Annotated in this window: 57 protein-coding genes and 2 pseudogenes (2 of these 59 cut by a window edge); 19 read left to right on the forward strand and 40 right to left on the reverse strand. The window is 66.2% G+C overall.

The genetic code is table 11. The features are described 5' to 3' along the window. The 5 genes in view from D3H54_RS19810 to D3H54_RS31285 are tightly spaced (at most 56 nt apart) and all read right to left on the reverse strand, a layout consistent with a single transcriptional unit that may run on beyond the window. Nucleotides 1-311, reverse strand: partial view of an enoyl-CoA hydratase gene (locus D3H54_RS19810; RefSeq protein ID WP_149380501.1) — the beginning only. The gene continues 403 nt to the left of window position 1, outside the view; 311 of the gene's 714 nt are visible here — the first part of the coding sequence; it begins with the start codon at nt 309-311; the stop codon falls past the left edge of the window. A gap of 1 nt (nt 312) precedes the next feature. Next, nucleotides 313-1,134 (reverse strand): NUDIX hydrolase, encoded by an 822-nt coding sequence (locus D3H54_RS19815; protein WP_149380502.1) that lies wholly within the window; start codon nt 1,132-1,134, stop codon nt 313-315. Further along, nucleotides 1,134-1,988, reverse strand: a complete 855-nt coding sequence (locus tag D3H54_RS19820; protein ID WP_168215094.1) for an ABC transporter ATP-binding protein — start codon at nt 1,986-1,988, stop codon at nt 1,134-1,136. Before D3H54_RS19820 ends, D3H54_RS19815 begins: the two co-directional genes overlap by 1 nt. Next, on the reverse strand, nt 1,931-2,584 hold the full coding sequence (yczE, locus tag D3H54_RS19825) for a membrane protein YczE (RefSeq protein ID WP_286199304.1): 654 nt from the start codon (nt 2,582-2,584) through the stop codon (nt 1,931-1,933). Before yczE ends, D3H54_RS19820 begins: the two co-directional genes overlap by 58 nt. A 56-nt stretch (nt 2,585-2,640) precedes the next feature. Then, nucleotides 2,641-2,808, reverse strand: a complete 168-nt coding sequence (locus tag D3H54_RS31285) for a hypothetical protein (protein ID WP_096310941.1) — start codon at nt 2,806-2,808, stop codon at nt 2,641-2,643. A gap of 65 nt (nt 2,809-2,873) precedes the next feature. Between D3H54_RS31285 and yczR the strand changes: the two genes are divergently transcribed. Beyond that, a complete protein-coding gene (yczR, locus tag D3H54_RS19830) occupies nt 2,874-4,319 on the forward strand; it encodes a MocR-like transcription factor YczR (protein WP_149380505.1) in 1,446 nt (481 codons plus the stop codon). Between the two features lie 4 nt (nt 4,320-4,323). On the opposite strand, the gene serB is transcribed toward yczR, so the two are convergent. Both serB and ctaD read right to left on the reverse strand, forming a co-directional pair. After that, on the reverse strand, nt 4,324-5,550 hold the full coding sequence (gene serB, locus D3H54_RS19835; RefSeq protein ID WP_168215095.1) for a phosphoserine phosphatase SerB: 1,227 nt from the start codon (nt 5,548-5,550) through the stop codon (nt 4,324-4,326). Between the two features lie 30 nt (nt 5,551-5,580). Beyond that, nucleotides 5,581-7,326: an aa3-type cytochrome oxidase subunit I gene (gene ctaD, locus D3H54_RS19840; RefSeq protein WP_168214919.1), complete on the reverse strand. Its 1,746-nt coding sequence runs from the start codon at nt 7,324-7,326 to the stop codon at nt 5,581-5,583. Nucleotides 7,327-7,488: 162 nt separating this feature from the next. Here ctaD and D3H54_RS19845 point away from each other — a divergent pair, with 162 nt between their 5' ends. From D3H54_RS19845 to D3H54_RS19855, 3 genes are all read left to right on the forward strand, one after another. Next, complete coding sequence (locus D3H54_RS19845; protein WP_286198939.1) at nt 7,489-8,541, forward strand: iron-siderophore ABC transporter substrate-binding protein; 1,053 nt, start codon at nt 7,489-7,491, stop codon at nt 8,539-8,541. Nucleotides 8,542-8,564: 23 nt separating this feature from the next. Continuing rightward, nucleotides 8,565-8,840, forward strand: coding sequence for a YciI family protein (locus D3H54_RS19850; RefSeq protein ID WP_149380507.1), 276 nt, complete (start codon nt 8,565-8,567; stop codon nt 8,838-8,840). A 129-nt stretch (nt 8,841-8,969) separates the two neighbouring features. Further along, nucleotides 8,970-10,022 (forward strand): NAD(P)-dependent alcohol dehydrogenase, encoded by a 1,053-nt coding sequence (locus tag D3H54_RS19855; RefSeq protein ID WP_149380508.1) that lies wholly within the window; start codon nt 8,970-8,972, stop codon nt 10,020-10,022. 3 nt (nt 10,023-10,025) lie between these two features. Here D3H54_RS19855 and D3H54_RS19860 read toward each other — a convergent pair whose 3' ends face one another. Both D3H54_RS19860 and D3H54_RS19865 read right to left on the reverse strand, forming a co-directional pair. After that, nucleotides 10,026-10,355 carry a DUF3349 domain-containing protein gene (locus tag D3H54_RS19860; protein WP_149380509.1) on the reverse strand — a complete coding sequence of 110 codons (330 nt, stop codon included), beginning with the start codon at nt 10,353-10,355 and terminating at the stop codon, nt 10,026-10,028. 74 nt (nt 10,356-10,429) lie between these two features. Then, nucleotides 10,430-11,302, reverse strand: coding sequence for an alpha/beta fold hydrolase (locus D3H54_RS19865; protein WP_149380510.1), 873 nt, complete (start codon nt 11,300-11,302; stop codon nt 10,430-10,432). A 142-nt stretch (nt 11,303-11,444) separates the two neighbouring features. Here D3H54_RS19865 and D3H54_RS19870 point away from each other — a divergent pair, with 142 nt between their 5' ends. After that, the gene (locus tag D3H54_RS19870; RefSeq protein ID WP_115319211.1) at nt 11,445-12,290 is read left to right on the forward strand and encodes an ABC transporter permease; all 846 of its coding nucleotides are present in this window, start codon (nt 11,445-11,447) and stop codon (nt 12,288-12,290) included. A 5-nt stretch (nt 12,291-12,295) separates the two neighbouring features. On the opposite strand, the gene D3H54_RS19875 is transcribed toward D3H54_RS19870, so the two are convergent. Further along, complete coding sequence (locus D3H54_RS19875) at nt 12,296-12,907, reverse strand: TetR/AcrR family transcriptional regulator (protein ID WP_149380511.1); 612 nt, start codon at nt 12,905-12,907, stop codon at nt 12,296-12,298. A 131-nt stretch (nt 12,908-13,038) separates the two neighbouring features. Here D3H54_RS19875 and D3H54_RS19880 point away from each other — a divergent pair, with 131 nt between their 5' ends. The 3 genes from D3H54_RS19880 (at nt 13,039) to D3H54_RS19890 (ending at nt 16,380) form a co-directional block, all read left to right on the forward strand. Then, entirely contained in the window at nt 13,039-14,154 is a 1,116-nt protein-coding gene (locus D3H54_RS19880) for a DmpA family aminopeptidase (protein WP_149380512.1), read from the forward strand. 65 nt (nt 14,155-14,219) lie between these two features. Beyond that, entirely contained in the window at nt 14,220-15,569 is a 1,350-nt protein-coding gene (locus D3H54_RS19885; RefSeq protein ID WP_286199305.1) for an APC family permease, read from the forward strand. Between the two features lie 34 nt (nt 15,570-15,603). Next, nucleotides 15,604-16,380, forward strand: coding sequence for an SDR family oxidoreductase (locus tag D3H54_RS19890; RefSeq protein ID WP_149380514.1), 777 nt, complete (start codon nt 15,604-15,606; stop codon nt 16,378-16,380). A gap of 7 nt (nt 16,381-16,387) precedes the next feature. Here the strand turns inward: D3H54_RS19890 and D3H54_RS32385 are convergent. The 7 genes and pseudogenes from D3H54_RS32385 to D3H54_RS19920 all read right to left on the reverse strand — a co-directional run. Next, nucleotides 16,388-16,474 (reverse strand): annotated as a pseudogene (locus D3H54_RS32385) (hypothetical protein); the annotation flags it as partial. 382 nt (nt 16,475-16,856) lie between these two features. Then, the gene (locus tag D3H54_RS19895) at nt 16,857-19,445 is read right to left on the reverse strand and encodes a cadherin-like domain-containing protein (RefSeq protein ID WP_168214920.1); all 2,589 of its coding nucleotides are present in this window, start codon (nt 19,443-19,445) and stop codon (nt 16,857-16,859) included. 648 nt (nt 19,446-20,093) lie between these two features. Next, complete coding sequence (locus D3H54_RS19900; protein ID WP_286198940.1) at nt 20,094-20,714, reverse strand: LppA family lipoprotein; 621 nt, start codon at nt 20,712-20,714, stop codon at nt 20,094-20,096. A 26-nt stretch (nt 20,715-20,740) separates the two neighbouring features. After that, entirely contained in the window at nt 20,741-21,166 is a 426-nt protein-coding gene (locus D3H54_RS19905) for an alpha/beta hydrolase (RefSeq protein ID WP_149380517.1), read from the reverse strand. A 114-nt stretch (nt 21,167-21,280) separates the two neighbouring features. Next, nucleotides 21,281-22,255, reverse strand: coding sequence for a class 1b ribonucleoside-diphosphate reductase subunit beta (nrdF, locus tag D3H54_RS19910; RefSeq protein WP_115319202.1), 975 nt, complete (start codon nt 22,253-22,255; stop codon nt 21,281-21,283). A gap of 161 nt (nt 22,256-22,416) precedes the next feature. Next, entirely contained in the window at nt 22,417-23,955 is a 1,539-nt protein-coding gene (locus D3H54_RS19915) for a flavin-containing monooxygenase (RefSeq protein WP_149380518.1), read from the reverse strand. Between the two features lie 42 nt (nt 23,956-23,997). Beyond that, nucleotides 23,998-24,735 (reverse strand): TetR/AcrR family transcriptional regulator, encoded by a 738-nt coding sequence (locus D3H54_RS19920; RefSeq protein WP_149380519.1) that lies wholly within the window; start codon nt 24,733-24,735, stop codon nt 23,998-24,000. Between the two features lie 151 nt (nt 24,736-24,886). On the opposite strand from D3H54_RS19920, the gene D3H54_RS19925 reads away from it, so the two are divergent. Next, nucleotides 24,887-26,068, forward strand: coding sequence for a geranylgeranyl reductase family protein (locus tag D3H54_RS19925; RefSeq protein ID WP_149380520.1), 1,182 nt, complete (start codon nt 24,887-24,889; stop codon nt 26,066-26,068). Nucleotides 26,069-26,072: 4 nt separating this feature from the next. Continuing rightward, nucleotides 26,073-26,558, forward strand: a complete 486-nt coding sequence (locus D3H54_RS19930) for a hypothetical protein (protein ID WP_149380521.1) — start codon at nt 26,073-26,075, stop codon at nt 26,556-26,558. Here the strand turns inward: D3H54_RS19930 and D3H54_RS19935 are convergent. The 7 genes and pseudogenes from D3H54_RS19935 to D3H54_RS19965 form a co-directional block, all read right to left on the reverse strand. Beyond that, entirely contained in the window at nt 26,555-27,415 is an 861-nt protein-coding gene (locus D3H54_RS19935) for an SDR family NAD(P)-dependent oxidoreductase (protein ID WP_149380522.1), read from the reverse strand. The genes D3H54_RS19930 and D3H54_RS19935 overlap by 4 nt on opposite strands. Nucleotides 27,416-27,447: 32 nt before the next feature. Beyond that, the gene (locus D3H54_RS19940) at nt 27,448-28,239 is read right to left on the reverse strand and encodes an SDR family NAD(P)-dependent oxidoreductase (protein WP_149380523.1); all 792 of its coding nucleotides are present in this window, start codon (nt 28,237-28,239) and stop codon (nt 27,448-27,450) included. A gap of 94 nt (nt 28,240-28,333) precedes the next feature. Next, nucleotides 28,334-28,912 carry a TetR/AcrR family transcriptional regulator gene (locus D3H54_RS19945; RefSeq protein ID WP_149380524.1) on the reverse strand — a complete coding sequence of 193 codons (579 nt, stop codon included), beginning with the start codon at nt 28,910-28,912 and terminating at the stop codon, nt 28,334-28,336. A gap of 37 nt (nt 28,913-28,949) precedes the next feature. Beyond that, nucleotides 28,950-29,261 carry an NIPSNAP family protein gene (locus D3H54_RS19950; RefSeq protein WP_149380525.1) on the reverse strand — a complete coding sequence of 104 codons (312 nt, stop codon included), beginning with the start codon at nt 29,259-29,261 and terminating at the stop codon, nt 28,950-28,952. Nucleotides 29,262-29,300: 39 nt separating this feature from the next. Further along, nucleotides 29,301-30,155, reverse strand: a complete 855-nt coding sequence (ygiD, locus tag D3H54_RS19955) for a 4,5-DOPA-extradiol-dioxygenase (protein WP_149383639.1) — start codon at nt 30,153-30,155, stop codon at nt 29,301-29,303. Nucleotides 30,156-30,187: 32 nt separating this feature from the next. Beyond that, nucleotides 30,188-31,075, reverse strand: a complete 888-nt coding sequence (locus D3H54_RS19960) for a phytanoyl-CoA dioxygenase family protein (protein WP_149380526.1) — start codon at nt 31,073-31,075, stop codon at nt 30,188-30,190. Between the two features lie 56 nt (nt 31,076-31,131). Next, nucleotides 31,132-31,841 (reverse strand): annotated as a pseudogene (locus tag D3H54_RS19965) (LysR family substrate-binding domain-containing protein). 28 nt (nt 31,842-31,869) lie between these two features. On the opposite strand from D3H54_RS19965, the gene D3H54_RS19970 reads away from it, so the two are divergent. After that, nucleotides 31,870-32,250 carry a DUF5997 family protein gene (locus tag D3H54_RS19970; RefSeq protein WP_149380527.1) on the forward strand — a complete coding sequence of 127 codons (381 nt, stop codon included), beginning with the start codon at nt 31,870-31,872 and terminating at the stop codon, nt 32,248-32,250. A gap of 16 nt (nt 32,251-32,266) precedes the next feature. Here D3H54_RS19970 and D3H54_RS19975 read toward each other — a convergent pair whose 3' ends face one another. Further along, nucleotides 32,267-32,647 carry a VOC family protein gene (locus tag D3H54_RS19975; RefSeq protein ID WP_353620057.1) on the reverse strand — a complete coding sequence of 127 codons (381 nt, stop codon included), beginning with the start codon at nt 32,645-32,647 and terminating at the stop codon, nt 32,267-32,269. 175 nt (nt 32,648-32,822) lie between these two features. Between D3H54_RS19975 and D3H54_RS19980 the strand changes: the two genes are divergently transcribed. Beyond that, complete coding sequence (locus tag D3H54_RS19980) at nt 32,823-33,323, forward strand: hypothetical protein (RefSeq protein WP_149380529.1); 501 nt, start codon at nt 32,823-32,825, stop codon at nt 33,321-33,323. Nucleotides 33,324-33,355: 32 nt separating this feature from the next. On the opposite strand, the gene nrdE is transcribed toward D3H54_RS19980, so the two are convergent. The 4 genes from nrdE to D3H54_RS20000 form a co-directional block, all read right to left on the reverse strand. Further along, nucleotides 33,356-35,524 (reverse strand): class 1b ribonucleoside-diphosphate reductase subunit alpha, encoded by a 2,169-nt coding sequence (gene nrdE / locus D3H54_RS19985; protein ID WP_149380530.1) that lies wholly within the window; start codon nt 35,522-35,524, stop codon nt 33,356-33,358. Further along, the gene (nrdI, locus tag D3H54_RS19990) at nt 35,491-35,973 is read right to left on the reverse strand and encodes a class Ib ribonucleoside-diphosphate reductase assembly flavoprotein NrdI (protein ID WP_149380531.1); all 483 of its coding nucleotides are present in this window, start codon (nt 35,971-35,973) and stop codon (nt 35,491-35,493) included. The genes nrdE and nrdI overlap by 34 nt, the downstream gene beginning before the upstream one ends. 28 nt (nt 35,974-36,001) lie before the next feature. Next, complete coding sequence (locus D3H54_RS19995) at nt 36,002-36,241, reverse strand: redoxin NrdH (RefSeq protein WP_102808938.1); 240 nt, start codon at nt 36,239-36,241, stop codon at nt 36,002-36,004. Nucleotides 36,242-36,688: 447 nt separating this feature from the next. Then, nucleotides 36,689-37,231: an NADPH-dependent FMN reductase gene (locus D3H54_RS20000; RefSeq protein WP_149380532.1), complete on the reverse strand. Its 543-nt coding sequence runs from the start codon at nt 37,229-37,231 to the stop codon at nt 36,689-36,691. Between the two features lie 87 nt (nt 37,232-37,318). On the opposite strand from D3H54_RS20000, the gene D3H54_RS20005 reads away from it, so the two are divergent. Beyond that, nucleotides 37,319-37,921, forward strand: coding sequence for a TetR/AcrR family transcriptional regulator (locus D3H54_RS20005; RefSeq protein ID WP_149380533.1), 603 nt, complete (start codon nt 37,319-37,321; stop codon nt 37,919-37,921). Next, a complete protein-coding gene (locus D3H54_RS20010; RefSeq protein ID WP_149380534.1) occupies nt 37,918-38,970 on the forward strand; it encodes a DNA polymerase IV in 1,053 nt (350 codons plus the stop codon). Before D3H54_RS20005 ends, D3H54_RS20010 begins: the two co-directional genes overlap by 4 nt. A 41-nt stretch (nt 38,971-39,011) precedes the next feature. Here the strand turns inward: D3H54_RS20010 and D3H54_RS20015 are convergent, their stop codons facing one another. Then, nucleotides 39,012-39,851 carry an NmrA family NAD(P)-binding protein gene (locus D3H54_RS20015; RefSeq protein WP_149380535.1) on the reverse strand — a complete coding sequence of 280 codons (840 nt, stop codon included), beginning with the start codon at nt 39,849-39,851 and terminating at the stop codon, nt 39,012-39,014. Next, nucleotides 39,848-40,273 (reverse strand): nuclear transport factor 2 family protein, encoded by a 426-nt coding sequence (locus D3H54_RS20020; RefSeq protein ID WP_149380536.1) that lies wholly within the window; start codon nt 40,271-40,273, stop codon nt 39,848-39,850. Before D3H54_RS20020 ends, D3H54_RS20015 begins: the two co-directional genes overlap by 4 nt. 97 nt (nt 40,274-40,370) lie before the next feature. Between D3H54_RS20020 and D3H54_RS20025 the strand changes: the two genes are divergently transcribed. After that, on the forward strand, nt 40,371-41,000 hold the full coding sequence (locus D3H54_RS20025) for a TetR/AcrR family transcriptional regulator (RefSeq protein ID WP_149380537.1): 630 nt from the start codon (nt 40,371-40,373) through the stop codon (nt 40,998-41,000). 209 nt (nt 41,001-41,209) lie between these two features. Here the strand turns inward: D3H54_RS20025 and D3H54_RS20030 are convergent, their stop codons facing one another. After that, nucleotides 41,210-42,070 carry an SDR family oxidoreductase gene (locus D3H54_RS20030; protein WP_149380538.1) on the reverse strand — a complete coding sequence of 287 codons (861 nt, stop codon included), beginning with the start codon at nt 42,068-42,070 and terminating at the stop codon, nt 41,210-41,212. A gap of 3 nt (nt 42,071-42,073) precedes the next feature. Beyond that, nucleotides 42,074-42,712, reverse strand: coding sequence for a TetR/AcrR family transcriptional regulator (locus D3H54_RS20035; protein ID WP_149380546.1), 639 nt, complete (start codon nt 42,710-42,712; stop codon nt 42,074-42,076). A 138-nt stretch (nt 42,713-42,850) separates the two neighbouring features. Between D3H54_RS20035 and D3H54_RS20040 the strand changes: the two genes are divergently transcribed. Then, nucleotides 42,851-44,332: a cytochrome P450 gene (locus D3H54_RS20040; RefSeq protein ID WP_149380548.1), complete on the forward strand. Its 1,482-nt coding sequence runs from the start codon at nt 42,851-42,853 to the stop codon at nt 44,330-44,332. A gap of 7 nt (nt 44,333-44,339) precedes the next feature. Here the strand turns inward: D3H54_RS20040 and D3H54_RS20045 are convergent, their stop codons facing one another. Then, nucleotides 44,340-44,807 carry a homocitrate synthase gene (locus D3H54_RS20045; RefSeq protein ID WP_149380550.1) on the reverse strand — a complete coding sequence of 156 codons (468 nt, stop codon included), beginning with the start codon at nt 44,805-44,807 and terminating at the stop codon, nt 44,340-44,342. Between the two features lie 201 nt (nt 44,808-45,008). Here D3H54_RS20045 and D3H54_RS31290 point away from each other — a divergent pair, with 201 nt between their 5' ends. Next, nucleotides 45,009-45,146, forward strand: coding sequence for a DUF8730 family Cys-rich protein (locus tag D3H54_RS31290; protein WP_168214921.1), 138 nt, complete (start codon nt 45,009-45,011; stop codon nt 45,144-45,146). Here the strand turns inward: D3H54_RS31290 and D3H54_RS20050 are convergent. The 6 genes from D3H54_RS20050 to D3H54_RS20075 all read right to left on the reverse strand — a co-directional run bounded on the left by D3H54_RS20050 (nt 45,143) and on the right by D3H54_RS20075 (nt 53,995). Next, a complete protein-coding gene (locus tag D3H54_RS20050; RefSeq protein ID WP_149383640.1) occupies nt 45,143-46,207 on the reverse strand; it encodes a phosphotransferase family protein in 1,065 nt (354 codons plus the stop codon). The two genes, D3H54_RS31290 and D3H54_RS20050, sit on opposite strands and share 4 nt — an antisense overlap. Nucleotides 46,208-46,212: 5 nt before the next feature. Further along, a complete protein-coding gene (locus tag D3H54_RS20055) occupies nt 46,213-48,381 on the reverse strand; it encodes a SpoIIE family protein phosphatase (RefSeq protein WP_149380552.1) in 2,169 nt (722 codons plus the stop codon). A gap of 85 nt (nt 48,382-48,466) precedes the next feature. Then, the gene (locus D3H54_RS20060; protein WP_286198941.1) at nt 48,467-49,471 is read right to left on the reverse strand and encodes an NAD-dependent epimerase/dehydratase family protein; all 1,005 of its coding nucleotides are present in this window, start codon (nt 49,469-49,471) and stop codon (nt 48,467-48,469) included. Between the two features lie 73 nt (nt 49,472-49,544). Then, on the reverse strand, nt 49,545-50,543 hold the full coding sequence (locus D3H54_RS20065) for a neutral zinc metallopeptidase (protein ID WP_286198942.1): 999 nt from the start codon (nt 50,541-50,543) through the stop codon (nt 49,545-49,547). Nucleotides 50,544-50,979: 436 nt separating this feature from the next. Beyond that, the gene (locus D3H54_RS20070; RefSeq protein WP_149380557.1) at nt 50,980-53,145 is read right to left on the reverse strand and encodes an acyl-CoA dehydrogenase family protein; all 2,166 of its coding nucleotides are present in this window, start codon (nt 53,143-53,145) and stop codon (nt 50,980-50,982) included. Nucleotides 53,146-53,236: 91 nt separating this feature from the next. Next, nucleotides 53,237-53,995, reverse strand: a complete 759-nt coding sequence (locus D3H54_RS20075) for an SDR family NAD(P)-dependent oxidoreductase (protein ID WP_149380559.1) — start codon at nt 53,993-53,995, stop codon at nt 53,237-53,239. A 162-nt stretch (nt 53,996-54,157) separates the two neighbouring features. Between D3H54_RS20075 and D3H54_RS20080 the strand changes: the two genes are divergently transcribed. Both D3H54_RS20080 and D3H54_RS20085 read left to right on the forward strand, forming a co-directional pair. Beyond that, a complete protein-coding gene (locus D3H54_RS20080; RefSeq protein WP_149380561.1) occupies nt 54,158-55,705 on the forward strand; it encodes a molybdopterin-dependent oxidoreductase in 1,548 nt (515 codons plus the stop codon). A gap of 51 nt (nt 55,706-55,756) precedes the next feature. Continuing rightward, on the forward strand, nt 55,757-56,162 hold the beginning of the coding sequence (locus tag D3H54_RS20085) for an ATP-dependent DNA ligase (protein ID WP_149380563.1). Its footprint extends 1,130 nt past the window's final position; 406 of the gene's 1,536 nt are visible here — the first part of the coding sequence; the start codon lies at nt 55,757-55,759; the stop codon falls past the right edge of the window.

A 56,162-nucleotide genomic window follows, 5' to 3' on the forward strand; every position in this document is an offset into this window, starting at 1 on the left:
ATCGCCGCGACCGTCGGCTTGGGGATCGCCGCCACCGCATCGAGCGCATCGCGGCGCAGCCGGTCGGCGGCCTCGGCCTCGGCGCGGTTCAGCGTGCGCAGCTCGGGGACGTCGTCGCCGGCGGAGAAGATCTCGTGTCCGCCGAACAGGATCACCGTCGCGATGTCGGCGCGGCGGCCCACCTCGGCGGCAGCGTCGATCAGCTCGCGGTAGGTCTGTCTGGTCAGCGCGTTGGTCGGTGGGCGTGACACCAGCAGCACCCCCACTTTCGGGTGCTGCTCGCCGACGTGCACATGGGCGAACTCGCGCACCTCAGTCGCCGTAACCCTGCGGGGCGCGACGGTTGCGCGCCTCGTTGTATCGATCACTGTTGAAGAACTCGATCTCCCAGTTGCCTTCGCGCACAGCAAGATTGGGCTGAACGACCACGATCTGGCGTTCCAGTGTCAGCACCTCGTCGACGGAGCGCCCGGCCAGCGAGTCGAGCTGCGTCCAGGTTGGCGGCAGCAGGAACGAGCGGGCCTCGGCGAAGTCCTCGATGGCGGCCTCCGGACTGGTCCAGGCCGCCTGATCGGATTCGGTGTTGTGGCCGTCGGCCCGCTGGCCCTCCGGCAGGGCGCCGACGAAGAAGTAGGTGTCGTAGCGGCGTGTGCGCTCTTCCTCGGGGGTGACCCAGTTGGCCCACGGCCGCAGCAGGTCGGCGCGCAGCACCAGGTTCTCCCGGCGCAGAAAGTCCGAGAACGACAGGCTGCGGTCGACCAGGGCCCCGCGCGCCTCCCGATAGATCGACGCATCGGCGACGATGCCGTCCGGATCGTCGGCCGGTCCGGCGAACAGCACCCCGGACTCCTCGAACGTCTCGCGGGCCGCGGCGCATACCAGTGCTTCGGCGAGGTCCTCGTCGATGCCGAACCGGGTGGCCCACCAATCCGGCCCGGGTCCGTACCAGGCGATGTCGGAGTTGCGGTCGCGGTCGTCGACGCCTCCGCCGGGGAACACCATGACCCCGCCGGCGAACTCCATCGCGCTGTGGCGGCGCATCAGAAAAACCTCGAGACCTTCAGCTGCAGTGTCCCGGATCAGCATGACCGTCGCCGCCGGCCGGACCGGCAATGGTTCGGGCTTGTCGCTCATCAGCGCCTCCTGTGGGCCGCACGACTCCGCACGCGTCGGGCGAAGTAGCGGCCGTCGATGACATCCAGCGCAATAGATTGCCCGAACGCGGTGGACAGATTCTCCGCCGTCAGGGTGTCACGCAGCAGCCCAGCGGCCACGACCTGGCCCTCGGACAGGATCAGGCAATGGCTGAAGCCGGGCGGGATCTCCTCGACGTGGTGGGTGACCAGGACCAGGGCGGGCGCATCAGGGTCGGCGGCCAGATCGGCCAGCCGGGCCACCAGTTCCTCGCGGCCGCCGAGGTCCAGCCCGGCCGCGGGCTCGTCGAGTAGGAGCAACTCGGGGTCGGTCATCAGCGAGCGGGCGATGAGGACGCGTTTGCGTTCGCCCTCCGACAGGGTGCCGTAGGTGCGGTCGGCCAGGTGTTCGGCGCCCACGCTCTCCAACGTGTCCACGGCGCGGGCGTAGTCGATCTCGTCGTAGTTCTCCCGCCACCGGCCCAACACGGCGTAACCGGCCGAGACGACCAGATCGCGGACCAGTTCGTCGTCGGGCACCCGCTGCGCGAGTGCCGCGCTGCTCAGCCCCACCCGCTGACGCAGCTCGGCCATGTCGGTGCGGCCCAGCCGCTCTGCGAGCACGTGGGCGACGCCCGACGACGGGTGTTCCATCGCGGCCGCCATCCGCAGCAGCGAGGTCTTGCCTGCACCGTTGGGGCCGATCACCACCCAGCGTTCGTCGAGTTCGACCTGCCAGGTGATGGGTCCGACCAGGACCCGGCCCCCGCGGCGCAGCGATACTTTCCGGAAGTCGATCAGCAGGTCGGGGTCGACCTCGTCGGCGGTATCGGGCACTGCACCATCGTGCCGTATTCACCCGCGTCGGCACGCCTGGGGTCGCTGCGTTTTCGACTCTTCTCGAGGATGTTCGCCCACCCGCTCGCGGCCAGGACGGGTTTCGGGGTGAGATGAAGGACCAGCTGCACCATCGGCCCGATGCCGAAGGCGTAGATGACGGTCCCGACTCCCACGCTGCCGCCCAGCAGCCAGCCCACACTCAATACGGTGGCTTCGATCGCGGTGCGCACCACACGTACCGAAACACCGGTCCGCGCAACCACTCCCGTCATCAGCCCGTCACGGGGGCCGGGCCCCAGACCGGCGCCCACGTAGAGAACCGTCGAGATCGCGTTGAGCAGCACGGCTCCCAGCATCAGGGCGACCCGGGCCGGTAGCGATTCGGGTGCGGTCAGCACGGCCAGTCCGGCGTCGACGGTCACCGCGATGACGACGACGTTCGCGACCGTGCCGATGCCGGGCTTGTTGCGCAACGGGATCCAGGCCAGTAGTACGACGACTCCGACCACCGCCGAAGCCACCCCGATGGTCATCGGTGTGTGCCGGGTCAGCCCCTGGTGGAACACATCCCACGGATCGAGGCCGAGCCCGGCGCGGACCATCATCGCCATCGACAGGCCGTAGCCGGTGAGGCCGGTCAGCAGGGCGAAGCCGCGCAGCGCTGCGCTCACCGGTGGTCGGAGAACCGCACGCGCAGGGCGTCGAGATCCGCTCGCATCCGGCGCGCGTCGGCGTCGACGTCATCCCATCCGGTCGAGGACGGATTCCAGGGGCCGTGGCCGGGGTCGAGCAGGGTCGCGAGGCGGGAGGCCACTCGGGAGAACCAGGTACTCATGCGGACCATGATTCCGACTGACTGGCTTGCCCTTCAATAGCCAGTTGGCCCATACTGGCTTGCAAATGGCGACGACTATGACGGCCAGAACCCTCGATCCGGACCTTCTGGTCCGGGAATTGGGCAACTGGCGGACTTCCAGCAAAAGTGGACCCACCTACCAGGCCTTGGCCGACGGGCTGCGGATGCTGATCGTCGACGGCCGGCTGCCGGTCGGTTCGCGGCTGCCCAGCGAACGCGTGCTCGCCGAAGTGCTGCGAGTGTCCCGAACCACCGTCACCACCGCGTATGCGGAGCTGGGCGACAGCGGCTATCTGCACGCCCGGCGCGGCGCCCGCAGCACGGTTGCGCTCCCCCACACCCCGGTCAGCGTCCCGAGTCCGACACCAGCCGCCATCAACCTGGCGGCGGCCGCTCTGGCCGCCCCGGCCAGCGCGGTGCAGGAGGCGTTCACCGAGGCCGCCCGCGAGTCCGCCGGCTATCTGCAGCTGACCGGCCACGACATGCGCGGGATCTTGCCCTTCCGTCGCGCGATCGCCGAACGTTATTGCGCCAGAGGGCTTCCCACCGAACCCGACCAGATCATGGTCACCAGCGGCGCGCAGCACGCGATCGCTCTGATCCTGACGACCTACGTTCAGCCCGGTGATCGCGTACTCGTGGAGCAGCCCACCTATCACGGCGCGCTCAGCGCGATCGCGACCGCGGGCGCGCGGCCCGTTCCGGTGGCGATGACCAGGGAGGGTTGGGAACTCGACGCCGTACACGCCGCCGTGCGACAACTCGCCCCGACTCTGGCCTATCTGGTACCCGACAATCACAATCCGACAGGGTTCTCGATGCCACCCGCGGACCGCAAGCGAATTTGCGACATCGTCGCCGAGACCCGCACCCGCACAGTGATCGACGAGACCCTCACCGACGTCTGGATCGACGAGCCGATGCCGCCGCCGGTTGCCGCATCGATGAGGACGCGCACCGACCTGATGATCACGATCGGCTCGATGTCGAAGTCATTCTGGGGTGGGATGCGCATCGGCTGGATCCGCGCCGAACCGAGCGTGCTCGCCACCATCCGCGCGGTCCGCCCGTCGATCGATCTGGGTACCTCGGTGGTCGAACAGCTCGCTGCGGCAAGGCTTCTCACGCACCGGGCTGAGGAGGTACTGCCCGAACGCCGCGAGATCCTGCGGGGGCGACGGGCGCTGCTCCTCGAACTTCTGGAGCAACACCTGCCCGAATGGCGCCCGCTGCCCGGGACCGGCGGCATGTCGCTGTGGGTGCAGCTGCCCGCGCCGGTGAGTTCGGCGATGTGCGCCTCGGCCTCCCGGCTCGGCGTCGAGTTGCCGCCCGGCCCCCGCTTCGGGGTCGACGGCACGTTGGAGCGCTTCGTCCGGATTCCGTTCGCACTGCCCGAGGATGAGCTGACCGAGGCCATCGAACTGCTCGGCCGGGCGTGGCGCAGCATCACCGGCTCGGCCACCGTCGAGTCGACAGCCGTGGTGATCTAGCGATTTACTCCGGCGGGATCTCCACCCGGCGCAGCACGCCGTCGACGGCGTCGGCCGCCTCGATTTCGGCGCGGGTGATGCCGAGGATGAACAGCACGGTGTCCAGGTAGGGATGGCTCAGCGACGTGTCGGCCACCGCCCGCAGCGCGGGCTTGGCATTGAAGGCCACCCCGAGCCCGGCGGCGGCCAGCATGTCGATGTCGTTGGCCCCGTCGCCGACGGCCACGGTCTGCTCCATCGGGACACCGACCTGGCGCGCAAAGTCGCGCAACGCCTTGGCTTTTCCGGCGCGGTCGACGACCTCGCCGACGACGCGTCCGGTCAGCTTGCCGTCGACGATCTCGAGTTCGTTGGCCGCCACGAAGTCGAGCATCAGCTCATGGGCCAACGGGTCGATCACCTGGCGGAAGCCGCCGGAGACCACCCCGCAGTGAAAGCCCAACCGCCGCAAGGTCCGAATCGTGGTGCGCGCGCCGGGGGTCAGTTCGATCTGATCGGCGACCTCGTCGAGTACCTCGGCGGGCAGCCCGGCCAAGGTCTCCACCCGGCGGTGTAGTGACTCGGCGAAGTCCAGTTCGCCCCGCATGGCCGCCTCGGTGACCGCGGCGACCGCTTCCTCGGCGCCGGCATGCGCAGCCAGCATCTCGATGACCTCACCCTGGATGAGCGTGGAGTCCACGTCGAACACAATGAGCCGCTTGGCCCGTCGCTCCAGGCTGTAGTTCTCGACGGCGATGTCCAAGCCCTGCTCGGCCGCCACCCGCGCCAGTAGCGTGCGCAGATCGCCACCGACACCGACGGGAACCGACACCCGCAGCTCCAGACCGGTCACCGGGTAGTCGGAGACGCCGCGGATGAAGTCGATGTTGACCCCGAGCGCCGCGGCCTCGCGAGCCACCACACCGAAGGCCGCCGCCGTGATCGGCCGCCCGAGAACGACGATGGTGTGGGTGGACGGCTCGCGGATAATCGGCGAATCGTCACTGCGTTCGATCGTGACGTCCAGCCCGACCCGATGTATCGCAGTGGTGACGTCATCGCGCAGCTGCGCACCGTCGGCCACAGTGGCCTCACCGGAAACCAGCACACCGAGCGTCAACCGCCCGCGGATCACCACCTGCTCGACGTTGAGCAGGTGGACCGCGTGGCGGGCCAACACTTCGAACAATGCAGAGGTGACGCCAGGCTGGTCGACACCGGTGACGGTGATCAGCACCGACACCTTGGACATGGTCATACCCGGAAGGTTGCGAATCCCGAGTTAGGTGCGGACGTGCTCGCCGTCGAGGCGCGTCACGTCGCCGTCGTCGGGGCCGTGTGCGCGCCCGACGTGCGCCTCGGCACGCATCCGCTCGATCATGTGCGGGTAGTGCAGCTCGAATGCCGGACGCTCCGAACGGATCCGGGGCAGCTCGCTGAAGTTGTGCCGCGGCGGCGGGCACGACGTGGCCCACTCCAAGGAGTTGCCGTAGCCCCACGGATCGTCGACGGTGACGACCTCGCCGTAGCGCCAGCTCTTGAAGATGTTCCACACGAACGGCAGCACCGACACACCGAGGATGAACGCGCCGATGGTCGACACGATGTTCAGCGTCTCGAATCCGTCCGAGGGCAGGTAGTCGGCGTACCGGCGGGGCATGCCCTCGTCACCGAGCCAGTGCTGCACCAGGAACGTGGTGTGGAAGCCGATGAACGTCAGCCAGAAGTGCACCTTGCCGAGGCGCTCATCGAGCAGGCGACCCGTCATCTTCGGGAACCAGAAGTAGATCCCGGCGTAGGTCGCGAACACGATGGTGCCGAACAGCACGTAGTGGAAGTGCGCGATCACGAAGTAGCTGTCGCTGACGTGGAAGTCCAGCGGCGGGCTGGCCAGCAGCACACCGGACAGGCCACCGAGCAGGAACGTCACCAGGAAGCCGATGGAGAACAGCATCGGCGTCTCGAACGTGAGCCGACCCTTCCACATCGTGCCGATCCAGTTGAAGAACTTGATGCCGGTGGGCACCGCGATCAGGAACGTCATGAACGAGAAGAACGGCAGCAGGACCGCGCCGGTGACGTACATGTGGTGCGCCCACACCGCCACCGACAGCGCCGCGATGCTGATCGTCGCGTAGATCAGGGTGGTGTAACCGAAGATCGGCTTGCGGGAGAAGACCGGGAAGATCTCCGAGACGATGCCGAAGAACGGCAGCGCGATGATGTACACCTCGGGGTGACCGAAGAACCAGAACAAGTGCTGGAACAGCATCGTTCCGCCGTTGGCGGGGTCATAGATGTGCGCACCCAGATGGCGGTCGGCAGCCAGGCCGAACAGCGCGGCGGTCAGCAGCGGGAACGCCACCAGCACCAGGATCGACGTGACGAAGATGTTCCAGGTGAAGATCGGCATCCGGAACATGGTCATGCCGGGGGCACGCATGCAGACCACGGTCGTGATCATGTTGACCGCGCCGAGGATGGTGCCCAGACCACCGACGGCCAGGCCGAGAATCCACAGGTCACCGCCGGCGCCCGGGCTGTGCATGGCGTCCGAGAGCGGGGTGTAGGCGGTCCAGCCGAAGTCGGCGGCACCACCGGGGGTGATGAATCCGGCCAGCGCGATCATCGCGCCGAAGACGAACAGCCAGAACGACAGCGCGTTCAAACGCGGGAACGCCACGTCGGGGGCGCCGATCTGCAGCGGCAGCACCAGGTTGGCGAACCCGAACACGATCGGGGTCGCGTAGAACAGCAGCATCGCCGTGCCGTGCATGGTGAACAGCTGGTTGTACTGCTCATTCGACAGGAACTGCAGCCCCGGCACAGCCAGCTCGGCGCGAATGAACAGCGCCATCAAGCCACCCATGAAGAAGAAGATGAAGCAGGCGACGCAGTACATGATGCCGATCAACTTGTGATCGGTCGTCGTGACCAGCTTGTAGATCAGGTTGCCCTTGGGACCCATCCGTGCAGGTGCGGGTCGAGTCGCCTCGAGTTCCCCCCGCGAAGGCACAACGGCAGTCAACTGTCCTCCAAAAATCGTTAGCGCGCCGAGAACGTGTAGTTGATCCTAGCCGCCCGTCGCCGCCAATGGGCTGTGGGTCCTACATTCTGTCGTATTTGTCACCGATACACCTTCAACCGCAGCTCAGCGACCCTACAACAGGCGGATGTTACGGTCGGCGTCGTGCTGATCGGTGGTGGGCGTGCGGGTGTCGTGATGGCCGCCGGGGCGGCGCTGGCCGCGGTCGCCATGACCGTTGCCAGCGGGTGCTCCACAACTCCGAAGGCCGCCCCACCGGGCGCAACGTCGCTGGTCACCAGCACCACGAAAATCGCGAGTGCGGGTGTGCTGGGCAATCAGCGCCGGCCCGACGAATCGTGTGCACCCGAGCCGGCCCGCCTCGACCCCGCCGCGCCCGACCCGCAACGCATCGTGGTGCTCTCCGGTGACGAGCTCGACGCACTGTGCGCGCTGGGGTTGCAGACGCGGATCGTGGCGGCCGCCCTGCCCGACGGGTCCACCAGCCAGCCGTCATATCTGGGCACCGTCATCCACAACCTGCCCGCAGCCGGCACCCGCAGCGCACCGGACCTCACCGCGATCGCGGCCGCCAAACCGGACCTGATCCTCGGCTCCCAGGAGTTGACGCCGCAGTCCCTGCCGGAGCTGACCGCCATCGCCCCGACCGTGTTCGCCGACGCCCCCGGCGCCCAGTGGCAGGACAACGTGCGCACCGTCGGGGCAGCGACCGGACGAGCCCAGGCCGCGGCCGATCTGATCGGCGGGTTCATCGAGCAGGCCAAGCAGAAGGGCATGGCCAACGACGCCCCGCACTTCCAGGCCTCCATCGTCCAGTTCACCGACACCACGATCCGGGTGTACGGCGCGGCGAATTTCCCGGCGTCGGTGTTGGCGGATGTGGGAGTGGATCGTCCTGCAGCGCAACGGTTTACCGGCAAGCCATACATCGAGATCGGCATTTCCGACGCCGATCTGAACCGTTCCCCGGACCTCTCCGCTGCCGACGGCGACATCGTCTACCTGTCCTTCGCTTCGCCGGCCGCCAAGGATCGGGCGCCTGCCGTCCTCGACAGCGCGCCGTGGCGAAGGCTGTCAGCCAACCGAGACAACCGCGTCTTCGTCGTCAACAACGAGGTCTGGCAGACCGGCCAGGGCCTGGTCGCCGCACGCGGCATCCTCGACGACCTGCGCTGGCTCAACGCACCGATCAACTAACCGCAGGCGGTAAGTTCAGACCCGTGTTCCACGTGCTGACGATCACCTATGAAAAGCCGCTCGACGTCGTCGACCAGACCCGGCCGGCCCATCTGGCGTTCTTGAACGACGAAATCGAGGCCGGCCGTCTGCTGCTCGCCGGACGCCTGGAGACAGGTACCGGTGGCGTCCTGATCACCGCGGATATCAGCACCGAGGATGCCCAGAGCATCATCGACCGCGACCCGTACACGCTGGCGGGCGTGGTCAGCTATCAGCGGTTATCTTTTAACGGCGGGGTTCGCGCACCCGGGTTGTAAACCTCGTCACGTCGGGATTAGGCATCCGCCCCGCCGGGTTATGTCTGTTGGTCGCAACGTTGCGACCCAACTTGCACTCAAAACGCTGAATCACTCAGTGCTGCCCGAAACGCGATCAAAGAGGACACGATGAGCACAGTTACCGCGTATGCCGCCACGTCGGCAACCGAGCCCCTGACCAAGACGACCGTCACCCGCCGCGAGGTCGGCCCGCATGACGTCAAATTCGACATCCACTTCGCCGGGATCTGTCACTCCGACATCCACACGGTGCGCGGTGAATGGGGCGGTGTCCGTTACCCGCTCGTACCCGGACACGAAATCGCCGGTGTCGTAACCGAAGTCGGCTCGGATGTGACCAAGTACAAGGTCGGCGACCGGGTCGGCGTCGGCTGCTTCGTCGACTCCTGCCGCGAATGCGACAGCTGTAAGGCCGGCCTCCAGCAGTACTGCACCGGTTCAGGCATGGTCGGCACCTACGGCTCGGTGGGCCGCGACGGCCAGCCCACCGCCGGTGGCTACAGCGGCAACATCGTCGTCGACGAGAACTATGTGCTGCGCATCCCCGATTCGCTGTCGCTGGAGGCCGCCGCGCCGCTGATGTGCGCGGGCATCACCACCTTCTCCCCGCTGCGGCACTGGAATGCCGGTCCGGGCAAGCGAATTGCGGTCGTCGGTCTCGGTGGCCTCGGGCACATGGGCGTCAAGCTCGGCGTCGCGATGGGCGCTGAGGTGACGGTGTTGTCGCAGTCGCTGAAGAAGATGGAAGACGGCCTGCGACTGGGAGCCGGTGAGTACTACGCGACCAGCGATCCCGAGACGTTCAAAAAGCTGCGCAACTCTTTCGACCTGATCCTGAACACCGTGTCGGCCAACCTCGATCTGAGCGCCTACCTGAGCACCCTGCGGGTCGACGGCACGCTGGTCGAGCTGGGCATGCCCGAGCAGCCGATGGTGGTTCCGGCGCAGCCGCTGGTCAGCATGCGGCGCCACCTGTCGGGTTCGATGATCGGCGGCATCCCGGAAACCCAGGAGATGCTGGACTTCTGCGCCGAGAAGGGCATCGAGCCCGAAATCGAGCTGATCCAGCCGGATTACATCAACGAGGCTTACGAGCGGGTGCTCGTCAGCGACGTGCGGTACCGCTTCGTGATCGACACCGAATCACTGCGGACCGCATAGCGATCACTCGCTGACGGGGTCCTCGGACACACCGGTCAGCGGCCAACCGGCCGCGGCCAGTGTGGCCGCGACCCGCTTGACGTTGTCCGGCCCGGCATCGTGGTGGCTGACGTCCTTGATGAATGCCGCGATCTCGTCCTCGTCGATCCCGCCCTCGAGGGCGGCCGAGTCCTTGGCGGTGATGTTGGCGACGACCTCTTTGATCTGCTCTTCGGTCAGCGGGGTCGAGCGCAACAAGGCCAGCAGCGGGACCCGGTCAGGACCAGGCACCCCGTTGGGGTAACCGGCGCGCAGCCAGTTCAGGATCGAGTTCAACAGCGACGTAGCGGTCACAGCGCTCAGTCTCTCGGTTAGCCCCGACCGGCGCCAGCACCGATGGCACAGTTCTCCCCCGGTTCACACCGCGTTCACCGGTCGACGGCGTATTTCCCCAGGAATTGGACGACCGCATCGGCGAACAGGTCGTTGCGATCGCCGGCCACCATGTGGCCAGCGCCGGCGACGTCGACGAACTCGATCTGCGGGAAGCGCCCGAGGAACTCGTCGGCGCGTTCCTGCGTGACGAGGTCGCTCATCTGGCCGCGCACCAACAGCATCGGAGTGCCGGCCGCCAGGATCGCCGCGACCGCCGCGTTGATGCGATCGACGTCGGTCACCTCGATGGGCGGGCGCGACGCGCTGCCGTCGATGAACTTCGGATCCCAGTGCCAGTACCAGCGGCCGTCGCGGTGACGCAGATTCGCGCGAAGGCCGTCGAGGTCGTCGGGGCGGCGGCGGTGCGGGTTGTACTCCTGAATCATGTCGGCCACCTCGTCGAGCGATGCGAATCCGGATTCCATGCGGTCATACATGAATTGGTGGATCCGCGAAGCGCCCGACGGGTCCATGTCCGGGACGATGTCGACGAGAACGAGGGCGCGCAACGCCTCGGGGGCAATCTCACCGGCGAGCAGCATGCCGGTGAACCCACCAAGAGATGCGCCGACGAGCACCGGGCGCGGCGGCAGCCGGCGCAGGAGTTCCAGCACATCCCCGGCGAAGCTGACCACCCGGTAGTCACCGTCGGGCGACCAGTCGGACTCGCCGTGGCCACGCAGGTCGACAGTGACCGCCTGCCAGCCGCGGCCGGCCACCGCTGCGGCTGCCCGGCCCCAGGATCGACGGGTCTGGCCACCACCGTGCAGAAAGACGACCGCAGGCGCATCCGGCTCGCCGATGCGGTCAGCCGCGATGCGGATCCCGTCGACACCAGTCGCGCTGAAGGGTTCGGGTGTGCTCACGCAACCAGCATCCGTGATGAAATCGCCAGCTCAAAGCACCAGTCCCAGCCGAATGAAGCCTTTGGACGTCGATAACCGGGACGAACGGCCCTACGGTCACGCCGCTACCGCGCGGACGTTGGACAGGTGATGCGGAACGTATATGACCCATAGGGCCGTCTTTCCCCGGCTGACCCGCGCGTTGGAGCGCCCGTGGTTCATTCTCGGCCGGATCGGCGATCAGGCGCTGTTCTACGCCAAAGCGATCGCAGGCATTCCGACCGCAGTGCGCTCGTACCGGATTGAGATCGTTCGCCTGATCGCCGAAATCAGCATGGGCGCGGGCGTCCTGGCGATGATCGGCGGCACCTTGGTGGTCGTCGGTTTTCTCACCGTCGCCACCGGCGGCACGTTGGCGGTCCAGGGTTACAGCTCGCTGGGCAACATCGGCATCGAAGCGCTCACCGGTTTCCTGGCGGCATTCATCAACGTGCGCATCTCGGCACCCGTCGTGGCGGGGATCGGTTTGGCCGCCACCTTCGGCGCGGGCGTCACCGCCCAACTGGGGGCGATGCGCGTCAACCAGGAGATCGATGCCCTTGAAGCGATGGCGATCCCGTCGCTGGTGTTCTTGGTCAGTACCAGGATCGTCGCGGGAATGGTGTCGATCGCGCCACTGTATGCGGTCGCGGTGATCCTGTCGTTCCTCGCCAGCCAATTCACCACCGTCGCACTGCTGGGACAGTCGGCGGGCCTCTACCAGCACTACTTCTCGACGTTCCTGAGCCCGATAGACCTGATGTGGTCGTTCGCCCAAGCCATCCTGATGGCGATGGCAATCCTGTTGATCCACACCTACTTTGGCTACTACGCATCCGGCGGACCCTCGGGCGTCGGCGTCGCGACGGGCGATGCGGTCCGGACCTCACTGGTGGTTCTGGTGTCCGTGACGTTGCTGATCTCGCTGGCGATCTACGGCAGCCAGGGCCGATTCAACCTGGCGGGCTGACGTTCTCAGTCCAGCTGCGGGATCGACGCGTCGGTGGCGAGTTCGGCGTACCGCCGCATCAGCCGAAATGCTGTGGCGCGGTTGATCTCTGGATCCCGCGCGACGATTCGGTAACCGAAGTAGTCCTCCATGGACATCAGCGTCATCGCGATGTCGCGGGCCGGGTCGCTGAGGCGGAACGCCCCCGACCGGGCGCCGGCATCCAGCAGATCGGTGTAGAGACCGACCTGGCGGTGGTAGATCCCTTGCACGTCGCGACGGGTGTCGAGATCGAATCCGGCCGCCAGTACGGCCCGCCAGATGGCGCGCCACTCGGCATCTTCTGGACCGGCGGGCAGCCCCGCGGCGATCGTCTGGGCGAGCTGACGACAAGGATCGTCACTCTCGGTACGCAACCGCAGCCGGTCATCGTAGAACCGGACGTCGGAACGCAAGGCCAGCTCCGACAGCAGTTGTGTCATGTCCTTGAAGTAATACCGCACCGCGTTGGTGGTCAGGCCAAGCTCTGCGGCGACGTCGGAGAGCTTCAGGGTGGCCAGGTCATGGCGTTCGATCAGCGCTATGGCGGCATCCATGATGTCGCCGCGCCGTTCGACCTGCCGGTTCGGCCGTGCCATACCTGCGCCACTCCTGTCGTCGGGCTGGGTGGATCCACCCCATTTTGCACTTCCTCTTGCGTGCTGCGTCACACCGGCGCATAGTTCTTTTCCAATCAGGAAAAAAACTATCGGTGAAGTGAGCGTGACCAATGCGGGCCAGAGACCTCGGCGTAGCCATCGGGGAACATCCCACCGGGCCGTACAACGCGATCACCGACGTCGCGGGCGTCCAGGTGGGGCACACCACCATCACCTCCGATGATCCGCACACCGTGCGCACCGGCGTCACCGTTGTCATCCCCCACGAACACATTTGGACCGAGCCGGTATTCGCCGGCGCGCACCGACTCAACGGCAGTGGCGAACTGACCGGCCTGGAATGGATCCGGGAGTCCGGGGAACTCACCACCGCCATCGGCCTGACCAACACGCACAGCGTCGGCGTGGTTCGCGACGAACTGGTGGCAGCGCAGGTGCGCGCCCGCGGCGAGGGCGCGTACTGGTCGCTGCCCGTGGTGGGCGAGACCTACGACGGACTACTCAACGACATCAACGGCTTTCACGTACGTCCCGATCACGTCCGGTCCGCGCTGGACAGTGCCAGCGGTGAGCCACCCGCCGAAGGCAACGTCGGCGGCGGCACCGGCATGATCTGCCACGGCTTCAAGGGCGGCATCGGTACCGCCTCGAGGGTCACCGACACCGTGGCCGGGCGCTACACCGTCGGGGTCCTCGTGCAGGCGAATCATGGTAGACGCGAACGACTTCGGATCAACGGTGCGCCGGTCGGCGAGCGGATCGGCGCCGCGGAGGTGCCGCTTCCCGAACTTCCCTCCCGCTACGAGCCCGGATCGGGCTCGATCATCGTCATCGTCGCCACCGACGCCCCATTGCTCCCCCACCAGTGCACCCGGATGGCCCAGCGTTCCGCGCTGGCCGTCAGTCGACTCGGCGGCAGCGGCGAGCAGTACAGCGGTGATCTGATGCTGGCGTTCTCGACCGGCAACCGCGGCATCCCGCCCTACGCGTGGGACGAGGATACGGCGACCTCACGCCCGGAGATCCCGCTGCGGATGGTGGCGCCCCAGTTGATGACCCGCCTGTTCGACATGACCATCGAGGCGACGGAGGAGGCCATCGTCAACGCCATGGTCGCCGCCACCACCATGACCGGCCGCAACGGTTTCACCGTCCACGCCCTGGACCACGACCTACTTCGCCATGCGCTGTCCCCCACTGCCCCAACACTTCAGGAGATCTCGTGACCACACCCACCAAGACCGAAGGGCGCCGCCTCAACGGGCGCCTCGGACCGATCGGCATCGTGTTCATGGTCGTCGCGGCGGCCGCACCACTGACCGTGATCGGCGGCAACATGCCGTTGGCGATGGGACTGGGCAACGGCGCGGGCGCACCGATGGGATTCGTGATCGCCGCGCTGGTGCTCTTGGTTTTCAGCGTCGGGTTCGTCACCATGACGCCGTATGTACCCGAGGCCGGGGCGTTCTTCTCTTATGTGACAGTCGGACTCGGTGAGCGGATGGGCAAGGGCATCGCGGTGGTCGCGTTGATCGCCTACACCGCGATCCAGGTGGGTATCTACGGCTACATCGGCTGGGCCATCAACGACACGGTCACGCACTACAACGGGCCGGTGATCCCGTGGCCGGTGTACTCGTTCGTCGTTCTCGCAATCGTCGCGGTACTCGGCTACCGGCACATCGAGTTGAGCGCCAAGGTGCTCGGTGTGGCACTGGCACTCGAAATCGGCATCGTCGTCATCCTGGACGTCGTGATGGTGGCCAACCCCAGCCCGGCCGGCATTACCTTGAGCTCGTTCGACCCCGCCGTGTTCACCCACGGCACGCTGGGCATCGCCGTGCTGTTCGCGCTCACCGGATTCATCGGTTTCGAAGCCACCGCGGTGTTCCGCGACGAGGCGCGAGACCCAGAGCGCACCATCCCGCTCGCCACCTACGCCGCAGTCATCATCATCGGCGCGTTCTACGCCATCACCGTGTGGGCGTTCGTCGTCGCCCTCGGGCCCGACCAGGTGACGGCCACCGCGGAGAAAACCCTTGCCGGAGAAAGCAATATGCTGCTGGACACCGCCGGAGACATGCTGGGGACAATCGGGCGCGACATCGTCAACGTGCTGCTGTTGACCAGTCTGTTCGCCTGCGTGCTGTCATTCCACAACGTGATCGCGCGCTACCAGTTCGTGCTGGCCGGAAAGGGTTTGCTGCCGGCCAGACTCGCCGACGTACACGACAACCACGAGTCACCGGCATTCTCATCGGTGGTGCAGACCGTCACTGCCGCCATCATCGTCGGGGTACTGGCGATCCTCGGAATCGATCCGCTGGTTGGGGTTTTCGGCTCGATGGCGGGCGTCGCCACAGTCGGCATGGTCGTACTGATGCTCACCACGTCGATCGCGGTACTGGCGTTCTTCCTACGCGGGCGCGCCACCGGCCCACTGTGGACCACCCGTCTGGCGCCGGCACTCGCGGTGCTCGGATTGCTGGGAAGTCTGTGGCTGGTGCTGTCGAACTTCACGTTGGTCACCGGCGGCAGCGCCACAGTGAGCACCATCTTGGCCGCGATCCCCTTCGTCGGCCTGGTAGTCGGTGCGCTCGCGTGGCGCCCGTCGCAGTCGTTGGCAACCTCGACGACCTGATCGGCGCGCAGCGACGAGCTCTATGTTGGACCGTATGTTCACACCCCCCGCGATCGACCCTTCTGAGTTCTCCGGCAAGCGCGCGATCGTCACGGGAGGTTCGCGCGGTATCGGCGCGGCCATCGTGCAACGGCTGCTCGACGGTGGCGCGACCGTTGTCACCACGGCGCGCAACCCCACCGACGAGACGCCGAAAGCCGCCACCTTCATCCAGGGCGATATCAGCACGCTCGAGGGTGTGCACGCGTTCGCCGCGGCAGCGCTCGATGAATTGGGCGGCGTCGACATCGTGGTCAACAACGCGGCGGCGGCACGCGCTCACGTCGGTGGCATCTCAACGATCCCCGATGAGGAGTGGCTCGACGCCCTGGACCTCAACTATCTGTCCGCCGTCCGGGTCAACAATGCGCTGCTGCCCGCGCTGCGCGAGGCGGGGGCGGGCAGCGTGATCGTCAACATCTCATCGGGAGCAGCACTGACGCCCGCACCGCCGTTGGCGCATTACGGCGCCGCCAAGGCCGCGCTCAACGCCTACGGCAAAGCACTGGCCACCGAACTCGCGCCGATCGGAATCCGGGTGACCACGATCGTGCCCGGAAACGTGCTCACCCCGGGCGCCGACACGATTCGCCAGGACTTCGCCGACGCGATGGGCGTCTCGCTGAGTGACACCACCGCAGGCATCCCGCTGGGTCGCCCCGGGGACCCGCGAGACATCGCCGAGGCCGTCGCCTACCTCGCCTCGGATAGGGCGCAGTGGATCACCGGAACCAGCCTGACCGTCGACGGCGGCGAACTTCCCGGCATCTAGCTGAAAACTAGAAGTTCCAGTCCTCGTCTTCGGTGACGACGGCCTTGCCGATGACGTAGCTCGAACCCGAACCGGAGAAGAAGTCGTGGTTCTGCACTAGCCACAGGTAGATGTTTCGAAATAGGTTGCGAGCTGGCATAACTCATATCTGCAGTTGCCTCCAGATGCCTCGAGATGCCGCAAAATGTGGGCACGGACGGGACCGCAAACGCGCCCAATGGCTTTGTGATGGAACGACTGCTGTCGCGAGGGGCGCTCGAGGGTGCAGCAGACTCGGGCATCCTGTTAACCAAGGGTGTCCTGCACCCACCTACGGCGACTATCTCCGCCTGCCGGGGCAGGCCGGGTGCTGCGCCAAATAGACCTCGCCTATATCCCGGAGCCGAGCAGCCGCAAAACTCGGTATCCGGCGAACGTCTCATCGATCCGCAGCGGCATGGGCGAATGTTAGCGGTTCAGACCTAGTTCGAAATAGATTATGCGGTAGGCAATTTCACGTCGACCCACCCAGCTACATAGCTGTCGGGGACGCTGCCACAAGCGTTCTGGGTGCTGCATACGAACCAGTTGGCGGTGCTATTTATCGTTGGCCCCGTCTTGATTGCGTACTCGGTGAGGGTGCCTGCGATTGAGTTCGGGGGGATTTTGATGTCTCCTGGCGAGTACGGACCCGTCCCGGGTGTCTCGGCAGTGGTCGGCAAGGCTACATCAACCCAGTTGTCGACGTGGTCGGCTGTGAGCCACATGCCGCCAATTGCAGGGTCGAAACCTAGCCAGTCGCCGAACGCGGTGACGTTCGGCGCGTAGATGGCGCGCCGTGTCCCGTCAAACTCCGCTCGAATATCACCGGCAACCGGAGCAGATGCTGGGTCGATCGCGACGGTCACGGGCGAATTTGATGTAAAGAAACCGTCGGTAACTGTTGCGGTGAACGTGTCAGTTTGGTCGGCCCCAACCTGGGCGGCATTTTCGCGTGCCCCTGCAGTGGGGTAGTAAGTGAACGCTCCGGATCCCGGCGTGACCACGATGTAGCCGTGGGCCGTCGAAGTGGGCGCACTGTAGGCCAGCACGTCTCCATCGGCATCGCTGGCGGTGATCTGGCCCGTGACAGCTCCATTGGCGGCAGGAGCATCCGTGGTGTAGTTCAGGATGCTCGGCGAACTGTTGGGAACGAGAAGGTCGTCCCAGCCCGCCACTTGTGAACTCTGGGTGAAGAATGCTCCCGTGGTTGGCGTGGCGACCAGCCATGCCTTGGGGGCGAACAGGGCATCGGATTCGTCGAAGATGGTCCGGATGGCCACGTCACCGGTTTGAGGATCCCACTTGACTGAGTTGGTGGGATAGCTCACCGACGGGCTAATGGGAACGGTGACCGGAACAGCTCCGACTAGAAAGAGTGGGTTCCAGCCTTGCACCTGTGACGTCGAGGCAAGTGTTGCTCCGATCGAGGAGCTGGCTACGAGCCACGCCATGTTGGGGTAGGTGCTCTCATCGAAGGATGTTCGGATGGCGACATACCCCGTCGAGGGATCGCGCAAAATGTCGCCTTGCAAGTAGGTGGCCAAGGCTGGGCTGACCGCCACAGTTACAGGCACCGAGACTGCACCACCATGGCCGTCCGTGACGGTGACAGAAAACTGGTCGTACACATCGGTGCCGGTTGCTGCAGACAGGTATGCGTCTCGTCGAGCGTTGACAGTCGGCGTGTAGGTAAACAGACCATTTGCCGTTACGGTGACGCTGCCCTTACCGGCGCTGGAAACGCTGTAGCTCAACGGATCTCCGTCGAGGTCGCTTACATCAATGATCCTCCCTGATACCTGTCCGCTGACGCTATCGGTCATGAGACCGGTGACGCCACCCCCAGTGGGGTTGCTGTTGGAGGGCGTTATCGAAACGATGATGGTTCTGCTACCGCTGCCGCCGTAGCCGTCGGTGGCGCTGACGGTAAAGGTGTCGGATCCCGGAGTTGTGGATCCACCGGTGCTGAGACTGTGGGCGTAGGTGGGGTCTGGGGTGAAGAGGTAGCCGCCTGGTGCGGTGGTCACGGTGCCGTGACCGGCTGCCAGGCTGGTGGTGGTGGCCACGGTGTCGCCGTCGACATCTCCCTTAACGACCGAAATCGTCGTAGTGCCATCGGCGTTGGGGGTGGCAGTCACAGTCAGCGTGGGATTGGCGTTTGTCGGGGTGATCGTAACGGCAGTCGAGGAACTGGTTGTCCCGCCGTGGCCGTCGGTGCCAGTGATCGTGACTATGTCTGAGCCGGGTGCCGTCGATCCTCCGGTAATGAGACTGTGCGCATAGGCGGCATCCGGGGTGAAGGCGTATCCACCTGGGGCGACGGTGACGGTGCCATGGCCGTTGACGACCGTCGCGGTGGTCGACACACTATCGCCGTCAAGATCGCTCTTGACGACTGAGATCGTCGTGGTGCCATCGACGTTCGGAGTCGTGGTCACCGTCAGGGTGGGCGCATGGTTGACCGGCGGTACCGTGACGTTGAGGGTGCGACTGCTGGTCGTACCGGAAGTGCCGATCAGTCCAAAGGTCAACAAGTGCAGTAGCCCAGGCAGCCCGTGGATAGCGAAGCCGCTCGCGGCATCGCTGACCGACACTGTGAACGTATCTGGACCGCCGGTCAGGTGTGCCCAAGTGGCATCAGGCGTGTAGGTGTAAATGCCGCTGGTTTGATCAATGTGAACCGTGCCGTGAACCGGCTCCTTGGTGATCGAGTAGGTCAACGTCGGGCTGTCGGGGTCAACGGCTCCCAGCTCTCCAGTTATCACACCCGAACTGTTCTGGCCGGTCTGGTGAGGGTTGAGTGTCGGCGTTTGGTTGTTGAAAAACTCATTCAGGGATTGGAAGAAGCCGGTGATTGGATCAACACTTGCCTGCGCGTGGATGGGTTGTTGGCCAGTGGCGACCGAGGCTGCAGAGGCAGGGAGTGTGGCTACAGCTTGCGCCTGGATGGGTGGACCGGAGAACGTCCCGGTAGGGCTGGCAGGCCGCCGGGTAGATCCTTTCCCTGATGTGGAAGCAGCCACCGGTTGCTTGGTCGATGACACAGCTGCGACTGCAGCGGGAACAGAGCCGGACCCACTCGTCGTCGTGCTGGGGACCACCGGTTGCGATGACGGGTGCGCCGCGCTTGTAGACGTCCCGCGCTGGCGCCCTCCGACCTTGGTTTTCGGGGAGCTGTGCTTATCCGCCGGGCCCGCTGTGGCCGACGGTGAGCCATCCGACGATCCGGGGCCCTCGGCATGTGCAATTCCGGATCCAGTCGCCAACGCCGCACCGACCCCGAGGCTCAGTGCTCCGATACCCAGCCACCCGTACGGGTGACGGTGCACCTGAGCCCGACGTCGACCCGCCCCACGCTTGCCATGATTCAATGCCACAAGACCCCCGGTAATCAGCGACTGGGACAATTACTACCAGCTAGCTAACTCGTTTACATAACAAACGGGCATTGTTGGGTCGCGACAAGCCGGGTCGGCCTGGCACGTGTTCAGCCAATAGTCCTCTGGCTAAGTTGACGGGCGTTCCTAGCCCCTACTTCAGCGCTGTTGAACGCGGCCCTTCATCAGACCCTCGCAATTGGATCCGCGTCGGGAGTTTCGTTACGGATTGGCGCTATCTTTCAGCGCGGTTCCACAACGGATTCACGAATACACCGTTCAGGTCCAAATCGTTGTGTCGTGCCGATTCCGGTCTTAAGTCGCTGGCTGTGTTCTCCCGCCAGGACCGCCATACAGATAGGGGAAGTGGACGTTCGAGTCGTTCAAAGGGCGCTTATCGGGCGGTGGAGGCGCTGATCGCCACGCGCTGGGGAGTCGGCAGCCAGTGGTGTAGCTGTAGACCAACACGTTGCCCGCGTTGTTGATGAGGTCGACGGTGGTGCCGTCGTCGCGGGCTTGACTGAAACTACCCGGTGCAGGGGTGACGTTCGCGGGGAGGTTGGCGTGGAAGCCCGCAGCCTGCATGACAGGGCCTAGTTCGGCAGTGATCTCGGTCCAGTCCCCGCTCGACGGGGCGGGTCGGGCGTAGATTTTCTCGATTCCGTACACCTGGCCGATGTTGTGGGCGAACGGATCTACGCAGTTGGTGGATGCCGTTGGCACAGCAGGGCCAATTTCGGTTGCCGGTGAGTGCTTGGCGATGCTGGCACGAATCTGTCCGTCGAGATCGGTGAGCTGTCGTTGCGCTACTTCGAGATCCGGGCGGTCATTGATGATTTTCTGCAGACGGTCCAGCTCGTTCTTATCTGGGGGCGCGTAGGGATTGAAGGTCGTGGATTTAGCGCACGACGGCAGCACGGCGACCAACGTGAGCACTATGAGCGCCAACGCGATTCGAGGTGTCATGGGTGGTAACTCGGATTCGGTATGGCCCCGTGTGGCCCCACAATGTAGGGCTGGGGCGGGTTAGCTGGGGGCGCGATGGTGTCCTGCGGTAGTCCGGCGAGGATTGCGGCCATGTTGTAGCCACTCATGCGCAGCTCGCCGTTGTCACCAAATCGTGCGTATTCGGAGTGCCCATGTGCCCTCTCGTGCCATTGCCCGTCGCCCACCGTGCCGGGCATCGAGGGGCCAGAGTAGGCCGACAGCTCGGTAGAACCGGGGATGTCTTTGAGGGGCGGACCGAACCCGCCCCCGAGGTAGCGGGAGTCGGGAATCGCGCTTGGGACGCCATCATTGACGCCGTCGATCAAGTAAGCGCGCCCTGGCGCGACGCCCAGTTGCGCCGCGTTCGTCAGTTCCCCGCCCGGTGCTCCGTAGACGACCACGTCGACATGGCTTGCTCATGATCGTCGGACGTGATGATTGATCGTCTAATCAAACACCAAAGGCGGACCGTTGCCAGTCCGCCTTTGGTCGAAATATCCCACCTGAACAGAACTTCAGAAGTTCCAGTCCTCGTCTTCCGTGACGACGGCCTTGCCGATCACGTAGCTGGAGCCCGACCCGGAGAAGAAGTCGTGGTTCTCGTCGGCGTTTGGCGACAGCGCCGACAGGATGGCCGGGTTCACTTCGGTCTCGTCGCGCGGGAACAGCGCCTCGAAGCCCATGTTCATCAACGCCTTGTTGGCGTTGTAGCGCAGGTACTTCTTGACGTCCTCGGTCAGCCCGACTGAGTCGTACAGATCCTGCGTGTACTCAATCTCGTTCTCGTACAACGCGAAGAGCAGTTCGTAGGCGTAGTCCTTCAGGTCCTGCTTGCGCTCGTCGGTCTGGACCGCGTAGCCCTTCTGGAACTTGTAGCCGATGTAGTACGCGTGCACGGCCTCGTCGCGGATGATCAGCCGGATCAGGTCCGCGGTGTTGGTGAGCTTGGCCCGGCTCGACCAGTACATCGGCAGGTAAAAGCCGGAGTAGAACAAAAACGCTTCGAGGAAGACCGAGGCGATCTTGCGCTTGAGCGGATCGTCACCGCGGTAGTAGTCGAGGATGATCTGCGCTTTGCGCTGCAGGTTGACGTTCTCCTCCGACCAGCGGAAGGCCTCGTCGATCTCGGTGGTCGAGCACAGCGTGGAGAAGATCGAGCTGTAGCTCTTGGCGTGCACCGACTCCATGAACGTGATGTTGGTCAGGACCGCTTCTTCATGCGGGGTCAGCGCATCCGGGATCATGCTGACCGAGCCGACCGTGCTCTGGATGGTGTCCAGCAGCGTCAGGCCGGTGAAGACGCGCATGGTGAGCTGCTTCTCGTCGGCGGTCAGCGTGCCCCACGACGGGATGTCGTTGGATACCGGCACCTTCTCGGGCAGCCAGAAGTTACCGGTCAAGCGATCCCAGACTTCCGCGTCCTTCTCGTCAATGACACGGTTCCAGTTGATCGCCGTCGCCCGATCGATCAGCTTCGTTCCATCGCTCACCGAAACCCCACTTCACCACGCTGTTTGCCCCGTTTCCGGCTGACGACCAAAACACTACCCCTGGGGTGTGACGACACGCCGCAACACAACAAGTTGTGTTGTGACGGTGCCGAACCCACAGGTCCGACGCGCGCCGCGACGAGGCTCGGCGTGTCGGGCGATCAGCGCGCTGCGGCCCGTTGGGACGGCCGCGCCGAGGCCACCCCGGAGAACCGGTATTCCGAGCGCTTCAGCGACCGGGTGGACAGCCAGTACTGCCACGTCATGCCACTCCACAGCGTGCGGTTCTTGCCGTGCTCGTCGAGATACCAGCTGCTGCAGCCGCCGGTGCTCCACACCGCGCCCTGCAGGTCGTCCTGCAGTTCGGCGTTGAAGCTGTCCTGGGCCGAGCGGGTCGGCGCCAGCGCCTGCGCGCCGGCCTTGTCGACGGCACCGATCGCCTGGCCGACGTAGCGGATCTGCGATTCGATCATGAAGACCACCGAGTTGTGGCCCAGTCCGGTGTTCGGCCCGAGCAGGAAGAACAGGTTGGGCATGTCGGCGACGGCGATCCCGCGATGCGCCTGCACGCCCTCGCGGTTCCAGCGGTCGACCAGGTCCTCACCACCGGGGCCCTTGATGCCGACGTAGGTGTAGGAGTCGGTGACATGGAAGCCGGTGGCGAAGACGATGACGTCGACGTCGCGTTCCTTATCGTCGGCGGTCACGATGCCGCGCGGGGTGATCCGGGTGATCCGATCGGTGACCAGCTCGGAGTGAGGCTTGGCGATGGCACGGAAATAGTTGTTGGAGAACAGGACTCGCTTGCAGCCGACTTGATACGACGGGGTCAGCCGACGCCGCAGTTCGCGATCACGGACCTGGTGGCGGATGTTCCACTTCCCGGCCTTCTCGCCGAGCACCAGCAGCTCGGGGCGCTTGGTCATCGCGAAGCCGAGGGCTTCCTGGAACCAGTAGATGCCGGTGCGCAATGCCGCGCGGGTGCCGGGCACCGAGCCGAATGCATCCCGCATCCAGCCGGGGATCGGGTTGTTGGACCGTGGCAGCACCCATGCCGGGGTGCGTTGATAGAGCTGGAGTTCGCCGACCTTGTCGACGATCTCCGGGACCAGCTGGATGGCACTGGCGCCGGTACCGATCACGGCGACCTTCTTGCCGGTGAGGTCGACGCCGTGGTCCCACTGCGCCGAATGGAACGCCTCCCCTTCGAAGTCGGCCAAGCCCTCGAAATCGGGGATCGACGGGATGTGCAGCGCGCCGGCACCGGAGATCAGGAACTGGGCGACGTATTCACGGCCGTCCTCGGTGAAGACGTGCCAGCGATACTCGGCGTCGTCCCAGTGGGCGCGTTCGACGCGGGCGCCGAAATGGATGTAGCGGCGCAGGCCGTATTTCTCGGTCACACCCCTGAGGTAGTCGAGGATCTCCGGCTGCAGCGACCACATGTAGGTCCAGTCCGGCTTGGGTTCGAAGGAGAACGAATAGAGGTGCGCCGGGATGTCGCAGGCGCAGCCCGGGTAGCTGTTGTCCCGCCAGGTGCCCCCGACGTCGTCGGCCTTCTCCAGGATCAGGAAGTCGACGCCGCGGCGCTGCAGCTCGATCCCCATCCCCAGCCCGGAGAAGCCGGTGCCGATGACCAGCGCCCGGGTGTGGACGGGTCCGGTGGTGGTGTCGGCGACAGAGGGCTCAACAACAGTCATGCCACCAAAATACCCGCTACCGGCGGTATCGGGTTAGGGGCTCTAGCCAGCGGCGGCGCGGCGCTGCATGGCGTCGTGAATCGGGCGGTCGGGATCGAGGTTGACGCCCAGCACGTCAGCGGTGCCGTTGACCGTGCCGAGCATGATCGTGGTCAGGTGATTGATGAACTCGTCCGTCGGCATCCGGCGCTGACTGTCCGGGTCAGGGCCCAGCCACCAGTCGGTGGCCGCCGAGCACGCCCCGAACGCAGCCGCCGCAGCCAGTTGCAGCGCGGCAGGATCGAGCTGCATGCCGCGCAGCTCGTTGTTGAACGTGTCAGCGAATGCCATGGTGATCTCGCGGCCTTCGTTGAGCGCCCGCTGCGTGGACTCCGCCTGTTCGGGGAATCGCCCCTGCAGCATGAACCGCAGCACGTTGGGGTGCTGCTCGACCAGGCTGACGTATTCGGCGACCCCGCGGCGCACCACCTCCCGGGTCGGGTCGGTGGCGGCGTCGATGTTTGAGAAAATCGCAGCCCAGAGCATGTCGCGCAGCCGCTTGCCGATCGCCTGGAACAGGTCGGACTTGTCGGTGAAGTGCCGGTAGATCTTCGGCTTGGCGGTGCCGGCCTCTTCGGCGATCTCGCGCAGGCTGACGTCGGGGCCATGCTTGTCGATCGACCGGAACGCGGCGTCGACGATCTCGGCGCGCACCTTCTTGCGGTGCTCCCGCCAGCGCTCACTGCGCGCATCGACCTTGCCGGGCTCGGACCCCGACCGCGATCTGGACGCTCTGCGCACGTCAAGCACTGTACCCGCAGCGTTGGCTGACCAGGGCCAACCCTGCGTGACGACTATTACATCGGTCTGACGCAGGCCTTCGCCGAGCAGAGCGGCAGGGCGTTCTCCGATAGCATCGTCGCATCCGATTATCGAGCCGAGACGAGACGTAGTGACCGAGCGATTCGACCTGGTGGTAGCAGGCGGGGGGCCATCAGGATCCGCGGCCGCGTGGCAGGCCGCGCAAACCGGCGCCAAAGTAGTGGTCCTCGACAAAGCACAGTTCCCGCGGGCCAAGCCCTGCGGTGACGGCCTGACCGCCCGCGCCGTCAGCTACCTGCAGAAGATGGGCTTGGCCCAGGAGGTATCGCAGTTCCACCGCGTCAACCGCGTGACGGTCTTCAGCCCGTCGCAGTGGGAGCTGTCGTTCCCCAAGCGTCCGGGAATGCCCGACCACGGCCACACCGTCAGTCGTGAGCACCTCGACACATTGCTGCTCAAGCACGCCGAATCGGCAGGCGCGACAGTGCGGCAGGGTGCCGAGGTGGCCGGACCAGAGCTCGACGAGCGCGGCCGAGTGGTCGGCGTGGTGCTCAAGAGCGGCGAGAAGGTTCTCGGCGATGCGGTCATCGCCGCCGACGGTGCCTACTCCCCGATCAAGCGGGCGCTGAAGATCGACTCGGAATACAACGGCTACTCGGCGATCGCGATCCGCTCCGAGATGCCGGCCAACCGTCCCGACTCGGACAGCCTCGACATCTACCTGAAGCTGGCGTTCCAGGGCGACCAGCTGCCCGGGTACGGCTGGGTGTTCCCGATGGGCAACGGCGTGTTCAACATCGGCCTCGGCTACGTCAACAGCTACAAGAACTGGCAGTCGATCAACGCCACCCAGTTCCTCGGCGATTTCCTGCGCACCCTTCCGCCCGAGTGGGAACTGCCGCCGATCGAGGAGCTCAAGAAGAACAAGAGCGTCCGTGCCTGGCGACTGCCGATGGGGTTCACGGCCTGGCCGCCGTGGCGTCCGGGTGTTCTGTTCACCGGCGACTCGCTGGGCGCCGGCAAGCCCGCATCGGGTGCGGGCATCTCCAAGGCTTTGGAGTCCGGCCTGGCCGCCGGCGAATGCGCGATCGCCGCGCTGGAGAACGGCGGCCCCGACGACTTCACCAACTACGGGCAACGCATGGAAGCCGCGTGGGGCCGGGAGTACAAGCGGGGCCGCTATTTCCACAAGCTGCTGGGCTACCCGCAGGTGGCCAACGCCGGTATCAAGCTGATCGACAACGCCCCCTTCCGGGACGCGATGCTCAAGGCGCTGTACAAGAAAGCCCAAGGGCCGCAGCACAAGTACTGATCGCATGGTGGAGACGGCGGTCGGCCTCAGCGACGAGGAGCTGGCACGGATCGAGGGTGAGTTCGGCTTCGAGTTCGCCGACGACCATCGAGCATTCCTGTCTTCCGGCTTGCCCGTTGGGGATTCGTGGCCAGACTGGCGCTCGGCGCCCCGCCGCAGTCTGCAACAGCGATTGCGGCTGCCCGCCGAGGGCATCCTGTTCGCTGTCGAATGGCGGGACTTCTGGGGTGCCGACTGGGGTGCGCGCCCGGCCCGGATGAAGGACGCCTTGCGCAGCGCGAACTATCACCTGGCGCGCGTGCCGCAGTTGGTGCCACTGCACGCGAACCATTACCTTCCTGCGGGGCGCGGCACATCCGGGCACCCGGTGCTGTCGGTCTATCAGAGCGACGTGAGTTGTTGTGCCGCTGACGTGTTCGACTACGTCAATCCCGATCCGTCGCGGATGTCGACGTCGACGGTGCCGTTCTGGTCAGACCTGATCGGCTAGGCACCCAAGGGATCGAGTTGACCCGGGGTGGCGTCATCCGCCGCCGTCGAGAGACTCAGGCCCTCATACTGTTCGTCGGCGGCCAGCAGGTCGCGTCCGGCGGCGGTGGCGTAACGATACGCATCGGGGCCGACGAGCAATCGAGCTGGCGGCGTGTCCATCTCGATGATCTGAAGAAGTAGTGCTGCGACCTTGACCGGGTCGCTCGCCCCGAGGTTTGCCGGCTGGCTCAGCTGCGCCGCTACTCCCACGGTGGCCGCATACTCGTCGCGGATCGGGTCGACCCGCATCGACGAACCCGCCCAATCCGTACGCATACCACCGGGTTCCAGCACCGTGACCCTGATGCCGAGTGGAGCAACCTCCTGGGCGACGACACCGGAGTATCCGGTGACGGCCCACTTGGACGACTGATAGGCAGCCAACCCAGGTCGCGTCAATCGTCCACCGACGGAGGAGATTTGGATGATGTGGCCGGCGCGCTGAGCACGCATGACCGGCAGCGCTGCTTGAGTGAGTCGGACGACGCCGAAGAAGTTCGTCTCGACCTGAGCGCGGAAGTCGTCGAAAGCGACGTCTTCGGCCGCGCCCATGTTGGCGTAACCGGCGTTGTTGACCAGAACGTCGAGCCGCCCCCACCGCTGGACTGCGGTGTCCACGGCGGCGTGGACCTGGTCATCGTTGGTGACGTCGAGCGCGACGACGGCCAGACGCTCGGGTTCTCGAGCGGCAAGGTCGTCGAGAGCTGACGGGGAGCGAACGCCCGCGACGACATATTGTCCGGCGTCTAGCGCCGCCTCGGTGATGGCCCGCCCGAGACCGCGGGATGCTCCGGAGACGAGGATTACGTGCGACATGATGGTGACCTCTCTTGATGATTGTTGGATGCTCAGGTGACGTTGCGGACGGTGCCGCCATCGACGCGCAGATCTGCGCCGGTGATGTAGTCGGCGTGGACACTTGCGAGGAAACACACTGCGGCCGCGATCTCCTCGGGTCTGCCGAGTCGGCCTACGTCGTTGGGAAACCAGGTTGTGGCCGCCGCACTTTCGACATCGGCCCAGGACGGTCCCCAGCCGTGAACGGCAGCGGCCTGCAACACCATCCCCCGTGTGCTGTCGGTGAGAATGGCGCCCGGGGCGACGATGTTGGCCGTGACGCCGGAGCCGGACAACTCCCGCGCGAGCGACACGGTCAGGTTGTGCCGCGCTGCCAAGGTGGCACTGTAATGCGGCTGCTCGGCGACCGGTTGAACGGCGAGACCACCGCCGATCTGGATGATCCGGCCCCACCCGCGCCGACGCATGCCCGGCACCAGCTGCCCGATCATCCGCACGACCGAGACGACGTTGATTTGATGGATCCGGGTCCAGTCGCCGGAAGACAAATCCGTCCACAACGATCCGTCGTAGTACCCGGCATTGTTGACCAAGATGTCGACGTCCCCGGCGGCGTGTGCGACCGCAGCGGCGCCCTCGTCGGTGGCGAGGTCGCCGAGGACGGCCATCGCATCACCGCCGTTCGCACGGATGGCAGCGGCCACCGCGTGAGTACGGTCGCTGTCGCGCCCGTGCACCACCACCGACGTTCCCTCGGCGGCGAGCATCTCCGCAATCGCACGGCCGAGACCGGCGCTCGATCCGGTGACCAACGCCCGCTTATGAGCCAAACCGAGATCCACCCCGAGCCTCCTTGTCTACATGTGTATACCGACGATGTATACGAACGTAGACTTGTTCACGTTCATTCCCCAGGGCGGGATCCGGCAGCGGTGGTCAGGGCTGCGGATCGTCGATGAGGGCGGCGACCATCGGCTCGAGCACTCTCGCGATGTCGGCCGCCGTGCCCTTGCGAAGAGCGCGCGTCCCGACCACACCGCGCATCATGAGCATTCCGCTGATCACCGCAAGGAGGATCTCGCTGCGCAGTTCCCGATCGGATGAGTCGAGTTGGCGAGTCAATCGCGCGCCGACATGGCGTTCGATGGCCTTGCGCACGATCGTCGTGGCGACAGGATTCGATGCCGACCTCAGCATGATCAAGAACGGCTGCGGCGCGTCGGCGCGAGACCCGCTTCCGGCCACCAGCGACTCCACGATGTCGGCGACCAGACTGTCCGACTGCTCGCTGACGAAAACCGGTGTCGCGAAGGCTGTTTCGACAGCCTCGGCGAACAGTCCTTCCTTCGAGCCGAAGTACCTGTTCACCAGCATTGCGGTGACGCCGGCGCCATGAGCGATCTGTCGCACTCCCACCCCGTCGTATCCCGCCTTCGCGAAGTTTTCGATCGCCGACTTCAGGATCGCCTCGCGCGTTGCCGCGGCATTACGCGGCTGCGGATGGGACGCCGCCATGAAGAGCCTCCGTCTATGAGGGCCTGATTCTCGACTGCTACCGCAGCGGAGAACTCGCGATGGGTTGGAGCGTCTGTATGTGTGTCGCGATGATCAGGGAAGCGTCAAACCCTCGATGATCGTCGACGAAGTCGTCACTCGTGCCGTAACTTTCGGCCAGGACGCGCGGATCGCCGCCTGAGTAGCCAACGAGTGCGATGACGCGGGGTTCCTCCGCCGCAGGTTCGGTCCACACGCCGTGCACGGTGATGCCGTACTTGCGCAAGGTGCGAATGTGGCGTGGCCAGAACTCCGAGACGTAGCTGTCCAAAGCGTCCGCGTCGGCCAACGTATAAGTTCGCAACTCCACCCCGCGAGTCTACAGCCGTAGATTCGCGCGCTGGTGGCGTTAGATGTTGGTTTCGTCGACCGGCACACCGCTGGCCGGTGCCGCCGCGCCGCCGTCATCCGACGGGGCCTCGACGTCGAGGCCGAGGGTGTACGACGTCATCGACAGCGAGCCGTAGGCGCAGCCATCGGTGAGCACGCCGACCCGGTCAGCGTGATCGGCAGCAAGTCCCGCGAAGTACAGCAGCGGCAGAAAGTGATCGGGCGTCGGCACCGCGGCCGGATAGTCCGCGTGATCGCGGAGCCGGACAGCATTGGCCGGATCGGTCAGAACCTGCGTTCGCGCCTGATCGTCGAAGCGCTGAGCCCAGTCAAAAGCCCTGTCCCCCAGCGTCGGATCCATCCCGGCCAGATTGTGCACCACGTTGCCGCTACCCAGGATCAGCACACCCCGCTCGCGCAGCGCAGCCAGCTTGGCGCCCAGCGCGAGGTGATAGTCCAGCGGCTTGTCGGCATTGATGGCCAACTGCACGACGGGAACCGATGCGTCCGGGAAGGCGTGCACGAGCACCGACCAGGTGCCGTGGTCGATCCCCCAGCTGTCGATGTCGGCGCCCACCCACGTCGGCTCGACCACGTCGGCGATTTCGTCGGCAAGCTCCGGCAGACCCGGTGCCGGGTACTGCACCTCGAAGAGTTCGGCGGGAAAGCCGTAGAAGTCGTGGATGGTCCGCGGCACGGCCATCGCGGTGACGGCGGTGGCGTTGATGTACCAGTGCGCGCTGACGACGAGGATCGCCCGCGGCCGCCCGGCTGATTCGTGCACCGACCGGCCGAACGCCCGCCACGCCGAGGTGTAGCGGTTGAGCTCCAGGGCGTTCATCGGGCTGCCGTGTCCGATGAACGCAGCCGGCATAGTTGCGGACATAGCTCTAGTTAACCGCGATATCACTCACTGTGGGTCAGCTGATCGACGAATGCAGCGCTCGCATCGCCGGTCAGCTTGGCCGCGTCGAAGCCGTAGGCGACCTCATCTCCGCGGATCGCGCGCAGCGGGTCCTCGAAGTCACGGAAGTACCCCATGGCCCATGCGCCCTCCTGGTATCCGATCAGCTTCAGCAGATCGTCATCGAGCTCGCGCGCGACTTCCATTGGTACCGAGAGGAATTGGTTCTCCTCTTGACGGACCCACCCGACACAGTAGTTCACGTTGATGGCGCGCCGGACCTGGTCGCTGCGGTTGGCCGCACCGCTGTGCACGATCTTGCCGGAGTAGAGCAGCACGGAGCCGCGCGACATCTCGGCCTGCACACACTCGTCGTCGGCGTAGTCGGTCGGCTTCTTGTCACCCACCTGACTGCCCGGCACCACCCTGGTCGCGCCCATCTCCGCGGTGTAGTCGGTCATGGCCCACAGCGTGTTGCACTGCACGTGGTAGTCGTCGGGGAACGGGTAGAAGTCGAAAGCGTTCTGGTCGCGGTGCAGCGACTGATCGGTTTCGCCCGGCTCGATCGAGATCACCTGGGTGAGCATCAGCTGAAATGCGCTGGCATGACCGAGGAAGTCCCGGCACACACCGAGGACGGACGGATTCTGAATCAGCGTGCGGCACGCCGGTGAGCGGGCGATCAGCGCACCGGTACGCCGGGTCTTAAGACCGATCATCGCGTTGTAGCCCATCGGCGTCGCGTCGAGGTAGGGCGACAGTTCGTCGCCGATGGTGTCCATCAGGGAGTCCGGAACCAGGTTGTCGACGATCACGTAGCCGTCGCGGCGCAGATGATCGGCAAGGTCCGCCGGGGACGTGTCGGCCGGAACATGCGTCAGCACGGTCATGGTTCGAGTATCGCGGAGCGTATGTGTTGACCAGGTAAAACGGGGTCACACGACGGTTAAGGCCGCCGCCGCTTGGTGGCGCCCGGCTTACGGGCGACCTTTCCGGCGGCGGCCCGGGCGGCTTGCTTGGCCAGCGTCTTCTCCCGCGCTGTGCGCTTCGGAGCCGGCTGCGCCTGCCCGCGTGACGAACTCGGCTTGCGCCCCCGCACGATCCCGGTGAACTCTTCGACCAATGCCGACGGTTCCCCCGCCGGGAAGGCAAGGGCCACTGGACACGTCGGTGCGTCGACGATGGGGCGATACGTGAGGTCGCGGCGGTGATACAGCCGGGCCAGCGACTGCGGGACGATCAACATGCCCAAGCCTGCGGCGGCGAGTTCCATTGCGGCCTCGGTGCTTTCGGGGCGGTGATCGATCGGCGTTCCCGGAGCATCCGCCCAGCCGACGACGTCGTCGAGTGGCAGCAGGACCGGTTCGTCGGCGAGGTCGGCCGCGGTGATCTCGTCGGCGGCGCTCAGAAGGTGATCGGTGGGCACCACGGCCACCGTCGTCTCCTCGTAGAGCGGGATGACGGACAGTCCCGATGTGTCGGCGGGCGCAACAACGCGACGTCGACGGTTGCGTCTCGCACCGCGGTGGCGGCGTCCGCCGCGGTGATGGCGCACAGCGTCAGCCGGACATCAGGATGACGCTCGGCCCAGGTCCGCGCCCACTTCGCGGGCGTCGCTCCGGGGACGTACCCGACGGTGAGCGAGGACTGGGTCACCGACCCAGGCTACCGATAGGCTCGTGCCATGAGCAGGCCGAACGCGCAGTCGATGAAACCCGCCACCGCGGCGAAAAAGCTGGACGTGTATCTGCCGGCGACCCCCGCCGAGTTCCAGGCGACTGCGATCACCCGCGACGAATTGGCCGCCCTGCAGGCCGATCCGCCGCAGTGGCTGGCCGATCTCCGCAAGAACGGCCCGCATCCCAAGAATCTGGTCGCGGCCAAGCTGGGCGTGTCGATCGCGGGCCTTGCGCGGGGCGGAGTGGTGGACGCGCTGACCACCGAGCAGATCGATGCGCTGCTCGCCGACAAGCCGGACTGGCTGGTCGCCGAACGCGAGAGCTACCAGAATGTGCTGGCCGAGGAACGGCGCCTTAAAGCGCTGCGCGCGGAAAAAGCTCGCTGAGACAGCGCCGAGGGCGTCACGCCATGTCGTCGGCCCAGAAGATCTGCCAGGAATGGCCGTCGAGGTCGTTGTAGCTGCGTCCGTACATGGACCCGTGATCTTCGGAATCCCCATCGGTGCCACCCGCGGCGATGGCTCGATTGACCAGGGCGTCCACCGCGTCCCGACTGTCGACGCCGAGGCAGACGACGCATTCTTTGACCTTGGCCGCGTCGGCGGTCTCCAGCGGGTGGAGGGCGTCGAAGGCCTCACGCTGCAGCAGCATCGCGAACTGGTTCTCCCCCAACACCAGCGTCACTGCTTTCTCACCGCTGAACCTGTCGTCGAACGCATAGCCGAGATCGGCGAAGAATCGTCGCGAGCGCTCGACGTCGGCGACCGGCAGGTTCACGAGCATCATTGCGTGCAAGGGGTGCCTCCAAAGGTGTTACGGGATCCCGTCGCAGAGTTAGACCAGGGCTGGACGCAGAACTCATCGGGGAACGCCGTCGATTCAGAACTGAGAGCGAACATTTCGCCGTCACTGTCGCTTCCTGTTCTGACTCGATGCGACGAGCCGTAGCCTGCCCTCTATGACCTATCTGTCCACCTGGGTGCGTGAGCACCGGATCGCAGTGGCCACCGCCGGCTATGCGGGCTATTCCGCGGTGATGCTCCGATTGGATCGTCAGATGCAGGCCACCGGCGGACCGGGCATCATCCCATTCGAACTCGCGGGCTCAGCCGACAAGGCCGAGGGCATCATGGCCCGGTGGGGTGAGGACGGCATGCGCGCGGCCCGCAGGTCGATGTGGCTCGACTTCGGCTACATGACGAGCTACGGAATTCTGCTGGCATTGCTTGTCGACCGTCGCCGGCGACGCCGGGGTCATCCGGCCTGGCTACCAGCCTTGGCAGCCGGCGCGGTGGCGGGCGACGCCGTCGAGGGCGTCGCACTGCTGCGGGTGCTCGACCGTCGGGACGTCGCCGTCAACGCGCGGCGCGCGCAGGTCGCGGCGTCGATCAAGTTCGCCATCCTCGCGGTGGCTCTCGGATATGCCACCTACCCCGGAAAGAACACAGGCCAGGGATAACCTCCCTGGCCTGTGTACTCTCGGCGCTCAGCTCACAGCATGCAGCTGACGCAACCCTCCACTTCAGTGCCTTCCAGCGCCATCTGGCGAAGCCGGATGTAGTACAGCGTCTTGATTCCCTTGCGCCAGGCGTAGATCTGCGCCTTGTTGACCTCGCGGGTATCGGCGGTGTCCTTGAAGAACAACGTCAGCGAAAGACCTTGGTCCACATGCTGAGTGGCCGCGGCGTACGTGTCGATGATCTTCTCGTAGCCGATCTCGTACGCGTCCTGGTAGTACTCCAGGTTGTCGTTGGTCATGTAGGGCGCCGGGTAGTAGACGCGGCCGATCTTGCCTTCCTTGCGGATCTCGACCTTGCTCGCCACCGGGTGGATCGACGATGTCGAGTGGTTGATGTAGGAGATCGATCCCGTCGGCGGCACCGCCTGCAGGTTCTGGTTGTAGATGCCGTTCTTCTGCACCGACTCCTTGAGCCGCACCCAATCCTCTTGGGTGGGAATGCGAATGCCGGCCTTCGAGAACAACTCGCGCACCCGCTCGGTGGCCGGCTCCCACACCTGGTCGGTGTACTTGTCGAAGAACTCGCCGCTGGCGTACTTCGACTTCTCGAAACCCTTGAACGCAGTTCCCCGCTCGACGGCGATCTTGTTCGACGCGCGCAGCGCGTGATAGAGCACCGTGTAGAAGTACATGTTGGTGAAGTCGATGCCCTCTTCGGATCCATAGAAGATCCGTTCGCGCGCAAGGTATCCGTGCAGGTTCATCTGGCCGAGGCCGATGGCATGCGAGTCGTTGTTCCCCTGCTCGATCGACGGAACCGACCAGATGTGCGTCTGGTCGCTCACCGCGGTCAACCCGCGAATGGCCACCTCGATGGTCTGCGCGAAGTCGGGCGAGTCCATCGCCTTGGCGATGTTCAGCGAGCCCAGGTTGCACGAAATGTCCTTGCCGACCTTGGCATACGACAGGTCCTCGTTGAACAGCGAGGGCGTCGACACCTGCAGGATCTCCGAGCACAGGTTGGAGTGCGTGATCTTGCCGTCGATCGGGTTGGCCCGATTCACCGTGTCCTCGAACATGATGTACGGGTAGCCCGACTCGAACTGCAGCTCGGCCAGGGTCTGGAAGAACTCGCGGGCCTTGATCTTGGTCTTGCGGATCCGCGCGTCGTCGACCATCTCGTGGTACTTCTCGGTGACCGAGATGTCGGCGAACGGCACGCCGTACACGCGCTCGACGTCATACGGCGAGAACAGATACATGTCCTCGTTCTTCTTGGCCAGCTCGAAGGTGATGTCGGGGATCACCACGCCCAGCGAGAGGGTCTTGATGCGGATCTTCTCGTCGGCGTTCTCCCGCTTGGTGTCCAGGAAGCGGTAGATGTCGGGGTGATGCGCGTGCAGGTAGACCGCGCCGGCGCCCTGTCGGGCACCGAGCTGGTTGGCGTAGGAGAACGAGTCCTCCAGCAGCTTCATGATCGGGATGACGCCCGAGCTCTGGTTCTCGATGTTCTTGATCGGTGCGCCATGCTCACGAATGTTGGTCAGCAGCAAGGCAACCCCACCGCCGCGCTTGGACAGCTGCAGCGCGGAGTTGATCGAACGGCCGATCGACTCCATGTTGTCCTCGATGCGCAGCAGGAAGCAGCTCACCGGCTCGCCGCGCTGCGCCTTGCCCGAGTTCAGGAACGTCGGGGTGGCCGGCTGGAACCGTCCGTCGATGATCTCGTCGACCAGCTTCTCGGCCAGCATGGTGTCACCGGCGGCCAGCGTCAACGCCACCATCACCACCCGGTCCTCGAACCGCTCGAGGTAACGCTTCCCGTCGAACGTCTTCAGCGTGTAGGAGGTGTAGTACTTGAACGCGCCGAGGAAGGTCGGGAACCGGAACTTCTTGGCGTACGCGCGATCGGTCAGCGTCTTGACGAAATTGCGCGAGTACTGATCGAGAACCTCACGCTCGTAATAGTTCTCGCGGATCAGGTAGTCGAGCTTCTCGTCCTGATTGTGGAAGAAGACCGTGTTCTGGTTGACGTGCTCCAAGAAATACTGGCGCGCGGCCAGGCGATCCATGTCGAACTGAATCTTGCCGTCTGCGTCGTACAGATTCAGCATCGCGTTGAGCGCGTGGTAGTCGGTCTCCCCCGGCAACGCGTGCCCTGACGTCGTTACAGGCTCAGCAGCTGTGACTGTAGGTGGCACGTGTCCTCGTCCTTCCAGAATTTCGTTAACTCCGCACGGACGGCTTCCACGTCCTCCGCGGTTCCCATCATTTCGAAGCGGTAGAGCAGCCGAACCTTGCACTTGTGCGACACCAGCTTGGCCGCAAAGCAGTACTCGGCACCGAATTGTGTGTTGCCGGCCCCGACCACCGCGCGGATGTGGGACCGATTGTTCTGATTGTTCAAAAACCTGATGACCTGCTTGGGGACGTACCCCTTGGCCTCGAGGTGCGGGGTGTCCCCCCGGCCCCTGCCGTAGGTCGGCAGAAGCAGGACGTAAGGCCGGTGTACCTCGATCTGCTCGTGAAGGGGAATCCGGATGGCCGGCACACCCAGCTTCTGCACGAAGCGGTGGGTGTTCTCCGAAACACTGGAGAAGTACACCAACCGCTCCGAGCCCGCCAGGCTGGGGCTGCCATCCGGATTCATCACATCTCTTTCCGTGGCGCCCGGGCCGCTAAGCGCTCAGTGCGGCACCGGAGAGGGCCTTGATCCGGTCCGGCCGGAAGCCCGACCAGTGATCGCCGCCGGCAACGACGACCGGCGCCTGCAGGTAGCCCATCGCCATCACGTAGTCGCGGGCCTCCGCGTCCTCGGTGATGTCGACGACGTCGTAGGTCAGACCCGACTTGTCCAGGGCCTTGTAGGTCATGTTGCACTGCACGCAGGCTGGCTTGGTGTAGACGGTGATGGTCATCTGCGGTATGGCTCCTCAGCGAAACATAGAGATGTACTCAGGCGGACTGACTGTGCGCAGGCACTCATGAACATTCAGCGAGCTGTCGGACCGTGAAATTCCTGACCGGCGGAGCCGCTCGGACCGACATCTCAGCTTCGGTTCCGGCGTTCCGGCGGACCTGTGACTTTCTGGTCTGTCGGCCTGTCGAACACTACACCTAGTGTCCGACAGCACGAAGAGATACCACATGTTCTGAATAACAATTTTGAAATTCCCTGGTCGTAAGCCCTTCACCCCTTCCCCGCCCGGCGTGTCGCATGTCACAACACGCCGCACGGCACCGGCTGTGCCTAGATGTACCACCGGGCACCGACACGACCGTTGGGCGTGGCTGTGGCGGACCGCCGAATAGCAAAAGGCCGCCGGCGCACAGCACCGGCGGCCTTGCGTGAGCGGGACGGAGCCTCAGCCCACCTCGGCGGCGAGCTTGCCGACCACGTCGCGCACCGCAGCGGACACATCGGAGTTCTCCCGCGGATGCTTTCCGTCGAAGGTCGTGGACGGCACCGAAAGCTTCACCGACTCGACGACTCGGGGACCGGCGATACCGAACGACTTGCGCGCCTCGTCATGCGCCCACACCCCGCCGTACTGACCGAGGGCCGACCCGATGACCGCCAGCGGCTTGTCCTTCAGCGCGCCGTTGCCGTACGGCCGCGACAACCAGTCGATCGCGTTCTTCAGCACACCGGGGATGCTCCCGTTGTATTCCGGAGTCACCACCAGAGCCGCATCGGCCTGCGCGGCCGCGGTCCGCAATGCCACCACGGGGGCGGGTGCGTCCTCGGTGTCGAGGTCCTCGTTGTAGTGGGGCAGGTCGCCCAGCCCGTCGTACACGGTGACGGTGACGCCGTCGGGCGCCGACTCCGCCGCAAGTTCGGCCAGCTGGCGATTGACCGAGGCCGCCCGCAAGCTGCCTACCAGTGCCAGCACATTGATATCCGCCATGTCGCAATCCCTTCAGTCGTTCGCGATCCTCCCACGGCAGAACCGGACCATGGTCCGGTTTATTTCCCGCTGAGCTAAAGTGTGGGAGTGAGCGCGATCTCCGGGGCCAATGAGCTGCCCCTTTCCGCGCCGCAAGAACGAGGCGACGCCGCCCGAAACCGGCTGCTGCTGCTCGACGCCGCCCGCACCCTGATCGCCGAACGAGGCGCAGACGCGGTCTCCATGGACGACATCGCCGCCGCCGCGGGCGTGGGCAAGGGCACGTTGTTCCGGCGCTTCGGCAGCCGCGCCGGGCTGATGATGGTCCTGCTCGACGAGGACGAACGCGCCATCCAGCAGGCATTCCTGTTCGGCCCACCGCCCCTGGGCCCCGATGCGCCTCCCCTGCAACGGCTTCTGGCCTTCGGCCGTGAGCGGCTGCGCTTCGTCCAGACCCACCGCGACCTGCTTCTCGACGCCAACCGCGATCCGGATTCCCGCTACAGCGCGCCGTTCGCCGTCATGCACACCCACGTCCGGGTGCTGCTGCAGGCCGCGGGCAGCACCGGCGATCTCGATGCCCAGGCCGATGCATTGATCGCCCTTCTGGATGCCGACTACGTCACTCATCAGCTAGACGATCGCGGCCGCTCGCTGAACAGCCTGGGCGATGCGTGGGACAGCGTCGCGCTCAAGTTGTGCGGGACGTGACCGCACCACCCGCCCGCGACTGGGTCCTGCACGTCGACCTCGATCAGTTCCTGGCCTCGGTCGAACTGCGCCGCCACCCCGAACTCGTCGGCCTACCGGTGATCGTCGGCGGCAGTGGCGATCCCGCCGAGCCGCGCAAGGTCGTGACATGCGCGTCGTACGAGGCCCGCGGCTTCGGCGTGCACGCCGGGATGCCGCTGCGCAGCGCCGCGCGCAAGTGTCCGGATGCGACGTTCTTGCCGTCGGATCCGCCCGCCTACGACGAGGCCTCCGATCAGGTGATGGGTCTGCTCCGCGATCTCGGCCATTCGGTCGAGGTGTGGGGCTGGGACGAGGCCTACGTCGGCGCCCGGCTCGCCGACCCGGTGGAACTGGCCGAGCGGATCCGCACCGTGATCGCCGCCGAGACCGGGCTGGTCTGTTCGGTGGGCATCAGCGACAACAAGCAGCGGGCCAAGGTTGCGACCGGCTTCGCCAAACCGGACGGCGTCTACACCCTCACCGACGCCAACTGGATGGAGCAGATGGGTGCGCGCCCGGTGGACGCGCTCTGGGGTGTCGGACCGAAGACCACGAAAAAGCTTGCCGGTGTGGACATTACGACCGTGCGGGAGCTCGCGTCGGCCGATGCCGAATTGCTCACCGCGACGTTCGGACCCCGCACCGGCCTGTGGCTGCTCCTGCTGGCCAAAGGCGGCGGCGACACGACGGTCAGCGCCGAGCCGTGGATTCCCCGGTCCCGCAGTCACGTCATCACATTCCCGCGCGACCTGACCGAACGCGCCGAGATGGACGCAGCCATCGTCGACCTGGCACAGCAGGCGCTCGCCGACGTCGTGGCCCAGTCGCGCATCGTCACCCGGGTGGCGGTCACGGTGCGTACCAACACGTTCTACACCCGCACCAAGATCCGCAAACTGGACGAGCCGACTGTCGCCGGCGAGGTGATCACGGCCGCCGCACTGCGGGTGCTCGACCTGTTCGAGCTCGACCGGCCGGTGCGGCTGCTGGGAGTTCGGCTGGAACTACAACCGTTGAGCGCGGACTGACCCAGGCAAAGTGCGAGTGGGAGGTGTCGGCATCAGCCGCTTCATGGCATCTCTTCCTCGAGGAGTGCGCGGAGGGCGCGCGGGGGCCGACCGGTGACGCGCTGGACAGTGTCGGTGACACGGTCCTCCGCCCCTTCGGCGATGGCACGGTCCATGCCGGCCAGCATGGCGGCGAACTCCGGCGGTACCAGCGCCGTGAGGCGATCGCGCAGTTGCTCGTAGGACAGATGACGGTGGGCCACAGGCCGACCGGTGACCTCGGTGACGATCGCGGCGACATCGTCGTAGCTGAGGGCCTCGGGTCCGGTGAGGATGAGGTCGGTGTTGGGTGATTGCCGGTCCGTCAGGGCGTGGACGGCGACGGCGCCGATGTCCTCGGCGTCGATGAAGCCGACCCGGCCTGTGTCGGTCGCGGTCCAGATGGCGCTGCCTTCACGGATGCTGTGCGCGTGCGCGTGTGTGCCGGTGAAGTTCTGCATGAACCAGGAAGGCCGCAGCACCGCCCACTGTTCGAACAGATCGGGCAGTGCCCGGTGCACTGTTCCCACCGCAGAGCCACCCTCGGGTATGGCCGAAGAGCTCAGCAGCACCGCGCGGTGCACGCCCCCGATACGGGCCCGCTGCAGGAAGGGCAGCATGACCGCCGCCGGGTCGGAGTCGCCCACGGGCGGTATGAGGTAGACGCGGTCGACGCCGACGAGGGCGGCAGTGTGAGTGGCCGGGTCGTACCAGTCGAAGAGGACCGGCTCGGCTCCGGGGAGCGGGGTGGCTCGGCGGCTGGCCGCTTTGACACGGTGACCGGCGGCCGTCAGCTGTGCGGTGGTGCGGCTGCCGGTGGTGCCGGTGGCGCCGATGACCAGAGTGGTACCGGTCGCGGTCATCGGCTGCTCCCGGTGAAGTCGGCGCCTGGTTCGAGGACGGCGAGGGGGTTCCAGTAGTCACGGTAGGAGGCGATGCGCCCGTGTCGAACCGTGACGACGGCGACGTAGGTCATGTCGAAGGGAGCGTCGGTCTCGACCAGACGGCCGATGCCGCGCATCTCGACCACGATGGTCCCCGGGTCAGTGGTCTGGTGGATCCGCAGGTCGGGGAAGTCGTGCACGTCGATGTGATCGGGGTAGTGGCGCATGTAGGCGGCGATGGCCTTCTTGCCCTCCAGCCGCCCGGGCCAGCCCGGAGGGGCGAACGGGAACTCCATGATGCCGTCCTCGTCCCAGAGGCCCACCCAGCCGGGAATGTTCTTGTCCAGTAGCAGCCTCAGGCTGTGGCGGTAGAGATCCGCCGGAGAAGTTGGTGTGGACATGGAGTTCCCCCATCTCGTAGATATCTCATATAATCCGGACCCAGGGTCCGCTTTAACGATACGGACCCCGGGTCCGTTTTGCAATCAGAGGAACCGCATGACCGAGCGCAAGCCACGCAAGGACGCTGCCCGAAGCCGGGAGGCTGTCCTTGCCGCCGCCGACGCCCTGTTTGCAAGTGGCCAGAGCCCTGACGACGTCACCATGGCGGACGTCGCAGCCGCTGCAGGCGTCGGGAAGGCCACCCTCTTCCGGTCCTTCGGTGACCGCGCCGGGCTGCTGCGAGCGCTATACGAGGCACGACTCGAACCGATCAGGGTCGCCGTCGAAGCCGGCCCGCCACCCTTGGGACCCGCCACCCCGCCAAGCCAGCGCGTACCCGCCCTGCTCGACGCCGTCCTGTGCTTCAAACTCGACAACCGCCGCCTCGCCCTGGCGCTGGAGGAAAGCGGCAGCACCAGCCCATACCAGGCCGAGCATTATGTGCGGTGGCACGCCCTGCTCCGAGCCGTACTGGAGCAGATCCCCGGCCTGACCGACAGCGACTTCACCGCCCACGCCCTGCTCGCCGCGACCCGAGCCGACCTCGTCGAGCAACTGGCCGGACAAGAGCGCATGTCGCGCGAAAAAATCCGGACGCAGCTGGCGGACTTCGCCACCAGAGTCCTGGCCTCTCCCCCGTACCGAGAGGGATCGCCGAGCCCTGATCAAGAATCAGGCGACTTCTAACGGGCCGGGGTTCTCACAAACGATCGGATGCGAGAGTTCTGCGCTTGCCTGAGGCCTACGACGTCGACCCGCGCCGGGCAACGTGCTGTCTGTTTTAGACCACCGAGCTCAGCGCGACTTGAGCGGTCGGACCAGCAGGCATGCGCCGACGATCGTGGCCACGGTGTTGAGGAACACGAACCGAAGTTCGTGGTTCCCCACTCAACGCATCAGGCCGGCGGCGCGCCGCGCGGACGCAACACGCGGGTGAAGAACACGTTGACCCGTCGCATCGCGACGCTGTAGGGCCACCAGGCCAGCCGTTTGAACGCATACAGGGCGCGGATGTCGGGCGAGGTGTAGATCAGGAAGCGGTTCTTGGTGACACCGGCCAGGATCTTGTCGGCGACCTTCTCCGGCGATATGGCGTGCCCGCTGAAGCGCTTGACCCACCGCTGCACTTTCGGATGGTCGCGATCCACGCCGGCGATCTGGACCGTCTGGACCAAGGGGGTGTCCACCGCGCCCGGCACCACGAGTGAGACCCCGATCTGGTGGCGGGCCAGATCGAAGCGCAGCACCTCCGAAAGTCCGCGCAGGCCATACTTACTCGCGCTGTACGCGGCGTGCCACGGCAGCGCGACCAGTCCGGCCGCCGAGGACACGTTGACCAGTTGCCCACCGCGGCCGGCAGCGACCATCGGCGGCAGGAACGTCTCGATGACGTGGATCGGGCCCATCAGGTTGACGTCGATCATCGACCGCCAGTGGTGGTGGGTGAGCTGATCGACGGTTCCCCACGCCGAGATCCCGGCGATGTTCATCACGATGTCCATCGCCGGCCGGCGGGTGTGGATGTCGGCGGCGAACCCGGCGACCGCGTCGTAGTCGGAGATGTCCAGCGCGCGGTGCTCGGGGACCTCGGCACCGAGCGCGCGGGCGTCGGCGACGGTCTGCTCCAGGCCGTCGGCGTTGACGTCGGTCAGGTACAGCTCGGCCCCGTCGCGGGCCAGCCGAAGCGCGGTGGCACGGCCGATGCCGCTGGCTGCGCCCGTGATGAACACCCTCTTGCCTGCGAAGCCGTCAGCCATGGATCAGTCGCCGACCCGTCCGCCCCACAGCGCATGCAGCCAGAGCTTTTCCAGGATGCGCACTGCTTGGTCCAGGTTGCGGTCCGGCCCGACGAACGCCGTCTCCCCGGAGAGCGTCAATGCTGTTGTCGCCGTGAGAATCCGGACGAGTCCGCGGATGTCGTCGCTGATCGGGTCGGCGGTGCGATTACGGATCTCGGCTTCGACGATCGGCACGATCTGATCGATCACCGCATCGTTGTAGCGGTCCAGGATCTCGCGGATCTCGGCGTCGGTGTGGCGGGCGGCGTTGCAGGCCGACATCACCGGATCGTTGTGCGCGTAAACCACGGCGGCGCTGCGCACCATGCGTTCGGCGAAAGCCGTCGGCGTCTCGCCGGGTCCGCGCGGAGCGAACGAGTGGGTGAGTTCCTCGAGCTCGTGGGCGGCCTCGCCGACGATGTGGGCCAGCACGGCGTACTTGGAGTCGAAGTAGAAGTAGAAGCCGGAACGCGCAACCCCGGCCCGATCGCTGATCGTGCTGACCGAGAGTTCGGCGAAGGGCTTTTCTTCGAGCAGCTCGCGAACGGCCTGGACGATGGCGTGCCGCTGCTTGTCGCCACGGCGACGCGGCGCCTCGACGGAGTCTTGCTGAGCGATCACCCGTTCACCTTGCACCACGCCGGGGGCGAAGTGAAACTTGACATGCGTCAAGAAAGTTGGCCAGGATGGAACAAACCTGTGGTGCTGGCCACACCCGGCCGGCAAGAATGCCTGTTCTCTGTGTCCCGAGGAGCGTCGATGGCGACCATCAGTACCCCCCACTACCTGCTGGATCAGGCTCGTCGCCGATTCACACCCACCCTGAACACCATCCCCGGAATGGGTGTGGTCGAGAAGCGGCTCCGTGAGCGCGACTGGCCGCAGTTCGAGCTGGCCCAGCCACCCGCGGGCAGCGGACTCAAGACGGTCATGGGCGATTCGGGGCTGCCCCTGCTCGGCCACATGGTCGAGACCTTCCGCGGCGGTCCCGAGTATCTGCTGCAGGTCTACCGCAAATACGGACCGATCCACTACGCCTACTCCCCGGCCCTGCCTGCGGTGACCGCGTTGGGACCCGACGCCACCCAGGCGGTGTTCTCCAACAAGAACAAGGACTTCTCGCAGAAGGGCTGGCATCCGGTCATCGGGCCGTTCTTCAACCGAGGCCTGATGATGCTCGACTTCGACGAGCACATGTACCACCGGCGGATCATGCAGGAGGCGTTCACCCGCACCCGGCTGTCCGGCTACGTCGAGCACATCGACCGGGTCGCCTCGCAGGTGATCGCCGACGACTGGGTGGCCAACGACCCGCGCTTCCTGTTCCACCCGGCAGTCAAGGAGCTCACCCTCGACATCGCCTCGGTGGTGTTCATGGGCCATGAGCCCGGATCCGACCATGAACTGGTGACCAAGGTGAACGCGGCGTTCACCACGACCACCCGCGCCGGTGGGGCGATCATCCGCACCTCCGTTCCGCCGTTCAAGTGGTGGCGGGGGCTGCAGGCCCGCAAGGTGCTGGAGGACTACTTCAGCGAGCGCCTCAAGGAACGCCGCAAGGCCGAGGGCACCGACATGCTGACCGTGTTGTGCCACACCTCCGACGACGACGGCAACAAGTTCACCGACGACGACATCGTCAACCACATGATCTTCCTGATGATGGCCGCCCACGACACCTCGACGTCGACGCTGACCACGATGGCCAACCATCTCGCCGCCAACCCGGAGTGGCAGGAGCGCTGCCGCGACGAGTCCGACCGACTCGGCGACGGGCCGCTCGACATCGAGGCGCTGGAGAAGCTGGAGACCCTCGACCTCGTCATCAACGAGTCGCTGCGGATGGTCACCCCGTTGCCGTTCAACGTGCGCCAGGCGGTGCGCGACACCGAGTTGCTGGGCTTCTTCATCCCGGCCGGCACCACCGTCAACATCTGGCCAGGCCTCAACCACCGGCTGCCCGAGCTGTGGACCGATCCGGAGAAGTTCGACCCGGCCCGGTTCTCCGAGCCGCGCAACGAGCACAAGCGGCATCGCTACGCGTTCGCTCCGTTCGGCGGCGGCGCGCACAAGTGCATCGGAATGGTCTTCGGGCAGCTGGAGATCAAGACCGTCATGCATCGCCTGCTGCGCAAGTACCGCCTCGAGCTTCCGCACCCGGGCTACCAGCCCCGCTACGACTACGCGGGCATGCCGGTGCCGATGGACGGCATGCCGATCGTGCTGCGCCCGCTGCACTGACGGGCGGTCAGCCGATCAGCCGGTTCGCGCAAGCGATGACGGCGCGCAGCGCCGATTGGGTGGGATCTTCGGCCCACCCCATCGCCCATTCCCGGCGCCGTCCGTCGCTGCCCTGCACAAAGGTCGCGGTGTGCGGTCCTGCCGCCAGCTGGTGGAATCGGGTCATCTCGACGCCGATCCCCCGGTCGTAGAGCATCGCGGTCAGCGCCGCGACCGGACCGCTGGCGTGCACGGTCGCACTTTCGATGCGATCGCCCACGGCGATCGTCGCGCAGAACCGTCGCGGCTGCGGACCCGATCGGGAGGAACGCTCATCGCACTCCCAGGACCCCAGCCGGACGGGGCCGCCGCTGGGGCTGAAAGTGTCGGTGAAAGCGCTCCACGACATCAGTTGGGCGTGTTCGCGAAGTTCCGCCGGAAGCGGAGCGCAGAAGAGCGGTGCGGGTTCAAAGATGGTGGTGCTGTGCGGACTCATGTGAATCGGTCTTCTCGTCCAGAGGAGGCTGACCGACGGCGTAGTTTTCGACCCACAGCGGGGGGTCGGTCTGGATCAGACCCCGCTGCGGGTTGCTACTACAGCAAGCACGCGATGCATGGTCGCCAAGGTTAGACCTGCCCGGGCAGGCGATGCAAACGGGTTATCGTCCCCCTAAGCTTTCACCCCAGAGGAGTTGATATGTGCTATCCCGTCGAATGCCCGCACTGCCACAAGACCACGTGGGCGGGGTGTGGCGAGCACGTCGACCAGGTGATGCGCGACGTGCCTCCCGCCCAGCAATGCACCTGCGGGCAGGCCAGCCAGCCGGCCCGCTAGACGAACGGGTTGTCCCCGGTCGCGACCTGCATGCCGAGGCCGATCAGTCGGCTCGCCGAATCATGAAGCCTCTCACCGGCTTCGCGATGTGCCTGACCGGCCAGATACCGCGAGTACGTACCCTCGATGACGATCGCCAGCTTGAAGCACGCCATCGCGATGTACCAGTTCAGGTGTCCGGCGGGCCTGCCACCGGCGTCGGCGTACGCGGCGACCAATTCGGTGCGCGACGGCAACTCACCCAGTGCGGCCAGCTCCCGGCCGGCGTTGATCGGATCGGGATCATCGGGCCAGCACACCAGGATCCAGCCCAGATCCAGCAGCGGATCACCGATGGTGCACATCTCCCAGTCCACGAACGCCGCGACCTCGGGGGCGTCACGGCGCAACAGCACGTTGTTGAGGTGCGCGTCGCCGTGCATGATGCCCGGCTCCCCGTCGGGCGGCCGGTGCTCACCGAGCCAGTCCGCGAGCCGGCCGACCTCCAGCATCTCCGGCCGGTAGCTCTCGTGGCGGTAGCTGTCGAGTAGCCCGAGGAAGTTCGGAACCTGGCGCGCCAGAAATGATCCCGGACGGTGCAGCTGCTGCAACGGACGGCCCTGCCACGGCGCCGCGCTCAGCCGGGCCAGGTCCGCCGCATAATTCAGGCCCACCTGATGTCGCAGCCGTGGGTCGGCGGCGTACGCGGGGGCGACCTCGGTCGCCGGGTTGAAGCCGTCGACATCCTCCATCAGATAGAAGACGACACCCAGCACACCGAGGTCGTCACAGCCGGCCACGAATTCGGGATGGGGTACCGAGCTTCCGGCCAACGTCTGCAGCACCGCGATCTCGCGCTGCATGGTGCGGTTGCTGTTGGGGCGTGGGTGGGGCGGCGGCCTGCGCAACACCAGCCGGCGGTCGTCGACACGCAACCGCACCACGACGTTCTGGGTTCCGCCCGGCAGAGGTTCGACATCGCGCACCGCCGAGCCGATCCCGTGGTCGCGCACCCAGGCGCTCAGGGCGTCGACGGCGGCCGGGTCAAGAGTTCCGGGAACCTCTGCGGCCCGGTCATCGATATTGCTCACTGGTCAGTGGATTCCCGAAAATCGTTGCCGCCCATATACTCTCCGAAGCGCACCGCGACCACGCAGACATCGTCGTTGCGGGGTGGCGGCGCGAGGGACCGGGTCAGTTCGCGGCACGCCGACGCCAGAACCTCGTCCCCCCGCCAGCCGGAAACGATGTGCTCGACCCGTACCATTCCCGACTCGATGTCCTGGCCGCGCCGCTCGATGAGCCCATCGGTGTACATGACAAGGGTGTCGCCCTCCGCCACCTCGACGTTGCCCTCGCTATAGGACGCACGCTCGACCGGCCCGAGAACCGGGCCGTGCGCACCGGCCAGCCGGATGACCGTCCCGGTCGACGCCCGCCGCAGTAACAGCGGCGGGTGACCGGCCGAGGCGTAGCACAAGGTGGCCGAGGCCGAATCCAGCAGCGCCACACTCATTGTCGCGAACTTACCGTTGCTGGCATGACGGGTGAACGCGTTGAGCGCGGTCAGCAACTCGGCGGGGGCCAGCCCCTGCAGAGCCAGTGCTCGCCCGGCGCTGCGCAGTTGGGCCATGTCCTCGACGGCGGGCAATCCGTGGCCCACCACGTCGCCAACCGCCAGATAGGTGCTGCCGTCCGATAATTCGAGCGCGTCGTACCAATCACCACCGAGGCCCTGCACCAGGTCGGCGGGTTCGTAACTCACCCCGACGCCCAGGCCGTCGATCGGAGTCGGACTGGTCGGCAGCACAGCCGCCTGCAGCACCGCGGCGCGGGCGTGTTCGTCGGCGTACATCCGCGCCCGCACCAGCGCCTGCCCGATCATCGTGGCGACCGCCGAGGTGTAGGCCAGCTGCGCGGTGTCCAGCGGCTGGGTATCGGCCCAGGCCAGTACCAGCGCTCCAATTGCCTTGCCACCCACGGTCAACGGCCAGCTCACCACCGCCGCACCACCGCTCGCGACCATCCACTTGGCGTTGTCGGGGTAGCGCCGGCGATATTCGGCGACGGTACGGATCACCACCGGGTGACCGGTCCGGACCGCGTCGGTGGCCGCAGTGGACTCACTGACCGCCACACCTTCGTGGAACTGATTGACCACGAATTCGGGGTAGCCGCCCATCGCCACCCACTCCAGGGTGACGCCCTCGTCGTTGACCAAGCCCACCGCAACTGCTTGCGCGCCTGCGTCATTGATCACCTGACCCATGACCGCGTCGCCGATCTGCTTCTGGGTGAACGCCCCCGACAGCAGCCGGCCCAGGTTGGCGAGCGTCTCCAGTCGGGCCCGCTCGCGCTGTTCGGCCTCGTGCCGCCGTACCGCTGTGACCCGCCCCGCGGCCTCCTGCGCGGTCAGCATCGCGACCAGCACCACGACCGCGATGAATGCCTGGGCGATCGCCAGCTGCCCCGGCCTGCGCAGATCGAGATTCTCGAACGTCGAGTATCCGGCGTTCGCCATGCCGTTGGCGGTGAACGCCAGCGCGCCGCCACACAGTGCCGCGCCGATCATGTCCAGACGCAAGGCCGCCCACGCCATCACCGGCAACAGGAACAGTGCAGGCGGAAGCGAGAGACGGAACGACACCACGGTCAGCACCGCCATTCCGGTCAGGACCAGCATCGTCTCCAGCATCCGCGATCGCAAGATGTGGGATTGCACTGGCCACAACAAGATTGGTGCACCGATCATCAAGACACCGACCCCGTCGCCGGCCCACCAGTGCAAAACGGTCATCGCCCAATCGGCCTGATCGCTCAGCGATTTGGTGAGCCCGCCGATCACGCCGCCCGCCAGCGGGCCCAGCACCATGGCTCCGGCCACGAACCGGGCGAGGTCCTCGCGCTTGCGCAGATCAGGCGGTCCCTTGCACCAGGCCAGCACAAGTGAGGCTCCGACCAGCGGCTCGACCGAGTTGGCCGCCGCGAATCCCACCGCCGCCGGCCAGCTCAATCCGTAGCGCAGGTCCACGGCCAGCTCGGCCACCACGATCGCGGCGACGATCACCGGCCACATCGTCCGCCGGGTCAGCAGCATGGCCGCCACCGTCACCCCGGCCGGCGGGAAGAACGCGGGTCCGATACCGGCGCCGAACGTCTGCCACGACAACACCGACCCGGCCAGGTAGGGCAACGCGACCCAGCCGAACAGGCCGGCCGCGAATCCGATCCGATCGCGAGTACGCGAGACGCTCACGCGGCCCTGCTTCGTGATCCGTGGATCAGCCGGGCCGCAAACACGTCACGAGCGTAGTCACCCGTCGGCAAACCCGAGGGATTCTTCAGCGAGACCGGTCGCGGCGTCGCCGATCGAAGAACTCCACCGCTTCCCGGATCGACTCGTGCACGTCGCGAGGCTGCCACCCCAGTTCACGGGTTGCCTTGCCATGGTCCATCGGCGCCATGATCCCCATCAGCCGCACGGTGGTCGGATTCAGCGGCACGTCGCGACGCGTCAGCGTAGCGGCGGCGCCGCCGAGGACCCCGATTGCCTTCATCACCGGTTTCGGGATCCCCACCCGGGGCGCCGGCCGGCCCGCGGCGCGGGCCGCCGTCTCGTAGAGCTCGCGGTAGGGCAGATAGCGCTCGGAGATGATGTAGCGCTCCCCCACCCGGCCGTGGTCGGCGGCCAGCAACAGCGCGCGGGCGGCGTCGGTGATGCCGACAACCTCCGTCGCCATTCCGTCCATATAGAAGGGCAGCTTGCCGGCCGCAGCGGCGGCCACCAGCGACCCGTGCGGAGTGGGCTGCCAATCACCTGCGCCGTACGTGTTGGACACGCACAGCGCCACCGCGGGCAACGCCTTGTCGCGGCTGTAGTCAAGCACCAGCTTCTCGGCCGCGATCCGCGAGGCGATGTAGCCGCCGCCCTTGCCGGCCCACTCGACCGGGGTGTCCTCGTTCACGACTCCGCCGGTACCCAATCCGATCGTCCCGATGGTGCTGGTGAAGACGAACTTGCGCAGATCGGCATTCACGGCGGCGTCCAGGACGTGCCGCAAACCCTCGACGTTGGTGCGGTACAGCGGTGCCGGGTCGCGCAGGTGTGCGCGGGTGTCGACGACGCAGTAGTAGACGACGTCGCAGCCGTCCATCGCCTCCTTCAGCGCGGCGTCGTCGAAGATGTCGCCGTAGAAGCGCTGCACGGGCAGATCGTCGATGCCGCGGGTGGAGCTGGATCTGCGGAGCATGACGCGGACGTTGTCACCGCGCTCCGCCAGCTGCCGGGTTACGTGCGAGCCGAGGAATCCGCTCGCACCCAGAACCAGTGAGTCGCTGCCTGCCACGCCCCGGAGCATGCCGGACGGCAGTAGTGCACGACAAGATTGCGGGTCTGTTCACCGGGACATCGTGGGCGGCTCAGTCCTTCAGGCAGGCACCCGCCCCGTCGAGCACGCCGGTGCGGAAGTGCCGGATCCGTTCGTAACCGGCGCCCTGGCGGTCGACGTCACCGTCGCCGCGGAACACCAGCAGTGCGGTGATGGCCTCGTCGAGATCGCCGGGCGAGATGCCGAAGCTGCTGGTCTCTTTGCGGTTCTGCAGCAGGACGCTGGCGGTGTACGACCCGGCGAAGCAGTCGCCGCGCAGCGACTGGGTCTTGTCGTCGGACTTGTCATTGGCCCGGGTCATCGCGGCCAGCCCGAACTGCGTGGCGATCAACGTCGCGACCGCGTAGTCGCCACCCTGGTTGTACACGGTGCGCATCGCGTCGTTCTCCCAGCCGATGTAATCGTCTGGGACGCAATAGAACAGCGCATAACCGTCGGCGCGGGTGTTACCGCACATCGGCGGGTTGGACGGGTCGAACGGCTCCAGGCCCTTGACCGGCACCCAGGCCTCGCCGTTGGTCAGCTCCGGATAGACGTGCGCCCAGTAGTCCTCGATGTCGTAGGGCACGTCGTTGACCATCGCGTCGTAGGGCATGTCCCCACCGGCGGCCTCGTCTTCGGCGTTCTGGAACGGCAGCTCGACGACCACCGGGTTGTCGTCGCGGTAGGCCTTGCAGGCGGTGGGCCCGTTGTCGTAGCCGTCCTGGAACGCGCCGACCCGGTCGAAGCCGCTCCCGTGGGCCGACGGGTCGATCTTGCTGGTTCCCGGCGAATCCCGGAGCTCGAGGATGCCCGCCAGGGCGTTGTCCATATCGGCGGCGTTGACCTTGTAGAGCCCCGAGTCCTTGGCATGCTTGGCCCAGCCACCGGCGAAGCAGTCGGCCTGCAACTCCTTGGTCACCGTGCGCGCGGTGAAATTGGACCGGGCCTGTATGGCATGGCCCCACTCGTGGGCGAGCACGATCGGAATGACGAAGTCACCGAATTTCGACTGCAGTTCGGGGAGAAGCGTTTCGGAGTCCCATGCCACCACATCCTTGCTGGCGCAGTAGAAGGCGTTGCCCGCGATATCGCTGGCGGCCTCGGCGCAGGGTGGCAGTTTCCCGACGACGGGATCACCGAGAAGAAGCCACCTTCCACCGGCTTGTATTCGCTGCCATAGAGCTTGGGGTATTCGACGGACCAGTACTTCTGCAGGTCGGCTATGGCCTGGACGGCGATCTTGTTGGGCCCGGTGGACGCATCACCGGTGATCTTGATGGCCTCGGGGGCCGTATTGGCAACCTGTGTGTTCTGCGCGAGGGACTGGGGTTTGTCGGGCTTCGGCCCCCCGCAGGCAGCCAGGACAATGGCCAGCACAGCCAGTATCAGAGCTTTGGATCGCATGCACGAACATTAGCCATTACCACAGCTTCCTGCGGTGAATAACACAAAAACGGTTTGCCAACGGCGTAGCGCCGCGTCGATTACTTGATCAGCGGGTCACGCGGCATGCCGAGGATGCGCTCCGCGATCTGGTTGCGGGTGATCTCCGACGTGCCGCCGGCGATGGACAGTGCGCGCGACCCCAGGGCCACCCGGCCTGCCATCTCGCCTTCGCCACCCTCGAGTGCCGCATCCGGTCCGACCAGTGCCGCGGCGATGGTGCCCTGCTCCTGGAACTGTTCGGCCAGAATAAGTTTGGTGATGTTGCCTTCCGGGCCGGGCCCGGCGCCCTCCAGTGCGCGCACCACGCGGCGCAGGTTCAGCAGGCGCAGCGCCTGGTCCCTGGCCAGGAACCGGCCGACCCACTGAACCGCGCCGGCGACCCGGTCGCCGTGCGCCTTGGTCAGCGACACCAGCCACGCCGCTGCCGGCGCGATCGTGCCTGCGCCGCCGCCGATGCTCACCCGCTCGTTGCCCAGCGTGGCCCGCGCAACGGTCCACCCGGCGTTCGGCTCCCCGACGACGTCCTCGTCGGGGACGAACACGTCGTTGAAGAACACCTCGTTGAAGTCAGCGCCGCCGGTGATCTGGCGCAAGGGCCGAACCTCCACCCCCGGCGCCTCCATGTCCAGGATCACCGTCGTGATGCCGGCGTGCTTGGGCACGTCGAAGTCGGTGCGCACGGTGGCCAGGCCGCGCTTGCAGTAGTGCGCCCCACTGGTCCACACCTTCTGGCCGGTGATCTTCCAGCCGCCGTCCACCCGGGTAGCCCGGGTCTTGACCGCCGCGGCGTCCGAACCCGCCGACGGCTCGGAGAACAGCTGGCACCAGATCTCGTCCTTGCGCAGTGCCTTCTCGACGAATCTTTCGATCTGAGAAGGGGTTCCGTGCTGAATCAGGGTCAAGATCACCCAGCCGGTGATGCCGTAGTCCGGTCGCTTCACACCGGCGGAGGCGAACTCCTCTTCGATCAGCAGCTGCTCGACGGCACCGGCCGCCCGGCCCCACGGCTTGGGCCAGTGCGGCATCACGTACCCGGTCGCGATCAACTCGTCGAGTTGCGCCTTCTCATCCAGCTTGGCGAGTTCGGCTGCATCGCTGCGGATTTGAGTGCGCAGCTCCTCGGCCTCGGGCGGCAGGTCCAGGCTGTTGGCCCGGCCATGGCCGGCGTCGGTCAGGGTGAACACGTCGGTGGCCGGACCGTCCCCGCCGAGGACCGCCTGCACGGTCAGCGCCCGGCGCAGATGCAGATGGGCGTCATGCTCCCAGGTGAAGCCGATCCCGCCGTGCACCTGAATGTTCAACTCCGCGTTGCGAACATAAGCCGGGAAAGCGAGGGCGGCCGCGGCTGCGGCGACCAATTCGAACTGCTGCTGGTCCTCACCGGCCGCACGGGCGGCATCCCACACGACGGCGATCGCCGACTCGGAGCCGACGATCATGTCAGCGCAGTGATGCTTGATCGCCTGGAAGGTCGCGATGGTGCGGCCGAACTGCTCGCGCACCTTGGCGTATTCGACAGCGGTGTCCACACAGTCCGAGGCTCCGCCCGCGGCCTCGGCCGCGAAGAGTGTGCGCGCCAGGGCCAGCGCCGCGGTGCGCGCCCCGGGCAGCACGTTGCCGGCCACCGAGACGTCGCGCAGCGTCACCCGCCCGGAGCGCCGCGCCCGGTCGAGGCTGCCCGGCAGTTCGACCGAGACCCCGTCGGCGCTTCGCTCCACCAGGAGCACGTCGTCACCGGCGACGAGCATCAGCAAGTCGGCGAGCCCGGCGCCGAGGACCACGCCCGCGTCGCCGCCGGCGGTGTCACCGGAGACGGTGAGGTTGCCACCGAATCCGACTGCGGCAGTGACGGATCCGTCGACCAGCCCGGGCAGCAACCGCGCCTTCTGCTCATCGCTGCCCACCGCCGACACCACCGCAGATGCGACCACGGTCGGCACGAACGGACCGGGCGCGACCGCGCGTCCGAGCTCGTCGATGACGACCACCAGTTCGGGCAACCCGAAACCCGAACCGCCGTACTGTTCGTCGACGTGCAGCCCGAGCCAGCCCAACCCGGCCAGCTCGGGCCAGAACGGCGGTGCCGTCTCCTCGGCGTCGTCGGCGAGCAGCGCGCGCGCCGCGGCCCTCGCCTTCTGCGTGCTCAGAAATGAGCGCGCCACCTCGCTGAGTTCACGGTGGTCGTCGGTCAGTGCGATACCCATCGGATCCTCCTCGAGGCGGCGGTGCCCGGCCCAATCCCTATTGCTCTAATGCCTTACCACAGCCCGTTGAAACCGCAGTACGGCGGCCGGATCACTTGGGCGCGAAACGCTGCCCGGCGTCGAGACGGATGCACTGACCGTTGAGCATCGGGTTGTCGACGATCGCGGCGACCAGCTTGGCGAATTCCTCGGGGCGGCCCAGACGCTTCGGGAAGGCGGCGTCCTTGGTCAGCGCCTTGGCGAACTCATCGGGAATGCCCTTGGTCAGGCCCGTGGCGAACAGGCTCGGCGCGATCGCGAGCGCGCGAATGCCGACCGGGCCGAGGTCACGTGCCATGGTCAGGCACATGCCGGCGATACCGGCCTTGGCGGCGGTGTAGGCAACCTGGCCGATCTGGCCTTCGAACGCGGCGATCGAGGCGGTGTTGATGATGACGCCGCGCTCCTCGTCTTCGGGCTCGTTGTTGGCCATGTGCGCTGCCGCGAGGCGGCTGATGTTGAAGCTGGCGATCAGGTTGAGGTTGATCGTGCTCTGGAAGGTCTCCAGGGCGTGCGGGCCGTTCTTGCCGAACGTCTTCTCCGCCACACCGCCGCCTGCGGTGGTCAGCACGACGTGCAGACCGCCCAGCGCCTCGACCGCCTCGGCAAGCACCTTCTCGGTGCCCGCGAAGTCGGTGACGTCGACCGGGATGAACGGGCCGCCCACACTGGACGCGACCTCGGGGCCGTCGGTGCCTTCGCGGTCGAGGATCGCCACCTTGGCGCCGTGCGAGGCCAGCAGCTCAGCGCTCGCCCGTCCGAAGCCCGATGCGCCGCCTACGACGACCACCTTCTTGCCCGAGATCTCCATCCGATACTCCTGTCCGTCGACGCGGCACGGCTCCCGTACCGCTTACAGTTCGCAGTTCAATTCGCGGGGACACCTCGGTGGCGCCCAAGCCGGTACGCACGTTACCGCTCGTCATCGAACGGTAATGACCAAGGGTGCCTACCCAGCGGTAGGTTGGCTCCCATGGCCCGATCAACGATCGGTCTGCGGATGGGAGCGGGAGTGGCTGCGGCCGCCGTCGCCCTCGGTGTAGTCCAACTGACAGCTGCTTTCTTCTCGCCGGCCGCCGACGCGCGTACCGCGGTGGGCACCGCCGTCATCAACGCGACGCCCGGGCCGGTGAAGGAATGGGCCATCCAGACCTTCGGCACGGCCGACAAACTGTTCCTCTCGGTGGCGGTCATCGCCGTGATCGGGGTACTGGCCGCCGTCGCTGCAATCTGGGAACGGTCGCGCATCCCGGTCGGCTCCGTGGCGTTCCTGCTCGCCGCCGTTGCCGGAAGCGCGGCAGTGCTGGCCCGGCCGGGCGCACGGCCGGTCGACATCATCCCCACCCTGCTCGGCGCGGTCTGCGGGATCGCAGTCCTGCGACTGCTCACATCCGGCCGCATCGTCGACGGCCCCACCACCGACGCCACCGACGCCCCCGGCGCCTCCGACGTGGATACCGGGCGCCGGCTGTCGCTCGCGACGCTCGGGTTCGCCGGACTCGGGCTGCTCGGCGGCGTCGCGGGCGTGGCGATCACCCGACGACTGCACTCGGTGTCCGGCGACCGGGACACCTTCGCTCTGCCCTCGGCCGCACCGCCGTCGCCGGTTCCCGCCGACGTCACACCGAACGGCGTCCAACTGCCCAGCTTCATCACCGGCAACGGCGACTTCTACCGCATCGACACCGCCTTGAGCGTCCCGCAGCTCTCCCGTGCCGACTTCCGGCTGCGCATCCACGGGATGGTCGACCGCGAAATCACCTACACCTTCGACGATCTGAAGAAGTTCGAGCCGATCGAAAAGGTCGTGACGCTGACATGCGTGTCCAACCCGGTCGGCGGCGATCTCATCTCCAATGCCACCTGGACGGGCTACCGGGTCAGGGACCTGTTGCGGGACAGCGGAATCCACACTGATGCCGACATGGTGCTGTCGACGTCGGTGGACGGTTTTACCGCGGGCACCCCGGTGGAGGCGCTCACCGACGGCCGCGACGCGATCCTGGCGATCGGGATGAACGGTGTTCCCCTGCCGGTCGAGCACGGCTATCCCGCCCGCTTGGTGGTGCCTGGTCTGTACGGCTACGTGTCGGCCACCAAGTGGGTGGTGGACCTGGAGTTGACCCGCTTCGACCGGGTGCAGGCCTACTGGACCAAGCTCGGCTGGTCCGAGCGCGGCCCGATCAAGACCGAGTCGCGGATCGACGTGCCGCGCGACAGCCAGAAGGTGGCCAGGGGGCCGGTGACCTTCGGCGGGGTGGCGTGGGCGCAGAACCGCGGCGTGAAGGCCGTCGAGGTCCGCATCGACGACGGGCCGTGGCAGCCGGCGCAGCTTGGTGCTGCCTACTCGAACGACACCTGGCGGCTGTGGAGCTTCCCGTGGACGGCAACCCAGAGCGGGGTTCACACGATCACGGTCCGCGCCACCGACAACACCGGTGCGGTGCAGACGCCGGACCAGGCGCCGCCGGCGCCCGACGGTGCGACGGGCTGGCACTCGGTGTCCTTCGAAGTCGCCTGACACCGTGGTTGTCCCGGACTGGTTGTCGTAGTGCCGTGCCACCCTGGAGCCATGTTGCTCGGCGATGTCGTGGCCGCCTCCGCCGACGTGTCGGCGACGTCATCGCGGCTGGCCAAGGTGGCGCGAATCGCCGAGCTGTTGTCGGGCGTCGGGGATCCGCGAGTGGTTCAGGTCGTGGTGTCGTGGCTGTCCGGCGACCTGCCGCAGCGACAGATCGGGGTGGGCTGGGCGGCGCTGCGGTCACTGCCCACACCTGCCGAGGAGTCCACCCTGACGGTGGTCGCAGTGGACGCGACGTTCACCGAGATCGGCGCCGTCGCGGGCAAGGGCTCCCAGGCCCGACGGGCCGAGCTGCTCGGCGATCTGTTCGGCGCGGCCACCGACGCCGAGCAGGTGTTCCTGCGCCGGCTGCTGGGCGGCGAGTTGCGCCAAGGCGCACAGGCCGGGGTGATGGCCG

The sequence above is a fragment of the Mycobacterium sp. ELW1 genome, from assembly GCF_008329905.1.
GTDB lineage: Bacteria > Actinomycetota > Actinomycetes > Mycobacteriales > Mycobacteriaceae > Mycobacterium.

What these genes read in the sequence shown, in the direction of transcription:
- D3H54_RS19815 (WP_149380502.1), bottom strand. Translation starts at nt 1,134, where the DNA reads ATGAGCGACAAGCCCGAACCATTGCCGGTCCGGCCGGCGGCGACGGTC.
- yczE (WP_286199304.1), bottom strand. Translation starts at nt 2,584, where the DNA reads ATGGCGATGATGGTCCGCGCCGGGCTCGGCCTCGATCCGTGGGATGTG.
- D3H54_RS31285 (WP_096310941.1), bottom strand. Translation starts at nt 2,808, where the DNA reads ATGAGTACCTGGTTCTCCCGAGTGGCCTCCCGCCTCGCGACCCTGCTC.
- yczR (WP_149380505.1), top strand. Translation starts at nt 2,874, where the DNA reads ATGGCGACGACTATGACGGCCAGAACCCTCGATCCGGACCTTCTGGTC.
- serB (WP_168215095.1), bottom strand. Translation starts at nt 5,550, where the DNA reads ATGTCCAAGGTGTCGGTGCTGATCACCGTCACCGGTGTCGACCAGCCT.
- D3H54_RS19855 (WP_149380508.1), top strand. Translation starts at nt 8,970, where the DNA reads ATGAGCACAGTTACCGCGTATGCCGCCACGTCGGCAACCGAGCCCCTG.
- D3H54_RS19870 (WP_115319211.1), top strand. Translation starts at nt 11,445, where the DNA reads ATGACCCATAGGGCCGTCTTTCCCCGGCTGACCCGCGCGTTGGAGCGC.
- D3H54_RS19875 (WP_149380511.1), bottom strand. Translation starts at nt 12,907, where the DNA reads ATGGCACGGCCGAACCGGCAGGTCGAACGGCGCGGCGACATCATGGAT.
- D3H54_RS19880 (WP_149380512.1), top strand. Translation starts at nt 13,039, where the DNA reads ATGCGGGCCAGAGACCTCGGCGTAGCCATCGGGGAACATCCCACCGGG.
- D3H54_RS19885 (WP_286199305.1), top strand. Translation starts at nt 14,220, where the DNA reads ATGGTCGTCGCGGCGGCCGCACCACTGACCGTGATCGGCGGCAACATG.
- D3H54_RS19890 (WP_149380514.1), top strand. Translation starts at nt 15,604, where the DNA reads ATGTTCACACCCCCCGCGATCGACCCTTCTGAGTTCTCCGGCAAGCGC.
- D3H54_RS19915 (WP_149380518.1), bottom strand. Translation starts at nt 23,955, where the DNA reads ATGACTGTTGTTGAGCCCTCTGTCGCCGACACCACCACCGGACCCGTC.
- D3H54_RS19930 (WP_149380521.1), top strand. Translation starts at nt 26,073, where the DNA reads ATGGTGGAGACGGCGGTCGGCCTCAGCGACGAGGAGCTGGCACGGATC.
- D3H54_RS19935 (WP_149380522.1), bottom strand. Translation starts at nt 27,415, where the DNA reads ATGTCGCACGTAATCCTCGTCTCCGGAGCATCCCGCGGTCTCGGGCGG.
- D3H54_RS19945 (WP_149380524.1), bottom strand. Translation starts at nt 28,912, where the DNA reads ATGGCGGCGTCCCATCCGCAGCCGCGTAATGCCGCGGCAACGCGCGAG.
- ygiD (WP_149383639.1), bottom strand. Translation starts at nt 30,155, where the DNA reads ATGCCGGCTGCGTTCATCGGACACGGCAGCCCGATGAACGCCCTGGAG.
- D3H54_RS19960 (WP_149380526.1), bottom strand. Translation starts at nt 31,075, where the DNA reads ATGACCGTGCTGACGCATGTTCCGGCCGACACGTCCCCGGCGGACCTT.
- D3H54_RS19970 (WP_149380527.1), top strand. Translation starts at nt 31,870, where the DNA reads ATGAGCAGGCCGAACGCGCAGTCGATGAAACCCGCCACCGCGGCGAAA.
- D3H54_RS19975 (WP_353620057.1), bottom strand. Translation starts at nt 32,647, where the DNA reads ATGCTCGTGAACCTGCCGGTCGCCGACGTCGAGCGCTCGCGACGATTC.
- D3H54_RS19980 (WP_149380529.1), top strand. Translation starts at nt 32,823, where the DNA reads ATGACCTATCTGTCCACCTGGGTGCGTGAGCACCGGATCGCAGTGGCC.
- nrdI (WP_149380531.1), bottom strand. Translation starts at nt 35,973, where the DNA reads ATGAATCCGGATGGCAGCCCCAGCCTGGCGGGCTCGGAGCGGTTGGTG.
- D3H54_RS19995 (WP_102808938.1), bottom strand. Translation starts at nt 36,241, where the DNA reads ATGACCATCACCGTCTACACCAAGCCAGCCTGCGTGCAGTGCAACATG.
- D3H54_RS20000 (WP_149380532.1), bottom strand. Translation starts at nt 37,231, where the DNA reads ATGGCGGATATCAATGTGCTGGCACTGGTAGGCAGCTTGCGGGCGGCC.
- D3H54_RS20015 (WP_149380535.1), bottom strand. Translation starts at nt 39,851, where the DNA reads ATGACCGCGACCGGTACCACTCTGGTCATCGGCGCCACCGGCACCACC.
- D3H54_RS20020 (WP_149380536.1), bottom strand. Translation starts at nt 40,273, where the DNA reads ATGTCCACACCAACTTCTCCGGCGGATCTCTACCGCCACAGCCTGAGG.
- D3H54_RS20025 (WP_149380537.1), top strand. Translation starts at nt 40,371, where the DNA reads ATGACCGAGCGCAAGCCACGCAAGGACGCTGCCCGAAGCCGGGAGGCT.
- D3H54_RS20030 (WP_149380538.1), bottom strand. Translation starts at nt 42,070, where the DNA reads ATGGCTGACGGCTTCGCAGGCAAGAGGGTGTTCATCACGGGCGCAGCC.
- D3H54_RS20040 (WP_149380548.1), top strand. Translation starts at nt 42,851, where the DNA reads ATGGCGACCATCAGTACCCCCCACTACCTGCTGGATCAGGCTCGTCGC.
- D3H54_RS20045 (WP_149380550.1), bottom strand. Translation starts at nt 44,807, where the DNA reads ATGAGTCCGCACAGCACCACCATCTTTGAACCCGCACCGCTCTTCTGC.
- D3H54_RS31290 (WP_168214921.1), top strand. Translation starts at nt 45,009, where the DNA reads ATGTGCTATCCCGTCGAATGCCCGCACTGCCACAAGACCACGTGGGCG.
- D3H54_RS20070 (WP_149380557.1), bottom strand. Translation starts at nt 53,145, where the DNA reads ATGGGTATCGCACTGACCGACGACCACCGTGAACTCAGCGAGGTGGCG.
- D3H54_RS20075 (WP_149380559.1), bottom strand. Translation starts at nt 53,995, where the DNA reads ATGGAGATCTCGGGCAAGAAGGTGGTCGTCGTAGGCGGCGCATCGGGC.
- D3H54_RS20080 (WP_149380561.1), top strand. Translation starts at nt 54,158, where the DNA reads ATGGCCCGATCAACGATCGGTCTGCGGATGGGAGCGGGAGTGGCTGCG.